The following is a 56,004-nucleotide window of genomic DNA, read 5'->3' on the forward strand; positions in this document are numbered from 1 at the left end:
GTGGCAGATTGCTCCGCCTTTCTCATCTCCCTCATGCGAGGAAAATGCCTATCTGGTATTAGCTCACGTTTCCGTGGGTTATCCCAGTCTTATGGGCAGGTTACCTACGTGTTACTCACCCGTCCGCCGCTAACCATCAGGAGTGCAAGCACTCCATCAAGTCCGCTCGACTTGCATGTATTAGGCACGCCGCCAGCGTTCGTCCTGAGCCAGGATCAAACTCTCCGTTAAAGTTAAGTTTGAACTGCTCATATCTTTTGACGAGGTATTGCTACCTCATTCACAAACGTTGCTCGTTGTTCAGTTTTCAAAGAACAATCTCAGTCAGTAACCAATCTCTTAGTTACTTTCTTTTTCTCACCGCTTTGTCAGCGGCGACTTTTATATCTTATCATTTCGTTCAGTTGTTGTCAACACTTTTTTTAAATGTTTTTTTCAACCGTTCGTTATGATTGTTGTTCCCGCTCGCTTCATGTCGAAGTCGTTCAGAAGGGAACGAAAAATAATTTATCATATATTCGAAAACACGTCAACACTTTTTTAAAACTTTTTTATTACATAGTAACATTCCGATGATTTCTAGCATACTTGGACAGTTCTTTAGGTGATGCAATTCGCGCGTACATGCGAAATACGGTACGGTATCGCTTCGATATCGCATCCCGTATTTCTGCCTCTAATCGCTTATCGCTTAAATCAAATAGCATCTCATCCAATTCCTTGCGCAGCATATAGCTCAATTCTTTACATTCTCTCTCATTGAACAAAAATCCTAGCATAACTGTCCGCATCCTCCCTTGACGACAATACCCCTGTCTTCGAACATAACGCTTACTTCCCCACTGCTTAACACTCTATAGTGTCTGCTTATAGGGAAGTAACTCGCACCAGCTTCTGTTCAATTACAGAAAGAATGGTGCCGCTTTACTGTTATGCTCATTTTTGAGCTGTTTTATCACAGGGAGGCGCGGATTCGTTTATCTAGTTAACCATTCATCAACCAGAAAGTTACGGTACTCTCAATAATAGCGGCAACTAGCAGCATTGCGGTTACCCATACCGCCCCTGCTCCAGTCTGTTTTATCCAATCCATAATCGTTGGCCCCTCAGCACGCATACGTCTGCTGAAGATTCGCTGCAAAATTAAGATACCAAATCTCATTCCATAAGCACCGGCAATTAGAATTGCAGGAATTTCAAGTATTCCATGCGGAAGTATACCCTTAATAATCGTGCTTGCTAAATCAAGACCCTGCGATTCCATAATTCGCAGCAGCAATCCGATCACCATTCCATTAATAATAAGGAACCCCGCTGGTACGATCCCTAATACGATCCCAGCAAACATGATCATGACAGCCTTAATCGCATTGTTATAGAAAATAAATACGAAGAAAGATAATTCTTGATTATCAGATTGCATCAATTGATCCCGCATACCTTGAATCCCCTTGAGCTGTTCCATGATGAAGCCCTCAAACCCGCTCCACTGATTGCCAAGCACATACCCTACAGCAAACAGCACCACAGCGGCAATGAGATACCAACGCAACTGCTTCAGCGTATTCCACCACGATGAGAATCGAAGCATATTGTACACTCCTCCTTTCAGACTGACTTGCAGACATAATTCCATACACTCAGCATACAGTGTAGTAAACAAGCATGACAAGCTACAGCTTGTCGACGGGCATTAGTATTAGGCAGCAACGTACCACCCTAATTCGCCCCATTCAAAACGTTACGAGAGGAGCAGCCATGGTATGAATAATTACTTTTATGTATTTAGCGGCAAGAAAATAAAGCGTGTATTTGTACTTGCAATTGCAATGCTATTCGCCGCTGGCGTCGTTTACGTAGAGAGTGACAATATTACCGTATTTTCAGAAGGCAGCAGCCCTTCCGCTATCTACAGCGTCCCAACTGATAAAAAGATGCTCGCCCTCACGTTCGATATTAGCTGGGGGGATACACGAGTTGAGCCAATTTTGCAGATCTTGCAGGAGAAGGGTGTAAAAAAAGCAACGTTCTTCCTCTCCTCCCCTTGGAGCAAGACGCATAGTGACCTCGTGAAGAAAATTGAGGCCGCTGGCTACGAGATTGGAAGTCACGGCCACAAGCATGACAATTACAGCAGCATGAGCGATGAAGAGATACGTAAGCAGATTCAGGCGGCCCACAATATTCTATCTGAAGTTACAGGGAAAGCACCAAATCTGATTCGTATGCCGAACGGTGACTTTGACAAGCGCGTCCTGCAAATTGCCAACAGTCTGAATTACAAGGTCATACAATGGGATACCGACTCATTGGATTGGAAAAATCCCGGGGTTGAAACGATCGTGAACCGCGTCGTTAGTAAAGCACATCCTGGAGACATTATTCTCATGCACGCTAGTGATTCATGCAAGCAAACCCATCTCGCCTTGCCGACCATTCTGGATCAATTGTCCGCAAAGGGATATGAGTTCGTTACGGTCTCTGAGCTGATTCAACAAACGGAAATGAAGAGCAAAACGATTCAGGATCAAGCAACGATGATGGAACATTTGCAAAATGCAGTAGGCATGTGATGGATGTAAAGGTATACAAAAAAGCTGACGGATTTCCGTCAGCTTTTTGCTGTGCCCACCAATCGATGCAGCATCAAGATTTGATACGCATTGCATATTGCGAGCGGTATGTATACGAACCAGGTAGCCATATTTCCAATGTTAAGTGCCGACAGTGTCTCCACTGTGGTGATTGCAATCATGAAGAATAAGGTAGGAATGAGAGCCTTCGCATTTGTCGCCTTTACTTTCCAATAAGAAACAGCTACAGCAAGCACTAGGACAACTAAACCCAGCACGATATCCTCGTAGCCCCCTCCACGCACTCCTTCTGGCCTGTTTCCCAGAAGCATGCGCAGGAACATTAGATCGAGTAGTGCAATCACGGTCAATAATACCTGAACATACGGCCATCCTTTCTTGTACAAGCCAATGGCAATATAGTTCAACGTCAAATATGCGAAGAATCCCATCTGCGAATAGACGCTGATCATACATCCGCTCAAGATTAACTGAAGCACATTAAGCAAAATATCCACTGGCCCTCTAAAATTGCCCATTTCCCCTTGAAATACCTGTAATGCGAGGCCAATGACGAGACTGATTGCCCCACCAATACACGTAGTCGTCCAAAATAAATAAGACCATTTTTTCAAATTCATGGTGCTCCACCTCCGCAATGTTCATTATTTTACCAATGTTCTCAGCAAAAAACTATCATTGTCAAACATAATTCATAATTTCCTCCACATACTACGCGTGAGGACATGGACAGAAGGGAGCGAAGCTGTTATGAAGGCACCACTGGGCAAACTTGCGATCGTCAGTTTCGTCGTAATCGTGCTGTTGACCTCTTGCGGCATGGAGCAGCCCACACAAAGCAGTAATCTCGATTATAAAGAAGTTAAAACGATGGTTGTCGATATTTTAAAGACAGAGGAAGCGCAGAAGGCGATCCAATCCGGTCCATCTGGCGGAGGCGGCATGCAAGCCCAATCATTAAATATGCAGCAGCAGGAGCAGATCCGGACAGCAGTTAAGGACACACTTGTATCACCCGATTATGAGAAAGTCCTCGATAAAGTAATGAAAGATCCGAAGTTTGCCGGGGAATTCGCTAAGGCGGTAAGCAAGGAAAATAAACAAATTCTTAAGACTTTAATGAAAGACCCAGAGTATCAGAAGGACTTTGGTGACATTGTTAAATCTCCAGACATGATGAAGTCATATTTGGATATGATGAAGACACCAGAGTATCGCAAACAGCTACAGACTGTAATGAAAGATGCTTTGAATAGCCCTATATTTAAGCTTGAAATCATGGACTTATTAGGGAAGGTCGTTAAAGAAGAATTGCAGCCGAAGGAAAAAGAAAAAGAAAAGGAAGGAAAGAAAAAAGGTGGGGAAAAGGAAAAGCAAGGCGGTGAGAGTGAAGGTGGATCGGAAGAAGAAGGTGGTAGTGGAGAAGGCTAGGAGCCCACTCTTTCCCCTCTATTTCTCACTTATGGAGAGGCACTCATGTTGAGGCCTCTCCGACATTGTTAGGCCTGCACAACTTGCATCTTCGCATCAACGGAAGCCGCCAACTCATCGAATTGCTTGCCAATTGACGAATCTGCCTTATATACAGAAGGAGCATAATCCGGTTCTGCAGGATGATTGTCTGGAGCGCCGAGCGGAAGCTGCGCAAGCAGGTCAACATGAAGCTCATCTGCCAGCTTAGCACCGCCCCCTCGTCCAAATACATATTGCTTCTCTCCACAAGAACCGCATTCCAGATAGGACATATTTTCGACGATACCGATAATCTCATGCTTCGTATGAATGGCCATTGTGCCTGCTCGAGCCGCAACGAAGGCAGCTGTCGCATGTGGTGTCGTTACGATGATCTCTTGGCTATGCGGTATCATTTGGTGAATATCCAAGGCTACATCCCCCGTACCTGGAGGCAAGTCAAGAAGCATGTAATCAAGCTCCCCCCACTGCACTTCTTGAAAGAAATTCCGCAGCATCTTGCCAAGCATTGGACCGCGCCATACGACCGGACTATTGTCCTCTACGAAGAAACCCATGGACATCACCTTCACTCCGAAGCGCTCCTGTGGAATGATATAGTTGTCTACAACGACAGGGCGGTCTTCAATCCCCATCATGTCAGGTACACTGAATCCATATATGTCTGCATCTATTAGGCCAACACGTTTGCCGAGACGAGCGAGCGCAACCGCAAGGTTCACGGTCACTGTCGATTTGCCAACTCCACCTTTGCCGCTGGCAATTGCGATAAATTTCACTCCAGATGCCGGATCCAAGATAGGATGCTGTTCTAATCCAGCACCGTGTCCACGAGGAGCACTCCCTTCTTGGGAATCACGGCCATTACCCGCATGATCGGTTGTTGATTGCCCGCTCTGTACCGCTATTCCAGCTGCACTCAGCTCAGCTTCAGATGCGATGCGAGTACGAACATATACATTGTGCAGCTCAATTGCTGCTAGACGCTCCTTAATCTGTCCGACTAGCGCCTCTCTAGCGGCTGCATCTGCTGCTTGTGGCGCTACGATTGCCGTCAGCTTCACTTCATCTTCCTTAATCATCATATCGCGAATCCAATGAAGGCTTGTCATGTCTTGTCCCGACACTGGTTCCTGCAAGCCCTGCAGTGCTTGCAGCACTTCTTCTTTCGTCGTCATGATGGCACCTCGTCTCCTATGAAGTTCAGATCGGTCACTATGTAACCGTTTCTATTATAGCATAAGGTCATCATTTTCCAGTTTTTTCTCCTGCAATATATCGCAGAATTCCCTTGTAGATCGATGCAGCTAGCTTCCGCTGATATTCTTCATTCGCCAGACTCCGTGACTCTTCTGGGTTCGATAAGAAGCCTGACTCCACCAATACAGCTGGGATCGAAATATGATCCATAAAATAGAGCTTACGATCTATAGGCTTGGCCTCCCGATCCGTATTAGCCAGATTCGTACGAATTTCCGCTTGAATCCATTTCGCAAGCTGTTCATTATCAGGATGGCGATTCGTATAGAAAGCCTGTGCTCCACTCCAGCGAGAAGAAGGTACGCTGTTCATATGCAAGCTAATGACAACATCCGCTTTCTTCTCCTCGATATAACCAACACGCTTCTTCAAGTCCTCTGCCTTCCTGCGGGAGTATCCCTTCGTATCCTTATCCGCCAAATCATAGTCCCCTTCCCGGGTCATGACCACAATAGCCCCAGCTTGCTGCAAGTAATCACGAAGAAGTAGTGCAATCGTTAGGTTAATGTCCTTCTCTAATAACCCCTCGCGACCAACAGCCCCTCCATCTACTCCACCATGCCCTGCGTCGATAGCAATCACTCTGCCCGATAGAGGAATGGACCAATATGTCCATGTCTTCGATACCGGCATCTCCATCGTCATCACAACAACGACTAGAAGCAGCAAGCATAAACTTATTAACCAGCGACGGACATTTCGCAGTGGTATCCATAAGATTGACGTATGTCTTCGCTTCTGACGGCTTTGTTCCCAATTTACCTTTTTCACAAAAAAAGCCCACCTCCGCTCCATAAAGACTTCTAATCATCTATATGGGACGAGGTGGACAAATATACGTTAACGATCCACAGGTTCCTCTATATTCAATTACTTTTGGGCAGTTGTTGAGTGTGCCATGCCTTCGATCAGAATGCGTGCCACCTCAGGTCTTGAGAATTCAGGGGGTGGACATGTACCGTCACGCAATAGCGCACGCACCTTCGTTCCGGATAGGGTCAAATGATGGGTTGCATCATGAGGACAGGTCTTGCTGGAGGCCATACCTCCACATGTCTTACAGTAGAAGCTGTGCTCGAAGAATAACGGCTGAATCCCCAATTCTTCGGGTTCGAAGGAGCTGAAGATATGCTGGGCGTCATACGTGCCATAATAATCTCCCACACCCGCATGGTCTCGGCCAACAATGAAGTGGGTGCAGCCGTAATTTTTCCTCACAATGGCATGGAATACAGCTTCTCTTGGTCCTGCATAACGCATCGCAGCTGGGAATACCCCAAGAAACACGCGATTCTCTGGATAATAATTCGCCAGTAGCGCTTCATAGCTGCGCATGCGCACATCAGCTGGGACGTCATCAGACTTCGTTTCCCCTACAAGCGGATTTAGAAATAGAGCATCTACAATCTCCATCGCACTCTTCTGGATGTACTCATGAGCACGATGCACCGGATTTCGTGTTTGGAAACCAACAACAGTTCTCCAGCCTCTGTCCGCAAACAATTGCCGCGTCTCCACGGGATCAAAATAATATTGAGAAAATTGATCTGGCTGCCTGCGCCCCAATACAGATACTTTGCCTCCCACATATGTAGAAGGACGCTTTAGCAGCTTCTCCACTCCTGGATGTGCTGTATCCATCGTTCTGTACACTTGTTCTGCTTCATGCAGTAAATCAGCGTGGTATATGCTCTCTATTTCAATAACCCCATACAGTTCCCCGTCTTCTTCCCCAACAAGCGCAGCTGGGCTTCCTATGCTGAGCTTCTTAGCTGCTTCATCCGAGACTGCCAGTGTAATAGGTAAGCTCCATACCGTTCCATTCGCCAATCTCATCTGATCTACAACACTTTTGTAGTCCTCTTCATTCATAAAGCCTTCAAGGGGAGAAAAAGCACCTACCCCTATCATTTCGATATCCGATAATGTACGTGCATCGAGCAATATGCGCGGTAGGGCTGCCGCCACATTACGCTTCAGCTCCTTCTCGTCTTCTGGAAGCAATCGATTGATCAGTGTACCTCCGTGAGGCTCAATTGTTGACATCTTCTTAGCACCTCTCCTCTGCATGTGGCAATAGTACCATTCTTTATTAGCAAATCAAATGGTACCCACGCACTTATTACTTGTGGAGTCCACATTCTATTTTCGCTGATCCTGACCAACGTCCAGCCCTTGGATCTTCACCTGCTTGAACGGCGCGCGTACAATAGGAGCATCCTATACTGGGATATCCTTGGTCATGTAGGGGGTTATAAATGATATCGTTTGAACGGATATAGTTCCATACATCTTCTGATGTCCAAGCAGCTAATGGATTGAATTTGATGAGGCCGAATTTCGAGTCGTATTCTACTTTTCGTGTATTGGCTCGTGTTGGGGCTTGATCTCTTCTAATGCCGGTAATCCATGCATCATATTTGCTTAGAATGCCAGTGAGTGGTTCGACTTTACGCAGATTGCAGCATTGGTTGGGATTACTAAGCCACAATTCATCACCGTATGTCTCGGATTGCTCTTCAGGGGTAAGTTGCGGGGTGACGCGTACAAAGTTTAAACTGTAACGCTCCGTAATGCGATCTCTCGTCTCGTATGTTTCTTGAAAGTGAAAATCCGTATCCAGGTAAAAAATATCGGTCGAAGGACTGATCCGCTGCAGCATGTCTACAAGCACAACATCCTCCGCTCCAAAGCTACAAGCAAACGTAATATTCGGGAACGCCTTAACAGCCCAAGCGATTACCTCTTCCGGATTGGACTGCTCATATTGCTCCGCCTTCTCATGAACAAGAGCCTCTTTCTCCAATAAATTCATTTTCGCATCCTCCACATACTCACCTTTTATTCCTAGTATTTTGGTATGTTTTGTATAATTAATAATTATAGATCGTTTCTTTGCTTTGTCAATTCGAAATTTACAAAGAGATAGATATATGATTACAGCCTATTCCGGCTAAATGTCCTAGGTGCGGGAATAGTGGAGTGTATGCAGATTCCAGAGAAGGTCCTAACATACAAAAAAGCCCTCCTTGGCCAAGGGCCAAGAAAGGGCTGTATGTTCGGTAATCCAATCTTAACGTTTGGAGAACTGAGGTGCGCGACGAGCTGCTTTAAGACCGTATTTCTTACGCTCTTTCATACGAGGGTCGCGAGTCAAGAATCCTGCTTTTTTCAAAGCTGGACGAAGCTCAGGGTCAGCCTTGAGCAATGCACGGGAAATGCCGTGACGGATTGCGCCTGCTTGACCGGAGATACCGCCGCCATGAGCCAATACCAACACGTCGTATTTACCGAGTGTTTCTGTAAGGTTCAATGGTTGCTTCACGATAAGCTTCAATGTTTCCAAACCAAAGTATTCATTAAGGTCACGTTTGTTGATCACGATGCGGCCTTCGCCTGGTACAAGGCGAACACGCGCTACGGAATGCTTACGACGACCTGTCCCATAGTATTGTACTTGTGCCATGAAACTGTCCTCCCTTTATTTATTATCCGCGAAGTTCGTAAACTTCAGGTTGTTGTGCTTGATGTGGATGCTCAGCGCCTGCATATGCTTTAACGCGAAGCTTCATTTTGTTACCCATGCGAGTCTTAGGCAACATCCCTTGAACAGCAAGTTCGATCATACGCTCTGGCTTGTTGTTCAACATTTCTTGTGCAGATGTCACTTTCAAACCGCCTGGATAGTGGGAGTGACGATAGTATTTCTTGTCAGTCAATTTCTTACCTGTCAACACGATTTTCTCAGCGTTGATGATAACAACGAAATCACCGCCGTCAACATGTGGCGTGAAAGTCGGTTTGTGTTTGCCGCGAATAAGTGCAGCTGCTTCGCTCGCCAAGCGGCCAAGTGTCTTGCCTTCAGCGTCGATAATGAACCATTTGCGCTCAACGTCAGCTGGCTTCGCCATGTAAGTGGTACGCATGAAATATCCTCCTTAATAACATTCGTTCCTGTCTAGCTTGTGTATATTCATTCAATCGTTGATTTTCATTCATGAACTGCAATCTGCAGTGTGATTTCTTTGGGGGGCTGTGGGAAAGCCTAAAGAAACACAAATGTTATTTTACAATAGATTAGGGCATATTGCAAGAAAATATTTCGATTCACTCGGATACGTTGTTTATGGACTCAAGTCGCTCTTCGCCACCGTATTCCACGCTCCACAGCATCAATCCATGCGGAACCGCCAATGGACCTGCCACTTGTCGATTCTTCGCTTCCAAGATGCGTGGGATGTCATGCGGTGCAAGCTTACCCTGGCCCACCCGTATCAGTGTGCCTGCAATGATGCGAACCATATTGTATAAGAAACCATTGCCTGTCACTACGATATGAATGCGACCGCGGCCTTCTTCCCCCGTTACGCTCGGTTCATATTCGATGTGGGCGTCATAGATCGTACGGACATTACTCACCTTCGTCGACTTCGGAGAAGTAAACGAAGTAAAGTCATGTTCCCCTATTATATGAGTAATGGCTTCTTGCATTGCACGGACATCCAGAGGCTTCGGGTAAAAGAACTCGGTTAACCTCCGGAATACATCCGGCTTCCGCTCTGCAATGATGGAGTAGCGGTATGTCTTCCGCTTCGACGAGTAACGAGAATGGAATGACAATGGCGCCTCCCACGTCTCACGGATGACAATGTCATCCGGCAAACGCGAATTGATCGCAATCGTCCACCGGTCAATCGGAATCGCCGATTCGGTCATGAAGTGAAATACTTGGCCGTAAGCATGCACCCCTGCATCTGTCCGACCCGAAGCATGAATGCTTATGGATTCATTCGTCAGCATCTTGATAGCTTGCTCAATACGACCCTGTACCGTGTCTTCATTCGGCTGTATCTGAAAACCGCTGTAAGCTGTTCCATCGTAACTTACCAGCATTCCTACGTTACGCATGAAGACTCCTTTCATTCACTGCTCTGTGAACAGGCAGTCGCCACTATCTCTATTCGCATAAAGACAGCCGCTGCATTGCGTATTCTCGCATTCATTCACCACATGAAATATATAGCACATAAATTCATAAGTGGAATCATTGCAAGAGTCAAGACAGGAAGCCAACAGAAGTTGGCTCCAATCCTAACACAGTTAAAAAGAAAAGCTCCTCATGGGAGCCTTCTTTTTACGACGTTGTTACACGACGTATTGAACGTATTCTGCAACCGCAATTACACGCGGTCAACCAGTTCCAAATAAACCATAGGCGCGGAGTCGCCACGGCGTGGTCCCAGTTTCATGATACGTGTGTAGCCACCTGGACGCTCTGCGTAACGTGGTGCAAGCTCCGAGAACAGCTTTTGGATTGCATCTTGTTCACCGTTCAACGTTTCGCGACGAACGAATGCTGCCACCTGACGGCGAGCATGCAAGTCACCGCGCTTCGCCAACGTGATCAACTTCTCAGCGATGGAACGAACTTCTTTCGCTTTCGCTTCAGTTGTTTGGATGCGCTCATATAAGAACAAGTCAGTAACCATGTCGCGGAACAAAGCTTTACGCGCGCTAGAGTCACGACCCAACTTTTGGTATGCCATTGCTATTTCCCCTCCTTCTATGCCAAGTCCCGTTTAGTCTTCCATGCGTAAGCCCAATCCGAGTTCTTCGAGCTTCTCTTGAACTTCTTCCAAAGATTTGCGGCCCAAGTTGCGAACCTTCATCATATCTTCTTCAGTTTTCGTAATCAGCTCTTGAACCGTATTGATGCCGGCACGTTTCAAGCAGTTATAGGAACGAACGGAGAGATCCAGCTCTTCGATAGTCATCTCAAGAACTTTCTCTTTCTTATCTTCCTCTTTTTCAACCATAATTTCCGCGTCTTTCGCTTCGTCAGTCAGTCCAACGAAGAGCATCAGATGCTCTGTAAGGATCTTCGCGCCGAGGCTAACCGCTTCTTCCGGTCGAATGCTTCCGTCACTCCATACTTCAAGCATCAGCTTGTCGTAGTTCGTTACTTGACCAACACGAGTGTTCTCTACTGTGTAGTTTACACGCGAGATTGGTGTGTAGATCGAATCAACTGGAATTACGCCGATAGGCTGATCTTCTCGTTTGTTGCGATCTGCTTGTACGTAACCACGTCCACGATTCGCATAGATGCGCATATGGAGTCTGGAACCTTGTGATAATGTCGCAATGCGGAGATCCGGGTTCAAAATTTCCACATCACTATCCGCTCGAATATCGCCAGCCGTTACTACCCCTTCGCCTTCCGCATCGATTTCGAGAATTTTCTCTTCATCAGAGTGGATTTTCAGCGACAAGGCCTTCAAGTTCAAGATAATCTCAGTTACGTCTTCATAGACTCCTGGGATTGTCGAGAACTCGTGCAAGACACCGTCGATTTGAACGGACGTCACTGCTGCACCGGGCAACGAGGAGAGGAGAATACGGCGCAGGGAGTTACCCAGCGTCGTACCGTATCCACGCTCTAACGGTTCTACGACAAATTTGCCGTATGTGCCTTCCTCATCGACTACCACGGTTTCAATCTTCGGCTTTTCGATCTCAATCACTATATAACCCTCCTTAAAACGTCGCTGGCGTTCATTAACGTCAAACACCTACGGTCGGTCGATTCATGCAGTATGCCTAAACAACCATTCTTCCCAACAGGCGCTAGCTTAATACTACACGCATCGGTGTTGCCGTCATTATACGCGACGACGTTTTGGTGGGCGGCAGCCGTTGTGCGGGATTGGCGTTACGTCTTTGATCATGCTAACTTCCAAACCTGCAGCTTGCAGAGAACGGATGGCAGCTTCACGACCTGCGCCTGGGCCTTTAACCATAACTTCTACCGTCTTCATGCCATGTTCCATAGCAGCTTTTGCTGCGGATTCAGCAGCCATTTGAGCCGCGAATGGCGTAGATTTACGGGAGCCTTTATAGCCCAAACCGCCGGAGCTAGCCCAAGAAATTGCGTTGCCGTGTGGATCCGTGATTGTCACGATCGTGTTGTTGAACGTGGAACGGATATGAGCCACACCAGTCTCAATATTTTTACGGTCACGACGTTTAGTACGTACGACTTTTTTTGGTTTTGCCATTGCTACTTATCCCCCCTTATTACTTCTTCTTGTTCGCTACAGTACGACGAGGGCCTTTACGTGTACGAGCATTTGTTTTCGTGCGTTGTCCACGAACAGGCAATCCACGGCGATGACGGATACCACGATAGCATCCGATTTCAACCAAACGCTTCAAGTTCAGAGAAATCTCACGACGAAGGTCACCTTCAACCTTAACCGTTTTGTCAATCAGCTCACGAATTTTGTTTACCTCATCTTCCGTCAAATCGCGAACGCGAGTATCAGGGTTAACGCCAGCCTCAGCAATTACCTTTTTAGAAGTTGTTTTACCAATACCAAAAATGTATGTCAAGGCGATCTCAACGCGTTTATCCCGTGGCAAGTCTACACCAGCTATACGAGCCATTTACGCTACACCCCCTTCTATTATCCTTGTTTTTGTTTGTGTTTCGGATTTTCACAGATTACCATAACGTTGCCTTTGCGACGAATGACTTTGCATTTCTCGCAAATGGGCTTAACAGAAGGTCTTACCTTCATGCTGAATACCTCCCAGTTTCTCAAGTAGCACGTCAAACCGTCTTCCTGACGCTTGAACGGCCTGCAAGTTCATGCAAGCGCGACTCGGAACGATCCGAGCACTACTTCCGATATGTGATGCGACCTTTACTCAAATCGTATGGCGACAGTTGAACGACCACTTTGTCCCCCGTCAGGATACGGATGAAATGCATCCGCAGCTTTCCGGAAACGTGGGCAAGAATTTGGTGACCATTCTCCAGCTCAACACGGAACGTTGCATTCGGCAACGGTTCAATTACAACACCTTCAACTTCAATTACATCTTCCTTGGCCAACGTCATTCTCCTTTCTCATCAGCATGTGCAGCGGCTTGTTGTTCAGCATACTTCGCTATAACATAACGAAGCTTGCTGTTCGTTACCCGTCCGCTTTCGTGTAAACTATGGACAACTTCATGGCTAATTGCAGGTTGCAATTCGAGATGAAGCAAGTTTTTACGCTTTGGTTGATCAAACTTTCGTTTGTCTCCGTCCGCTATCTTGACGTAGCGCGACTCCTCAATATCAATGATAACCGCATATTTGCTTTCATCACGACCCTGAAGAACCTTGACGAATTGGCCGAGACGCGGAGTGGAATATTCATTCATGCCTCTCACCTACTCAACCAGCTTCGTCAAAATTTCGCATCCGTCCGGCGTTACAGCCACCGTATGCTCGAAATGAGCACACCATGAACTGTCCACCGTCACGACCGTCCAGTTGTCAGTGAGCGTTTTGACGTGACGCCCACCGGCAATGACCATCGGCTCAATCGCGAGCGCCATGCCCGGTTTCAAGCGTGGTCCGCGGTCCGGAATGCCGTAGTTCGGAATTTGCGGCTCTTCATGAAGCTCCGCACCGATTCCGTGTCCGACATATTCCCGTACAACGGAAAAACCTGCATCCTCGATCACGCGTTGAATCGCGTGCGATATCGTGTACAACCGTACATCCGGTTTAACCAGCGCTAAGCCAGCATAAAGTGATTGCTCCGTTACGTCAAGCAGCTGCTGAGCTGCCTCCGTTATCTTCCCAACCCCATATGTCCAGGCAGAGTCACCGTGATATCCGCGGTATTCCGCACCGATGTCGATGCTGATGATGTCGCCTTCGTTTAACTTGCGCTTTCCGGGAATGCCGTGAACCAGTTCTTCGTTCACTGACGCGCAAATGCTGCCGGAAAAACCGTTGTAGCCCTTGAAAGAAGGTGTTGCTCCTTGGCTGCGAATAAACGATTCCGCGATCGAATCAAGCTCGAGAGTGGTAATCCCTGGCTCAATCGTTTTCGCTAAAAGACGATGCGTTTCCGCAACAATTCGCCCAGCTTCCCTCATGAAGCCTAACTCCACTTCGGACTTACAAATGATCATGGTTTAACCCCGCAGTAAAGATACGATTTCTGACGTGACCGTATCAATTTCCTTCTCCCCGTCAACCTGACGCAACAAGCCTTTGTCTTCATAGTATGCGAGCAAAGGTGCCGTTTTGTTGATGTACTCATCAAGACGTGTGCCGACTTTCTCTTCGGAATCATCCGAACGTTGGTACAGCTCGCCTTGACACTTATCACAAACGCCCTCTTGTTTAGGCGGGTTGTAGATGACATGGTACGTCGCGCCGCAAGACTTGCAAATGCGTCGTCCTGTAAGACGCGCCAGCAGTAAATCGCGGTCAACGCTCAGGTTGATGACATGATCAAGACTGCGATTCAGTTCTACCAAGATGCTATTCAACGCTTCAGCTTGCGCCAATGTGCGTGGGAAACCATCCAGAAGGAACCCTTTCTCGCAATCAGGTTGTGCAAGGCGCTCTCGCACGATGCCTACCGTCACGTCATCTGGAACGAGCAGACCCTGATCAATGTACTCTTTAGCCTTCAATCCGATAGGAGTGCCTTCTCCAATTGCTTTGCGAAATGCGTCTCCTGTCGAGATATGAGGAACGCCGAATTGCACTACGATGCGCTCGGCCTGTGTTCCTTTTCCTGCCCCAGGAGGCCCCATGAATAGAATGTTCATCGAATGTCACTCCCTTTATGGTAAGCACAGGCTTAACTTCGTCGGAAGTGGGGTGCTTCGATGCCATTCGTTAAGCCTCTGCTCTACAAGAACAGCACAATAGGTGCCAATGAGCCTAGATGGTCTCACCGGAACCTATTGCCTATTTATTAATGAAACCTTTGTAATGACGTTTGATCAACTGGCTTTCGATTTGCTTCATTGTGTCAAGCGCAACGCCGACAACGATCAGAATCGAAGTACCGCCAATTTGAACAGATTGCGGCAATCCAGCTAGTGCTCCGAAGAACACTGGCAAGATGGATACGCCAGCGAGGAAGATAGCACCTGCAAGTGTGATACGAGACATAACTCGAGTCAAGTACGTTGCTGTTGCTTTCCCCGGACGAATTCCTGGGATATATCCGCCATTCTTTTTCATTTGATCTGCCATTTGTTGTGGATTCAACTGTACGAACGTGTAGAAGAACGTAAACCCGATAATCAAAAGAACGTATAAGAACATGCCCAGCGGCTTGTTCAATCCCATATGTTCAATGATCCAACGAGCCCACGGCTTATCCGCCCAGAATTGAGCAATTGTAGCCGGGAACATCAAGAGCGAAGATGCAAAGATGACCGGAATAACGCCTGCACCATTTACTTTAAGCGGAATGTGTGTGTTCTGTCCACCATACATTTTGTTACCCACAACACGTTTAGCGTATTGTACCGGGATTTTGCGGTTCCCTTGCTGAATGTAGATAACACCGATCACAATCAGCACGATAACCAATACGATAACGATCATTTTGACGATGTTGAGGAACAATTGTCCGCTTGCATCGGCAAATTGACTACGATAAATTTCCCCAATATGAATCGGGATAGCTGCGACGATACCTGCGAAGATCAGAATCGAAATACCGTTGCCGATACCCTTTTCCGTGATTTGTTCACCGATCCACATCAAGAACGCCGTACCAGCAGTCAAGACAATCGCGATTAGGATATAATCCGCATATGTTGCACCTGGAACCAGCTGCGCACCGTACATGCGATTAAACCCAATCGCCGTACCGAAAGCTTGAATCAATCCCAATACTACTGTGCCGTAGCGCGTAATTTGGGAAAGCTTACGTTTGCCGACTTCTCCTTCTTTTGCCCATTGTGTAAATTTCGGAATAACGTCCATCGACAGAAGCTGTACGATGATCGAGGCCGTAATGTACGGCATAATTCCTAGAGCAAAAATTGAGAATTTAAACAGCGCACCACCAGAGAAAGTGTTCAGCATGCTGAACAAGTCCGTGTTTTGGTTTGCTGTAGCAAAGACCGACGTATCGACGCCGGGGACCGGTATAAAGGACCCGACGCGATAAACGATCAGAACCATGAGCGTAAACAAAATCTTACGTCTCAAGTCCTCGACTCGCCATATATTCGATACGGTCTTGAACATTAGATCACCTCGGATTTACCGCCGGCAGCCTCGATCTTCTCTACCGCAGATTGAGAGAACTTGTTAGCTTTGACCGTCAATTTGACGGACAAATCGCCATTGCCCAATACTTTGATTCCGCTCATTGGGTTGTTCACGATGCCTTGTTCCATCAACAATTCCGGAGTTACTTCCGTACCAGCCTCAAAACGGTTCAAATCCGTTACGTTAACTACCGCATACTCTTTACGAGTTGGATTTACAAAGCCGCGTTTTGGCAGACGACGGTAAAGTGGGTTTTGTCCACCTTCGAAGCCCGGACGAACACCACCGCCGGAACGGGAATTTTGACCCTTGTGACCACGGCCAGATGTTTTACCGTTTCCTGTCGCGATACCACGGCCTACACGGTTACGTGTTTGGCGGGAACCAGGTGCCGGAGAAAGTTCATTCAACTTCATCGTTCGTCGCACCTCCTTTAATATTTATGACTCTAATCTTTTGTATTGTACCATGTAATCTATAACTGATTACAGAAGTCGTATGGTTTTACCCTTACGCTTCGATCTCTTTGACTTCAACCAAGTGTTTAACTTGGTTTACCATTCCGCGGATCGCAACGTTGTCGTTATGAACAACCGTCTGATTCAACTTGCGCAAACCCAAAGTGTTCACCGTTTGGCGATGAGTTTCCGGGCGACCGATCAGACTGCGAACGAGGGTAATTTGCAATTTCGCCATCTTCGTCCCCTCCTTAACCTAACAGTTCTTCAACGGTTTTACCGCGCAATTTAGCTACTTGTTCAGCTGTCTTCAAACGAGACAAGCCTTCCAATGTAGCGTTAACCATGTTCATGGAGTTAGAGGAACCAAGCGATTTCGTCAAGATATCGCCTACACCAGCCAACTCAAGAACGGCACGAACAGGACCGCCTGCGATAACCCCAGTACCTTCGGATGCTGGCTTCAAAAGAACTTTACCAGCGCCGAACTGACCAATTACTTGGTGAGGGATTGTCGTGTTAACAAACGGAACATGAATCAGGTTTTTCTTAGCGTCTTCGATACCTTTGCGGATTGCGTCTGGTACTTCGGATGCTTTACCGATTCCAGCGCCAACCCAGCCCTTGCCATCGCCGACAACCACGAGAGCGCTAAAGCTAAAGCGACGTCCGCCTTTAACAACTTTAGCAACGCGGTTAATTTGAACAACTTTTTCAGAAAGTTCTAACGTGTTTGGATCAACTCGCAAGTCGTTTACCTCCTTCGATTAAAAATTAGAATTCAAGGCCAGCTTCACGTGCTGCGTCAGCCAAAGCTTGAATACGTCCATGGTACAAGTAACCGCCACGATCGAATACGATTGTCTCGTATCCTTGCTCTTTCGCACGTTTTGCGATCAATTCGCCAACTTTGCGAGCGGATTCTACGTTACCACCATTTTTGATATCTTCACGAAGCTCTTTGTCCATAGTCGAAGCGGAAGCGACTGTTACGCCTTTCACGTCATCGATAAGTTGAGCGTAAATATGTTTAGAAGAACGGAATACGTTCAAGCGAGGACGTTCCGTTGTACCTTCGATTTTTTTACGGACACGCAGGTGTCTTTTCAACCGAGCTTTGTTCTTATCGCCTTTGGTAATCATCGGATTGTTTCACTCCCTTCAGTTTAACCATTAAGCTGCTAAGGTAAGTGAGCTAGGCAAGATCTTACTTCTTCTTGCCTGCTTTACCTTCTTTACGAATGATGCGTTCGCCTTCGTACTTGATACCTTTACCTTTGTAAGGTTCTGGCTCACGTACTGCACGAATGTTCGCTGCATAAGCACCAACGCGCTCTTTATCAATGCCTTTAACGATGATTTTCGTTTGAGCAGGCACTTCGAATTCAATACCAGCTTCCGGTGTAATTTCAACCGGATGGGAGTAACCAACGTTCAAGACAAGCTTGTCGCCGGATTTGTTTGCACGGTAACCTACACCGACCAACTCAAGGGTTTTGGAGAAACCATCAGTTACTCCGCTAACCATGTTGTTGATTACGCTGCGTGTTGTACCGTGCAACGAACGATGAAGTTTATTTTCAGAAGGACGTTCTACGGAAATGACGTTCTCTTCTACAGACACTTTCATGTCTTTGTGAAGTTCACGAGTCAAAGTTCCTTTCGGTCCTTTTACTGTAATAACGTGGTTTTCCAAAGTGACAGTTACGCCACCTGGTACCTCAATTGGTTTGCGACCAATACGGGACATGTTGTTGCACCTCCAATCTTATGCGAATGGTTTACCAAACGTAGCAGATTACCTCGCCGCCGGATTTGGACTGGCGAGCTTCTTTGTCAGTCATGACGCCCTTGGACGTCGAGATGATTGCGATACCGAGACCGCCGAGTACGCGAGGAACCTCATTAGCCTTCGTGTACACGCGCAGTCCTGGTTTACTGATGCGCTTCAAGCCTGTGATAACACGCTCGTTGTTTGCACCGTACTTCAGGAACACGCGAATGATCCCTTGTTTGTTGTCATCGATATATTCAGCGTCACGGATAAAGCCTTCACGCTTCAAGATTTCTGCGATTTGCTTCTTCATAGTAGAAGCAGGCATTTCCACCGTTTCATGACGCACTGTATTAGCATTGCGAATGCGTGTAAGCATATCTGCAATCGGATCGGACATAACCATTAGTGTAAACCTCCTTCCCGCAACAGGGTTGATTACCAGCTTGCTTTTTTAACGCCAGGAATCTGGCCTTTATATGCCAATTCGCGGAAACAAATCCGGCAAATTTTGAACTTACGTAATACGGAATGCGGACGTCCGCAGCGCTCACAGCGCGTATATGCCCGTACTTCAAACTTCGGTTTGCGTTGTTGCTTGATTTTCATCGAAGTTTTTGCCACGTGAGTTGACACCTCCTAGAGATTTGTGTCGATGGATTAAGAACTGATTGCTCAGTCCGTATCTCAAACGTAACCGACCTTTAAAACGAATTACTTCGTGAAAGGCATGCCGAGTTGCGTCAACAATTCGCGGGATTCTTCGTCCGTCTTCGCTGTTGTAACGATGACGATATCCATACCACGAACCTTGTCAATTTTATCATACTCGATTTCAGGGAAGATAATTTGCTCCTTCAAACCGAGTGTGTAGTTGCCGCGGCCGTCAAACGCTTTATTCGAGATACCGCGGAAGTCGCGGACACGAGGAAGCGTGACATTGAACAATTTGTCCAAGAAGTGATACATGCGCTCACCACGCAATGTGACTTTCACACCAATCGGCATTCCCTCACGAAGTTTAAAGCCTGCAATAGACTTCTTCGCGCGAGTGATTACTGGCTTTTGACCAGCGATTAGTTGCAATTCAGCTACTGCAGCATCCAAAACTTTGGAGTTTTGAACAGCCTCACCCATACCAATGTTGATGACGACTTTCTCCACTTTTGGTGCTTGCATTACTGATGTATAGTTGAACTTCTGCACTAGCGCAGGAGTAATTTCGTTTAAATAACGTTCTTTCAAACGAGCTGCCATGTAGAATGGACCTCCTTTCCGAAGCGATTAGTCGATAATTTCGCCGGAGCGTTTAGCTACGCGCACTTTTTTACCGTTTTCCACTTTGTAACCGATGCGCGTTACTTTACCCGACTTTGGATCCACGTGCATAACGTTAGATGCATGAATTGCTGCTTCTTGCTCAACGATACCGCCTTGTGGGTTCTTAGCGTTAGGCTTCTGATGCTTCTTCACCATGTTTACGCCTTCCACAATAACGCGGTTTTCACGAGGGAATGCTGCAATAACACGGCCTTTTTTGCCTTTATCTTTACCCGTGATTACGATGACAGTGTCATCTTTTTTCACGTGCAATTTGTTGTTATGCGACTCGAGAATTTTTTTCAATCGTGGCATGTGTCACACCTCCTGAGTCTTGCCTGGCGGGCAAGCTGATTAGATAACTTCCGGTGCCAGGGAAACGATTTTCATGAAGTCTTTTTCGCGAAGTTCGCGAGCGACAGGTCCGAAAATACGAGTCCCACGTGGGCCCTTATCTTCTTTCACGATAACCGCTGCGTTTTCGTCAAATGCGATGTAAGAACCGTCTTTACGGCGTACAGAACGCTTCGTACGAACGATAACCGCTTTGACTACGTCACCCTTTTTGACAACGCCGCCTGGTGTTGCTTGTTTGACAGAGCATACGATCAAGTCACCGATGTGAGCTGATTTACGGCCAGTACCGCCCAACACGCGAATACACATCAGTTCTTTCGCACCAGAGTTGTCTGCTACATTTAAACGTGAAAATGCTTGAATCATTCGAATGTCCTCCTTTCGGTGAAACTATCCGTTCATTAAACGATAACTGCTTTCTCAACGATTTCAACGAGTCTCCAGCGCTTGTCTTTCGACAACGGACGCGTCTCCATGATTTTTACAGTATCGCCAATTTTGGCTTCGTTATTTTCGTCATGCGCTTTGAACTTCTTCGTGTATTTGATGCGTTTGTGATACAAATCATGCTTCTTGTATGTCTCAACCGCTACTACGATTGTTTTGTCCATTTTATCGCTGACAACTTTACCAATTTGCACTTTACGAGCGTTACGTACTTCACTCATTAGTGTTCTGCCTCCTTCCTGGATACAGGATGTCTATTTTTCCGAAACTGACATCTTGGTGTATTAGCTAGTAATACCAAGTTCTCTTTCACGCAGAATCGTATGTGCACGAGCAATCGCTTTACGCACGTCACGAATGCGAGTTGGGTTGTCAAGCTGTCCGGTAGCCAATTGGAAACGGAGGTTGAAAAGTTCTTCCTTGAATCCGGCAATCTTTTGTTCGATTTCGGCAGTGGTCAAGTTGCGGAATTCACTAGCTTTCATTTGCTTCACCACCCATTTCTTCACGTTTCACAAACTTAGTCTTAATAGGCAGTTTGTGAGCAGCAAGGCGCATAGCTTCGCGAGCTACCTCTTCAGGTACACCGGAAAGTTCGAACATTACTTTACCAGGCTTAACTACAGCAACCCACTTCTCAACGTTACCTTTACCGCTACCCATACGAACCTCAAGCGGCTTAGCCGTTACTGGTTTATCTGGGAAAATTTTAATCCATACTTTACCGCCACGTTTGATGTAACGAGTCATCGCAATACGAGCAGCCTCGATTTGACGGTTAGTAATCCATGTAGGCTCCAATGCTTGCAACCCGTATTCACCGAAGTGAACTGTCGTGCCACCTTTAGCTTGACCCTTCATGCGTCCTTTTTGCTGCTTCCGGTGTTTTACACGTTTAGGTACCAACATGATTAGTTGCCTCCTTCCTCAACAGCCTTTTTCTTAGCCGTAGGAAGTACCTCTCCACGATAGATCCATACTTTTACGCCAATACGGCCGTAAGTTGTATGAGCTTCAGCTGTGCCGTAGTCGATGTCGGCGCGAAGCGTATGAAGTGGCACTGTCCCTTCGCTGTAACCTTCTGTACGAGCGATTTCAGCACCGCCCAGACGACCGCTAACTGCAGTCTTGATTCCTTTCGCACCAGAACGCATGGAACGTTGAATTGATTGTTTCAAAGCGCGGCGGAAAGAAACACGGCGTTCCAGTTGTTGTGCAATGCTCTCTGCAACGAGAGTTGCGTCCAAATCTGGAGTTTTGATTTCCGAGATGTTGATGTGTACTTTTTTGCCGTTAGCAATTTTCGTTACTTCACGACGAAGTGCTTCAACTTCGGAACCGCCCTTACCGATTACCATACCCGGTTTCGCAGTGTGGATTGTAACGTTCACGCGGTTAGCTGCACGTTCAATCTCAATGCGGGATACGGCGGATTCTTTCAATTTATTCTTAAGGAATTCACGAATCTTAACGTCTTCGATGAGCAATGTACCGAAATCTTTTTCGGCATACCACTTGGATTCCCAATCGCGGATAACGCCCACTCGAAGTCCGACTGGATTTACCTTTTGACCCACACGTTGTCCCTCCTTATTTTTCAGATACTACAAGCGTGATGTGGCTTGTTCTTTTGTTAATGCGGCTCGCACGTCCCATAGCGCGTGGACGGAAACGTTTCATCGTTGGTCCTTGGTTTACGAAGACTTCCGAAATAACGAGACTATTAACGTCCATTTGATGGTTGTGTTCTGCATTGGCAATTGCAGAGTTCAACAATTTTTCAACCACTGGCGAAGCTGACTTCGGCGTGTGGCGCAAAATTGCGATTGCTTCGCCCACTTGTTTGCCGCGGATCAAGTCAATAACCAGCTTAACCTTGCGTGGGGCGATGCGAATGTTATTCGCATGTGCTTTTGCTTGCATGGAAGTACCTCCCCTCGAATGCTATATCAATAATTAGCGTTTGCCTGTTTTTCTGTCATCGTCATGACCTTTGTACGTACGAGTTGGTGCGAATTCGCCAAGCTTATGCCCAACCATATCTTCCGTTACGTATACTGGTACATGTTTACGTCCGTCATATACCCCGAACGTATGACCGATAAATTGAGGGAAAATCGTAGAACGACGGGACCAAGTCTTGATAACAACTTTCTTGCTTGTATCGTTCAATCCTTCAACTTTCTTCATCAGGTGACCATCAACGAATGGTCCTTTTTTCAAACTGCGACCCATATATGAATCCTCCCTTCGACAGAACTGATTCGTTTGTGATTACGCTGCTGCGCAATCAAATGGAAACATATTATTTCGTGCGACGACGAACGATATATTTATCGGAATGTTTACCTTTTTTACGCGTTTTGTAACCAAGTGTCGGTTTGCCCCATGGAGACATAGGAGACTTACGACCGATTGGAGCTTTACCTTCACCACCACCGTGAGGGTGATCAACCGGGTTCATTACCACACCACGAACGACTGGACGTTTGCCCAACCAGCGGTTACGGCCTGCTTTACCGATTTTGATAAGCTCATGGTCACCGTTACCTACGGAACCGATTGTAGCACGGCACACTTTCAACAATTTACGAACTTCGCCAGAAGACAAACGTACTGTTACGTACTTCTCTTCTTTACCAAGCAATTGAGCTTCCGTACCAGCGGCGCGAACCAACTGACCACCCTTACCTGGTTGCAATTCGATGTTGTGGATAACTGTACCTACTGGAATGTTTTCCATTGGCAATGCGTTACCGATCTTGATGTCTGCGCCGGTACCGGACTCGATAACGTCGCCTACTTTCAATCCTTTAGGAGCGATGATATAACGCTTTTCACCATCAGCATAGTTGATCAACGCAATGTTGGAAGTACGGTTTGGATCGTACTCAATTGTAGCAACGCGGCCTGGAATGCCATCCTTGTTACGTTTGAAATCGATGATACGGTATTTACGTTTGTGTCCACCACCGTGGTGACGAACCGTAATTTTACCTTGGTTGTTGCGGCCCGCAGTTTTGCTCAAAGGCGCCAGCAACGATTTCTCCGGTACATTCGTTGTAATTTCTTCGAACGTGGACACGCTCATATTACGACGAGCCGGGGATGTCGGTTTGTACTTTTTGATAGGCACTTGTTTTCCCTCCTTACTTCAGAAGTCTATATTAAACCGTCTCGAAGAACTCGAGTGGCTTGCTGTCTTTTGCCAAAGTGACAAACGCTTTTTTCCATTCGGAAGTGTAGCCGGAGTGACGGCCATAGCGTTTTGGCTTAGCAGGCATACGAAGCGTGTTCACGTTCGCTACCTTCACTTTGAAGATTTGCTCTACAGCCAATTTGATTTCAGTCTTGTTAGCACGCATATCAACTTCGAATACGTATTTCAAGTCATTCATCATGTCTGCTGTACGCTCAGTAATAACCGGACGCTTAATGATATCGCGAGGGTCTTTCATTATGCGAACACCTCCTCTACCTTCTGAACCGCATCCTTCGTGATGATGAGCTTCTCATGGCGAAGAACATCATATACGTTAACACCATCAGCTGCAACAAGCTTCACAGAAGGAATGTTGCGAGCGGAAAGTGCCACGTTGTCGTTGTACTCAGGAAGCACGACAAGCGCTTTGCGATCCACTTTTAGGTTGTTCAATACTGCCGCGAATTCCTTCGTTTTCGGTGTGTTCAAAGCAAGGCTATCGATTACGATAATTTGCTCTGCCAACACTTTCGAAGACAATGCGGATTTAATCGCCAAACGACGAACTTTCTTAGGAAGCTTGTAAGCATAGCTACGTGGTGTCGGTCCAAATACTGTACCGCCGCCAACCCATTGTGGCGAACGAATGGAACCTTGACGCGCACGACCTGTGCCTTTTTGTTTCCATGGTTTACGACCGCCGCCGCGAACTTCGGAACGGCCTTTAACTTTATGAGTACCTTGACGCATAGATGCAAGCTGCATCACAACTGCATCATGAAGTACGTTTTTGTTTGGTTCAATGCCGAATACGCTGTCGGACAATTCGATCTCGCCAACTTGCGCACCGCTCATGTTGTAAACTGCTACTTTAGGCATAATGTGCTCCTCCTTTCCTCACCAATTACTTTTTAATTGCAGATTTAACGTTAACGAAGCTGTTTTTAGGGCCTGGAATAGAACCTTTAACGAGGATAACATTGCGTTCTGCATCCACTTTAACAACTTCAAGATTTTGAATTGTTACTGTGTCAGTACCCATGTGACCTGGAAGGCGTTTGCCCTTCGGTACGCGGTTCGCTTGAATGGAACCCATGGAACCTGGTCCACGATGGTAACGGGAACCGTGAGACATAGGACCCGTGCTTTGTCCCCAACGCTTAATTACGCCGGCAAAGCCTTTACCTTTCGAGATACCTGTAACGTCAACGAATTCTCCCTCAGCGAACAAATCAGCCTTCAATTCTTGGCCAACTTCATATTGAGAAAGATCCACACCACGAAGTTCCTTAACGTAGCGCTTAGGTGTTGCGTTAGCTTTTTTCGCGTGACCGATTTCTGGTTTCGTAGCACGCTTTTCTTTCTTATCAGCGTAGCCGATTTGAATAGCTTCGTAGCCATCGTTCTCAACGTCTTTCTTTTGAAGAACGACGCAAGGGCCAGCTTCGATAACAGTTACCGGCAGTACATTACCTTCAGCGGTAAATACTTGAGTCATGCCGAGCTTTTTACCTAAGATACCTTTCATGTTGACACCTCTTTTCTTTCCTTAGTCCGTTCATAGTGAAGTAGAAACGGCTTCGCTATCCACATGTGGATAACCGTTTCAACTGTCTTACAATTTAATTTCGATATCTACACCGGACGGCAAGTCCAAGCGCATCAGCGCGTCCACCGTTTGCGGCGTTGGATTCACGATGTCGATAAGGCGCTTATGAGTGCGCATTTCGAACTGCTCGCGGGAATCCTTATACTTGTGCACCGCACGAAGAATCGTAATGATTTGCTTCTCCGTTGGCAACGGGATTGGACCGGATACTCCAGCACCGGAACGTTTAGCCGTTTCAACGATTTTCTCAGCGGATTGGTCAAGAATTCTGTGATCGTATGCTTTCAAGCGGATACGAATTTTTTGCTTTGCCATTTTAGTCCCTCCTTTTATCGCCCAATTTTGCATCGGACATACTCCGTGAAAATTTTCCTAACACATCGCCATGGCAAAGGGGCCGGGTGTGTCGGTAACCTCTCACTTCATCGCAACGTCGACGAACAACATTCACTATTATATATAAATATCCCGACTATTGCAAGTTTTTTTCGTAACTCTTTTTGACGATGCTTGCGGACAGCCAGGACACTACATAAATCGATTCTATTAGGCACTTGTTAGAGTCTATCACAGTTTATATATATAATAAAAGTTGAAGGTTCTGGATGTTGTTCCAGCCTCCGTAAGCTGCCCGAATTACTTCGCTCTCCATACTGTGCCGTCGGAGAACTTAACCGAAGTTACCTTCACACTTGCCTTTACCATAGTGTCATGCAAATGCATTTTCCAGGTGTAGACTCCTCTACTTCCCATTCCTATCACTTCAGACAGATTTTGAGCAATTCCCTTTAATGACGATTCCTTTGTAATGCTATTTCGGACGACTCGATTGTAACTGTCATATCCCGTCATTACAACTTCGAATGCGACAACTCTCTTTTCCGTTAAATTTATGATATCAACATTTACTTCAGGAGTACCTATAGAGTCATAACTCACTTCTGTACCTAGCACTTTTAATGGTTGGTTATTATTTTTCTTCAACTCCTGCTTCAAAAACTCTTTGACATCTTTCTCGAATACCAGATATTCCTTATCCAATTGGTACTTCACGTCTTCAAGTCGTGTCTTACTTTTGTAATAATCGATTTCATCCAAAGCTCTTGAGTTTGCTATTGTTTCCCCATCGGTGGTTACCACATTAAATAATACCGTTCCTAAGTATCCCATCACGATTCGTTTTGCATCGTCCTCTTGCTTATTACCTTTAACTGTAGCCACTGTTTCAACATTACGTAAGGTTTCGAATTTCTCTTTTATCTGCCCATCCTGTAAGTAGAAATGCTTAATTTGAATTTCACTCATCGTTTGACCACTGCGGTTATATACTTTATCGTCTGTGACCCAAATGTTCAATTCATTATTGTAAGTCGAAGTACTGAGGTTCAATTGTATTGTTTTACTTTTTGCATCCCATGTCATGCCACCAAACATTTTTAGGTCGCTTAAACGAATTACATTTGTGTTATCAATTTGATAGGCGGTTAGCTTAATGTTTCCCACGTAGATTTCTTTGTTTGTATATTGAACCGTAATTTCTTTTTTTGATGGAGCTGTATTCGCTTGTTTTACTCCTTTTACTTCCTTATTGAGGTTACGAGAAATGCGTATTGGATCCGATTTACCACCAACTGCTACATCAAATCCGTATTCGGTTAACTGTTTAATCGGTATCCAGAAAGAATTTCTAAACGTAAATCCTGATATCGATAAATCGTTTATTTTTCCTTTCATTTGCTCAGATGAAATCTTCCCAATAACAGCACCTTCTTGTAAATAGTTCGATTTTGCTGATGCTACGCCCGACAGCGAGGTCAGCAGTAATACACTTACAAGCGTCAATACAATCCCCTGAATCATACACTTTCTCATTTTTCTCCCCCTGCTCATCATAACGAAGTAAATACGAAAGCAATCATAACATGATAAACTGCCATAACATAGAAAAAGACTAGTTATTAAACCAGTCTCTTCCACTGTATGCTATATTTCTATCGAATAGGAAATTAATTAGGCTACAAATGCTTCGTCGTTCGATTGAGCTGCTCTGCAGATGCCGCAACTTCAGCTGTCGCCTCATGGATATGACTGATCATTTGCAGCAAATCGCTCATCTCGCCTTGGATATGCTCCATATTCGATGTACTCTGCTCAACATGATCAACAATTTGCTGGAACGCGTTTCCGGCAGCATCTGCTTGTCCCCGAACTGTTCCTACACTCGATTTCACGACTTCAATATTATATACAACTGCATTCGTTGCCAAATTCGAATTGCCGACGAGTTCTTCAATATGAGCCACGGTACCCTTTGTATGATCAGCCAGCTTGTTCACTTCTTTCGCTACTACGGCGAAGCCCGCACCATGTTCACCTGCACGCGCTGCTTCAATAGATGCATTAAGCGACAGCAGTTTCGTTTGACCTGCAATTTCCTTTACAGCACTAACAATTGTCCTGATCTGAGCAGACGTGTCCTTTAATTGATCAACATGCCCCTTCATCAAATAAGCATTGTGGTCAATGTCCTGAATGCGCTCGATATACGTACGCATCATTCGCTCCCCCTCATCTGCCTCTAGTTGAGCATGCCGTACAGTAGAAGCTGTATGTTCAATGATATTTTTTACACTCTTGCCTCGTTCGACCAGTTGTTCAATTGTATGCTTTGTTTCCGTCGTTAACAGTTCAAGTTGATTACTAAGTTGTGCGATACTCCCCTTCAGTTCATTCTTGACCTGTTGATATTGTTCTTCTCGTTCTAATCGGTTTCGTTCTTCATATGCCTCAAGGACAAGCTGTTGTTCCAAGTTCAATATTTTATTCACAGCCAAGATCGCCTTCATTCGATCTTCTACGTTGCGGATCTCCGCTGCAATCAGATCAAGAAGCCTGTTCTGCATATTCTGAAAAGCTGCCATGTACCATTTCGTTTCGAGACCGATATGGCGATGAACGTCTGCAATCCGAATTCGTTTCCCTACAAATTCATCATTTATCTTTCCATCAAACATTTCTTCGATATGACGTTCGAGCGTTAACTGCAATCGTTCGATTGTACTATGTTTTGTTATGAGTTGCTTTAAATGCTCTACACTCAAAATAACCGAATAAAATGCCTCCGTTAATGATTTCATGTGCGGCAATAAATATGGCTTGAGCTGACGCAGTAAAGTTAGGTCTTCTGTTGTCAATCCGATCACTTCGATCTGTTTATGTATAGGATGAGTTGTGGATAAAAGAATCATACCTTGCTCCATTAATTTAGCTTCTTCGGATATTGGTGTAATTCTATCCACAGTTTGTTGTTCCTTATTCCACTTTCCTGCCCATCCTAATAGCTTTTTGCTCATTTCCGTCGCTCTTCCTTCCTGCGCCTCACTTATCGGCCTAAATCCCTATATTACTAGATCTACATACCTATATGTAAGCTTATATTGTTACATATTATAGCGCTATAACAGAAATCATGTACAGTGATCTGGAAGGGACTTCTTGAAACAATATTGAACAAAAGCTGTGTTTCTTGTAAAGCAAAAAGCCCCTTATCCGTAAGGATAAGGGGCTCTTATTACCGACTATTGTCGGTAATATCATTATTTAATGATAGTTGCAACCGCACCAGCACCTACTGTACGGCCACCTTCGCGGATCGCGAAGCGTGTACCTTCTTCGATCGCGATTGGAGCGATCAATTGTACAGTAACTGTGATGTTGTCACCAGGCATAACCATTTCAGTACCTTCTGGCAAGTTGATGATACCAGTTACGTCCGTTGTACGGAAGTAGAACTGTGGACGGTAGCCTGTGAAGAATGGCTTATGACGGCCACCTTCTTCTTTAGTCAAAACGTAAACTTGAGCAGTGAACTCAGTATGTGGTTTAACCGAACCTGGCTTAACCAATACTTGACCACGCTCGATGTTGCTGCGGTCTACACCACGAAGCAACGCACCGATGTTGTCACCAGCTTGAGCGGAATCCAAAAGTTTACGGAACATTTCAACGCCTGTTACTACGGACTTACGAGTCTCTTCTTGGATACCAACGATTTCGATCTCGTCGCCGACTTTAACAGTACCACGCTCTACGCGGCCAGTAGCAACTGTACCACGACCAGTGATGGAGAATACGTCCTCGACTGGCATCAAGAATGGCTTGTCAGTGTCACGTTCTGGAGTTGGGATGTACTCGTCGATTTGTGTGAACAATTCAACGATTTTGTCAGCCCATTCTCCGTCTGGGTTTTGAAGAGCTTCACGAGCGGAACCGCGGATAACTGGAGTGTCATCGCCAGGGAATTCGTATTCGCTAAGCAAATCGCGAATTTCCATTTCAACCAATTCCAACAACTCTTCGTCTTCAACCATGTCGCATTTGTTCATGAATACGACGATGTAAGGTACGCCTACTTGGCGAGACAACAAGATGTGCTCGCGTGTTTGTGGCATTGGGCCGTCAGCTGCGGATACTACGAGAATCGCGCCATCCATTTGAGCAGCACCAGTGATCATGTTTTTAACATAGTCGGCGTGACCTGGGCAGTCAACGTGTGCATAGTGACGGTTAGCGGACTCATACTCTACGTGGGACGTGGAGATTGTGATACCGCGCTCGCGCTCTTCTGGAGCTTTATCGATTTGATCGAATGCTACAGCTGCACCGTTACCATATTTTTTAGACAGAACTGTTGTGATAGCCGCTGTCAAAGTTGTTTTACCATGGTCAACGTGACCAATTGTACCGATATTAACGTGCGGTTTCGTACGTTCAAACTTAGCCTTTGCCATTTGAACTAGTCCTCCTTCAATAAGTGGAATAGATATATGTTATAAGCAGCCGAGACACATGACAAGTCATGCGCTCAGCCGATAGCAAATGAATCAGAAGCGAAATTATTCGCCTTTGTTCTTCGCGATAATCTCTTCGGAGATATTCTTAGGAACTTCTTCATAGTGAGAGAGTTCCATAGAGAACACACCGCGTCCTTGAGTACCGGAACGCAATGTTGTGGAGTAACCGAACATCTCGGAGAGAGGCACCTTAGCACGGATAATTTGTGCACCTGCACGAGTATCCATACCTTCGATACGACCACGGCGGGAGTTCAACATACCCATAACGTCGCCCATGTACTCTTCTGGTACTGTAACTTCTACTTTCATGATTGGCTCAAGCAATACTGGCTTACACTTGTCCTTAGCAGCTTTAAGCGCCATGGAACCAGCGATTTTAAACGCCATTTCATTGGAGTCAACATCATGGTAGGAACCATCGAAGATAGTAGCCTTGAGGTCAACCAATGGGAAGCCTGCCAAGACACCGTTCTTCATGGATTCTTCAATACCAGCTTGAACCGCAGGTACGTATTCACGAGGGACTACGCCACCAACGATTTTGTTCTCGAACACGAATCCTGATCCTGCTTCGAGAGGTTCGAAGTCGATCCATACGTGACCGTATTGACCACGACCACCGGACTGACGTACGAATTTACCTTCAACTTTAGCTTGTTGACGGAATGTCTCACGATAAGCAACCTGTGGGCTACCTACGTTCGTCTCAACCTTGAACTCACGACGCATACGGTCGATGATGATATCCAGGTGAAGCTCACCCATACCGGACAAGATCGTTTGACCTGTCTCTTCATCAGTGTAAACACGGAGTGTTGGGTCTTCTTCTGTCAATTTCGACAAAGCTGTACCCATTTTATCTTGGTCTGCTTTTGTCTTCGGCTCAACTGCGATACTGATAACCGGATCTGGGAAGTTCATGGATTCCAAGATGATCGGAGACTTCTCATCGCAGAGTGTGTCGCCTGTACCGGTATCTTTCAAACCAACGGCAGCAGCGATATCGCCAGCATGTACTGTAGCGATTTCTTCACGGCTGTTCGCATGCATTTGAAGGATACGGCCAATACGTTCACGCTTGCCTTTTGTCGCGTTCAAGACGTAGGAACCGGAGTTCAATACACCAGAGTAAACGCGGAAGAACGTCAGCTTACCAACATAAGGGTCAGTCATGATCTTGAACGCAAGTGCCGAGAACGGCTCTTCGTCCGAAGAATGACGAACTTCTTCTTCACCATCTTCAAGATGACCTTTAATGTCAGGTACATCAAGCGGGGATGGCAAGTAGTCAACGACAGCGTCAATCATGAGCTGTACGCCTTTATTACGGTAAGAAGAACCACATACTACTGGGAAGATTTGAACATTACATACCCCTTTACGAAGAGCAGCTTTCAGTTCTGGAACCGAAATCTCTTCTCCTTCGAGGTATTTCATCATCAACTCTTCGTCGAGTTCTGCGATTTTCTCGATCATTTCCATACGAAGTTCAGCGACTTTGTCTTTGAACTCAGCAGGAACTTCTGTTTCATCAACTTCTTTACCCAAGTCATCTTTGAAGATGTAAGCTTTCTCTTCCATCAAATCAATGATGCCTGTGAAGTCGTTTTCTGCACCGATAGGCAGCTGAATTGCAACAGCGTTCGCTTGCAAACGATCCTTCATGGACTCAATAACGTTGAGGTAATCAGCGCCGATGATGTCCATTTTGTTAACGTAAGCGATACGAGGTACGCTGTACTTGTCAGCTTGACGCCATACCGTTTCAGATTGCGGTTCTACGCCTTCTTTAGCGGAGAACACGCCTACTGCTCCGTCCAATACGCGAAGGGAACGCTCAACCTCTACCGTAAAGTCAACGTGCCCCGGAGTGTCGATGATATTTACACGATGGCCCTTCCATTGCGCTGTAGTCGCAGCGGAAGTGATCGTAATACCACGCTCTTGCTCTTGTTCCATCCAGTCCATCGTAGCGGCGCCTTCATGCACCTCTCCGATTTTGTGAGTACGGCCTGTGTAGAACAAGATACGTTCCGTAGTTGTTGTTTTACCGGCATCGATGTGAGCCATGATTCCGATGTTACGCGTATTTGCTAAGGAGAACTCTCTTGCCATGGTATGGTCTCCCTTCAAATTGGGTTTGGTTACTCGAATATCGAGACCAAAACAGCTTTATCCTACCAACGGTAGTGAGCAAACGCTTTGTTCGCTTCAGCCATTTTGTGCGTATCTTCGCGTTTTTTAACTGCTGCACCAGTGTTGTTGGAAGCATCGATAATCTCTGCTGCCAAACGCTCTTCCATCGTTTTCTCACCGCGGTTGCGGGAGTAGTTAACCAACCAGCGCAATCCCAAGGATGTGCGGCGCTCAGGTTTAACTTCGATAGGTACTTGATAGTTAGAACCACCTACACGGCGAGCTTTAACTTCAAGGACTGGCATGATATTTTTTAGTGCTGCTTCAAATACTTCCATAGGATCGTTGCCTGTACGCTCACGAATGATTTCGAAAGAGTTGTACAAGATCGATTGAGCAACACCACGTTTACCGTCGAGCATGATGCGGTTGATCAAGCGAGTAACAAGCTTGCTGTTATACACCGGATCCGGCAACACGTCGCGCTTAGTAACAGGACCTTTGCGTGGCATGTGAATCCCCCTTTCTGAGTAGCATTAACTTCTTATTTCTTAGCTTTAGGACGTTTCGTACCGTATTTGGAACGAGCTTGCATACGATTGTTTACGCCTGCAGTATCCAATGCACCGCGAACGATGTGGTAACGAACACCCGGAAGGTCTTTTACACGACCACCGCGAACGAGAACAACACTGTGCTCTTGCAAGTTGTGGCCAATACCACCGATGTACGCTGTAACTTCTACACGGTTCGTCAAGCGAACACGAGCATATTTACGAAGCGCGGAGTTCGGTTTCTTCGGAGTCATTGTACCTACACGAGTGCAGACACCGCGTTTTTGTGGCGCGCTCAAATCCGTTTCTTCGCGTTTCAACGCGTTGAAACCTTTTTGCAAAGCTGGGGATTTGGATTTAGTTACTTTATCTTTGCGGCCCTTACGTACCAATTGGTTAATTGTTGGCATGTTGGCACCCCCTTCCCATATTATCGACACCTTCACAAATCATTCATTTAAGTCCACAGATCCAGGTGGTTCATAAATGAACAAATGAAATGTCTTTGCCCCAGAATTTCTTCTGTTACAAAAACAATCGGCTTCCCTATTCTTCTTCAACGACAGCTGCGACTGCTGCACCTACTTCAATGCCGCATGCCTTGCCAAGGTCGCGCATCGTGCTGACATATGTCAATTTGATGCCCTTCTTCTCACATAAGCTTACGACTTTCGATGTAACGTGTTCATCAGCGTCTTCGGCAATGTACACCTCGATGGCTTTATCAAGTTCAACCATCTTCAATGTTTGCTTCGTCCCAATACGAATTGTTGCATCCTGTAAACCTTTTTCATTACACATGATGCATGTTCCTCCAAAAGTACAGGTCTTTGTCTTGGGCACACTACGACATAATAGCACTTCGTTTACCCAGTGTCAAGCAATTTCATAACTTCTTTTTTAAAACGATATATTTGTCACAAAAATGGAGATTGGCGCCATCTAGACAGCGCCAACCACCTCATTTGAAACCTCTATAGTAGAGCTTACTCCGCTGCGCCAACACCTGCTGCATCAAGGGATTCTTCCGTTACTTCCTCGTCAAGCGGATTAATCACTTTAACGCTGCGATAACGGTTCATACCTGTACCTGCAGGAATCAACTTACCGATAATAACGTTCTCTTTCAAGCCGAGCAATTGGTCAACTTTACCTTTGATCGCTGCATCAGTAAGAACGCGAGTCGTCTCCTGGAAGGATGCTGCAGACAAGAAGGAGTCTGTCTCCAAGGATGCCTTCGTGATACCGAGCAAGATCGGTTTCGCAACAGCAGGTTCCTTGCCTGAGAGGATCGCTTCTTTGTTCGCTGCTTCATATTCATGCATGTCAACGAATGATCCTGGAAGCAATGTCGTTTCACCCGCATCGATGATACGGATTTTGCGAAGCATTTGCTTGATCATAACTTCAACGTGCTTATCGTTAATTTCTACCCCTTGGTTCCGGTATACGCGTTGAACTTCCTGCAAGATGTAGTTCTGAACGCCACGGATACCTTTAATGCGGAGCATTTCTTTAGGGTCGATAGAACCGTCTGTAATCTCATCGCCGGCTTCGATTGCCATGCCTTCGCTTACGCGGACACGAGAACCGTATGTGACGGAGTACACTTTGGACTCTGCCTCACCTTGGACTTCGATTTCGCGACGATCTTTCGCTTCGCGAATTTCTTTAACCACACCATCGATCTCGGAAATAATCGCTTGCCCTTTCGGATTGCGCGCCTCGAACAACTCCTGGATACGCGGCAAACCTTGTGTAATATCGTCACCCGCGACACCACCGGTATGGAACGTACGCATGGTGAGCTGTGTACCTGGTTCACCGATGGACTGAGCCGCGATGATACCAACAGATTCACCAATCTCAACGTGCTTACCAGTCGCCAGGTTGCGACCATAACAAATTTTACATACACCGTGACGAGCACGGCAGCTGAGTACGGAACGGATCATCATCTTCTTGACGCCAGCATTGACGATCAACTCTGCCTTATCCGTATCAATCAGTTCGTTGCGGTTAACAAGGATCTCCTTTGTCTCCGGATGACGAACCGTTTCACCGGAATAGCGACCTTCGATACGGTCATACAAGCCTTCGATAACTTCCTTACCGTCGGAGATGTTGGCTACTAAGAAGCCTTTATCCGTACCGCAATCCTCTTCACGAACGATAACGTCTTGTGCAACGTCAACGAGACGACGAGTCAAGTAACCCGAGTCCGCCGTACGAAGAGCCGTATCCGCGAGACCTTTACGCGCACCGTGAGTGGAAATAAAGTATTCCAAGACCGTCAGGCCCTCACGGAAGTTCGATTTAATTGGCAACTCGATGATTCGACCGGACGGGTTGGCCATGAGACCACGCATACCACCCAACTGAGTAATCTGCGATTTGTTACCCCGTGCTTTGGAGTCAACCATGAGCATGATGGAGTTGTAACGTTCCATCGATTTCATCAAAATCTCGGTAATACGATCTTTCGTGTTCGACCATACCTCGATAACACGATCGTAACGTTCCTCATTCGTAATCAGACCACGACGATACTGATTTGTAATGACACGAACCTTCTCTTCGGATTCCTTCAAGATATCCACTTTCTCTTGCGGTACGATAACGTCGGATACCGCAATCGAGATACCTGCTTTTGTGGAATACGTAAAGCCGATCTCCTTGATTCGATCCAAAATAACCGAAGTCTTCGTTGTATGGAATACATCGAAGCAGCGGGCGATAATTTGACCAAGATAGTCTTTACCTACACCACCTGTTTGCGGAATATTTTCGATTATTTCTCTAATATTCGCGCCTTTCTCATATACGAAATAATGATCCGGTGTTCCCTCGAACAAATTGCGCTTCGTCGGCTCATTGATGTACGGGAAATCTGCCGGGAATATTTCGTTGAAAATGATACGTCCAACCGTTGTAATAAGGAACGCATCTTGTTGTTTTTCAGTAAAGTCAGACTTGCCCAATTCACGTACTGGAATTGCAACACGTGCATGCAAGGATGCTGAACCACGTTGATAAGCAGATACAGCCTCATTCACGGAGCCAAAGATCATACCTGTTCCTTTAGCTTCCTTGTTGTCCATCGTCAAGTAGAAGGATCCGAGAACCATATCCTGAGATGGTGTTACAACTGGCTTACCGTCTTTCGGGTTCAAGATGTTACCGGAAGCGAGCATAAGAAGACGAGCTTCTGCTTGTGCTTCTGCAGACAACGGAACGTGAACCGCCATTTGGTCACCGTCGAAGTCAGCGTTGTAGGCTGTACATACGAGTGGGTGAAGACGGATTGCTTTCCCTTCTACCAGAATCGGTTCAAATGCTTGGATACCGAGTCGGTGAAGTGTTGGTGCACGGTTAAGCAAGACTGGGTGCTCACGAATAACCTCTTCGAGAACGTCCCATACTTCCGGGCTAATGCGCTCTACTTTACGTTTCGCGCTCTTAATGTTGTGTGCCAAACCTTTATTCACGAGTTCTTTCATGACAAAAGGTTTGAACAGCTCAAGCGCCATTTCCTTCGGCAAACCACATTGGTACATCTTCAAGTAAGGACCTACCACGATAACGGAACGACCAGAGTAGTCAACCCGTTTACCGAGCAAGTTCTGACGGAAGCGACCTTGCTTACCTTTGAGCATATGGCTGAGCGATTTCAATGGACGGTTACCAGGACCTGTTACTGGACGACCACGGCGACCGTTATCAATCAAGGCGTCTACTGCTTCTTGCAGCATGCGCTTCTCGTTCTGCACGATAATGTCCGGAGCACCCAAATCAAGCAAACGCTTCAAGCGGTTGTTCCGGTTGATAACACGGCGATACAGGTCATTCAAGTCAGACGTCGCGAAGCGACCGCCATCGAGCTGTACCATTGGACGAAGCTCTGGAGGAATAACCGGAAGAACATCGAGAATCATCCAATCTGGTTGGTTGCCAGAGTTACGGAATGCCTCGATTACTTCTAGTCGCTTGATCGCACGGTTGCGGCGTTGGCCTTGTGCCGTACGAAGCTCTTCCTTCAGCACTTCAAGTTCTTTCTCAACATCCAAGTCTTGCAACAGCTTCTTAACTGCTTCAGCACCCATACCAGCTTGGAATGCATGACCATATTTTTCACGGTAGCTGCGATATTCCTTCTCGGAAAGCAGTTGCTTTTTCTCAAGAGGTGTATCCCCAGGCTCTGTTACAACATAAGAAGCAAAGTAAATGATCTCTTCCAAGGAGCGTGGAGACATGTCCAGCGCCAAGCCCATGCGGCTTGGAATCCCCTTGAAGTACCAAATGTGCGATACAGGAGCAGCCAATTCAATATGGCCCATCCGTTCACGGCGCACCTTCTGGCGTGTTACTTCAACGCCGCATCGATCACAGACAACGCCTTTGTAACGTACACGCTTGTATTTACCGCAATGACACTCCCAGTCCTTCGTCGGCCCGAAAATCTTCTCGCAGAACAAACCTTCTTTCTCCGGTTTGAGCGTACGATAGTTAATCGTTTCCGGCTTCTTGACTTCGCCACGGGACCAAGAACGAATCTTTTCGGGAGAGGCAAGCCCGATTTTCATAAATTCAAAATTGTTGACGTCCATCAAGGAGCGACCCTCCTTAATCTGTACTTGAGTGTACCGCTCTGTCAGTACACAGGAGCGGAATTCTGTGTTCGAACCATATATGGGCTGGCGGTGGCCGTATAGCAATTCGCTAACGGCCACCGTCCGATCCAACGTTATACGACTTCGGCAGCTTACTCGGTGACGTACTCGTCATCCATGCCGAGATTCAACTTATCCTGCGGAATATCGTCATCTTCATCGATTTCACGCATCTCAATTTCTTCTTCGTTCTCTGTCAAGATCTTGACATCCATACCCAAGCTTTGAAGCTCTTTGATAAGGACCTTGAACGATTCAGGAACACCTGGCTCAGGAACATTTTCGCCCTTCACAATCGATTCATACGTCTTCACGCGGCCGACGACATCATCGGACTTGACTGTAAGAATCTCTTGCAATGTATAAGCTGCACCATAGGCTTCGAGTGCCCATACCTCCATCTCCCCGAAGCGCTGACCACCGAACTGTGCTTTACCACCGAGCGGCTGCTGCGTAACGAGAGAGTATGGTCCAGTAGAACGAGCATGGATCTTATCATCAACCATGTGTGCGAGCTTGATCATGTACATGACACCAACCGTAACTTCGCGCTCGAACGGGTCACCTGTACGACCGTCGTACAAGATTGTCTTACCGTTGCGCTGCATGCCTGCTTCTTCCATCGTATCGAACACGTCATACTCTGTAGCACCGTCGAATACCGGAGTAGCCATGTGCATACCAAGATAACGTGCCGCCATACCCAAGTGAACCTCGAGTACCTGACCGATGTTCATCCGCGATGGTACCCCTAGTGGGTTCAAGACGACTTGAACAGGCGTACCGTCCGGAAGGAACGGCATATCTTCTTCAGGCAAGATACGTGCGATGACACCCTTGTTACCGTGGCGTCCCGCCATCTTATCGCCCTCGGAAATTTTACGTTTTTGGGCAATATAAACACGAACGAGTTGATTCACACCTGGAGGGAGTTCGTCCCCGTTCTCACGTGTAAATACTTTAACATCAACGACGATACCGTCAGTACCGTGAGGCACACGCAAGGAAGTATCACGTACTTCACGCGCCTTCTCGCCGAAGATTGCATGCAAGAGGCGTTCTTCTGCTGTCAGTTCCGTAACCCCTTTAGGTGTTACTTTACCAACGAGAATGTCACCGTCTTTAATTTCCGCACCGACGCGAATGATTCCGCGCTCATCCAAGTTCTTGAGCGCTTCTTCGCCGACGTTCGGAATATCACGAGTAATCTCTTCTGGTCCAAGTTTCGTATCACGAGCTTCGGACTCGTACTCTTCGATGTGAATGGACGTGTATACATCCTCTTTCACCATCTTCTCGGAGAGCAAGATCGCATCCTCGTAGTTGTAACCTTCCCATGTCATGAACGCGACGACAACGTTGCGTCCAAGGGCCAATTCACCAACCTCAGTGGAAGGTCCGTCCGCCAAGATGTCGCCTTTTTTGACGATATCGCCTTTTTTGGCAAGTGGACGTTGGTTAATGCATGTTCCTTGGTTGGAACGCATAAACTTCTGCAATTTATATTTGACGAGGTCACCTCTGACCTCTTTACCATCAATCACTTCAACCTTGCGAACTTGAACTTCATTCGCTGTAACACGCTCGATGACACCGTCTACTTTGGAGACGATACATACACCAGAGTCTTTTGCAGACTTGTATTCCATTCCTGTACCAACAAACGGAGCTTCTGGTATGAGCAAAGGCACCGCTTGCCGCTGCATGTTCGATCCCATGAGCGCACGGTTGGAGTCATCGTTCTCCAAGAACGGAATGAGCGCTGTCGCCACCGACACAACCTGCTTCGGCGATACATCCATGTAGTCAACACGATCCGTTGGCATCGTCAAGATGTTATCTGATTGCTTGTTGTAACGAACGATAGCTGTTTCGTCACGGAATGTGCCGTCTTCATTCAGCGGTGCATTCGCCTGTGCGACTACATAGTTATCTTCTTCGTCAGCAGTCATGTAATCGATTTGTTCTGTAACCTGCCCTGTCTTCGGATCGACCCAACGATATGGTGCTTCAATGAAGCCATACTCGTTCACTCGAGCAAACGTAGACAAGGAGTTGATCAAACCGATGTTCGGACCCTCTGGAGTCTCGATCGGACACATACGGCCATAATGGGATGGATGGACGTCACGAACTTCAAAGCCCGCGCGCTCACGCGTCAAACCACCAGGTCCGAGTGCAGACAGACGACGCTTATGCGTAAGTTCCGCAAGTGGGTTCGTCTGATCCATGAACTGAGACAACTGCGAGCTACCGAAGAACTCTTTAATGGATGCAATAACCGGGCGAATGTTAATGAGCGCCTGTGGCGTAATCACGTTCGCATCCTGAATGGACATCCGCTCGCGCACAACGCGCTCCATACGGGACAAACCGATACGGAACTGGTTCTGCAGCAATTCACCAACGGAACGCAGACGACGGTTACCCAAGTGGTCGATATCATCTGTGCTACCAATTCCGTGCAGCAAGTTAATAAAGTAGTTGATCGACGAAATGATATCCGCTGGAGTAATGTTCTTCACGGACTTGTCGATATTGCGGTTTGCAATAATTTTAGTAACTTTACCGTCCTCAATTGGCGAGAACACGTCGATGACTTGAACCGGAATATCTTCCGACTCCATAACTCCGCCTGCCACATGATAGGTTTTGAAACCTACATTGCTTTCAAGACGAGGCAGAATTTCGTCCAAGAGACGACGGTCAACAACTTGACCTGCTTCAGCAATGATTTCGCCTGTTTCTGTATCAACAAGCGATTCCGCCAAGCGTTGATTGAACAAACGGTTCTTAATGTGAAGCTTCTTATTAATCTTGTAACGACCTACATTCGCTAGATCATAGCGCTTCGGATCGAAGAAACGTGCAATCAGCAAGCTTCTTGCATTCTCGAGTGTAGGAGGCTCGCCCGGACGCAGACGCTCGTAGATTTCAATCAGAGCCTTCTCTGTTGAATCCGTATTATCTTTGTCCAGCGTATTGCGGATATACTCATCATGGCCAAGCAAATCTAAGATTTGCTCGTCTGTACCGAATCCAAGTGCTCTCAGCAATACCGTAACAGGAATTTTACGAGTACGGTCGATACGAACATAGATAATGTCCTTCGCATCCATCTCAAGTTCCAGCCATGCACCACGATTCGGTATAACTGTCGCCGTGTAAGTTTTCTTCCCGTTCTTGTCAACTTTAGTACTGAAATAGACACTCGGAGAGCGAACCAACTGGCTGACAATTACACGTTCAGCACCATTAATGACGAACGTGCCCGTTTCCGTCATGAGCGGGAAATCACCCATAAACACTTCCTGCTCTTTGACCTCTCCGGTCTCTTTGTTAAGAAGGCGCACTTTCACGCGGAGCGGCGCCGCATAAGTTACATCGCGTTCTTTCGAATCATCGACTGTATATTTGGGTTCACCCAAGCTGTAATCGATAAATTCCAAAACCAAATTACCTGTGAAATCCTGAATCGGCGAAATATCTTGGAACATTTCGCGCAATCCTTCGTCCAAAAACCATTGATACGATTTCTGTTGGATTTCAATCAAGTTCGGAACTTCGAGTACCTCTTTGATGCGCGCATAACTGCGCCGAGTGCGTCGTCCATATTGAACAAGATGTCCTGCCAACTTTAACTCACCCCTCATGTCTACTCACAAAAATGGATTGCGAATCCTTTTCGGTATCCTTTATAATAAAGTCCACGAAAGAGACTCTAAAAACAAATAATATAGTACAAAATGTCAGAAAAAAGAAAAACGCACGTTCACGGCAAAACGCAAATGCGATGGACGCCGTTTTCCCCCGTGTCGCCGTTTCCTGTTGTCGATACAACTACATATCCGATAGACTTGCCCAAAATGTAAACATTATACGTCATTTCGCAAAAATGTATGCATCCTTTCAAAAAAAGGCTTGACATTTGGGCCATGTGTAGACATGGAGTCCATCCTAATACTGACATTTTATAATAATACCATATTGGGCACTCAGAGTCAACTTGGAAATGATTTCTTCGCTTGATAGATCCGATACCCTTTGTCCTTCACAACTAACTCTACGTTTTCTTCTCCAAACAACTGCTGCAGCTTCGCTTCCGCTGATGGCGCTCCCTGTTTCTTCTGAATGACAATCCATAGAGAACCTCCGTCTGCTAAATGCTCATAGGATTGTTCAAAGATGCGATGAACAACCTCTTTGCCTGCACGAATCGGCGGATTGGTGAGAATAACAGAATAATGCTCACTACCTAGCGCATTGAGGCCATCACTCTCTTGAATCGTGACGTTATGGACTCCATTTAGAAGAGCGTTCTCTCTCGCTAAATCTAAGGCTCGCTCATTCACATCTACCATCGTTACTCGTCCGCGCTTAGCCAGTTTTGCAGCTGTTAATCCAATCGGCCCATAGCCACAGCCGACATCAAGAACGGTGGCGTCTTCAGGAATGTCCATGCAATCAATCAGCACTCGACTGCCGTAATCGACACCGCCTTTGGAAAATACACCGGCATCCGACACGAATGCTAGCTGCATACCTCGCAAGGATGCCGTCCATTTCTTGCGATTATGCTCTACATCTGGACGCTTGCTGTAATAATGCCCTGCCATCTTGATCCCTTCCTGTCATGGTAAAAATAAAAAGTGCTATCGTTCATTGGCTAAGATGCGCGTCGAGTTCCCTATTTACACTTCGTATTCGATGACACCTAAGCTAAATCGGTAAGTCGTATCTTAGACAACGAACCCCTTGAAAACAAGTTCCAAGGGGTTCGCACTTTGCAAGCAGAGATTACTTCACTTCTACAGATGCGCCAGCTTCTTCGAGCTTCGCTTTTACTGCTTCTGCTTCTTCTTTGCTTACTTTTTCTTTCAATGGTTTCGGGCAGTTGTCTACCAAGTCTTTAGCTTCTTTCAAGCCAAGACCAGTGATTTCACGAACAACTTTGATAACGTTGATTTTGCCTGCGCCTGGTGCAGTCAAGATTACGTCAAACTCAGTTTGTTCAGCTGCGCCAGCATCACCAGCTGCGCCACCCATTACAGCTACAGGAGCTGCTGCAGTTACGCCGAATTCTTCTTCAATTGCTTTAACAAGGTCGTTCAATTCCAATACGGACATGCCTTTGATGGCTTCCAAGATTTGCTCTTTGCTCATTTGTTAAACCTCCATATTTAGTAAAGTGTATGTTACGCGATTAAGCTTACGCTTCCGCTTCGTTCTTCTCTGCAACGGCTTTGACAGCCAATGCGAAGTTGCGCATTGGTGCTTGGAGCACGCTGAGCAACATGGACAACAAACCTTCGCGGGAAGGCAATGCTGCCAAGGCTTTGATTTGATCTACGTCAACGACGCGACCTTCAACTACTCCACCCTTAATTTCAAGAGCTTCGTTTTTCTTCGCAAAGTCGTTCAAGATTTTCGCAGGTGCTACTGCGTCTTCACGACTGAATGCGATAGCTGTCGGACCAGACAATACTTCATCAAGTTCAGACAACTCAGCTTCTGCTGTCGCACGGCGTACCAATGTATTTTTCAACACTTGGAATTCGATGCCTGCTTCGCGCAGTTGCTTACGAAGTTCAGTAACTTGAGATACTGTCAATCCACGGTAGTCAGCAACAACCGTTGTAGCGCTGCTACGGAATTTCTCAGCGATATCTTGTACAGCTTGCTGTTTCGCTTCGATTACTTTTGCGTTTGCCACTCGTTCCACCTCCTACAAGGTTCTACTTAACACCGCATCCTGTCCGAGATCTTCTACCTACTTCAGCATAAGAAAAGCCTCTGCAGTTTACTACAGAGGCATCACGATAGCACTTGGTGCGCAGACGTGTCAACGACACGCTCCAAGCACTCAGTCTATTTCGAACACCTCGGTAGGAGATTAAGCCTTTCGGCACCTACTGTCTACGGTACGATTATTCAAAAGTTAATTGCACATCATGTGTTAGCAACTCTATTAACATAGCATGGACAGTTGAACCATGTCAACCACTCTCAAAACTTGCCAACAGATTCCCACTAAAGAATAAATCTTAGCGGAAAGATGCTGTGTTCACACGTGCTGCAGGACCCATCGTGGAAGAAACCGCGATGTTTTTCAAATACACGCCTTTAGCCGCTGCTGGCTTCGCACGGTTCAATGCATCGATCAACGCTTTGAAGTTGTCATGCAACTTGTCTGCATCGAAAGAAGCTTTACCGATCGGTGCGTGGATTTGTCCTGCTTTGTCCAGACGGTACTCGATTTTACCAGCTTTGATCTCTTGAACAGCTTTAGTAACGTCGAATGTAACCGTACCAGCTTTAGGGTTAGGCATGAGACCTTTACCACCGAGGATACGTCCCAATTTACCTACTTCGCTCATCATGTCTGGCGTAGCTACGCAGACATCGAAGTCGAACCAGCCTTGTTGAATTTTGTTGATCATATCTTGATCGCCTACAAAATCAGCACCAGCTGCTTCTGCTTCTTTTGCTTTTTCGCCTTTTGCAAAGACGAGAACGCGTTTTGTTTTACCTGTACCGTGTGGAAGTACAACTACCCCACGAACAGCTTGGTCTTGTTTACGAGGGTCTACACCCAAGCGAACAGCAACTTCAACTGTTTCGTCGAATTTTGCTGTAGCCGATTTCTTAACCAACTCAATAGCTTCCATCGACTCATAAGCAGCATCTCTATCGATAAGCTTTGCAGCTTCGACATATTTTTTGCCACGTTTTGCCATGATTTTTTCCTCCTTTGTGGTTTTAACGGATTAACCTCCCACATGCGCCAAAGAAGAACGTATTAGTCTTCTACGACAAAGCCCATGCTGCGAGCTGTACCTTCAACCATACGCATAGCCGATTCAACGGATGCTGCGTTCAGGTCAGGCATTTTTTGCTCAGCGATTTGACGTACAACGTCGCGTTTCACTGTTGCAACTTTTTTCGTGTTCGGTTCACCGGAACCTTTTTCGACCTTAGCCGCTACTTTCAACAATACTGCAGCCGGTGGAGTCTTCGTGATGAACGTAAAGGAACGATCTTCGAATACAGAGATTTCAACAGGAATAATCAAACCTGCTTGATCAGCTGTTTTCGCATTGAATTCCTTACAGAACGCCATGATGTTGACACCCGCTTGACCCAATGCTGGACCTACCGGAGGCGCTGGATTCGCCTTACCCGCTGGAATTTGCAATTTAACGACTTTAATGACCTTTTTCGCCATTTCAAACACCTCCTTGCGCTAGTTATGTGAGGTTCAGGTTGCCCTATCTCACAGTAGAAACCAATAGAAAGATGTATTAGATCTTCTCCACTTGGTGGTAATCCAACTCAAGAGGGGTTTCTCTTCCAAACATGTTGACATGAACCTTAAGCTTCTGCTTGTCTGTAATGATCTCTTCGACCGTACCGACGAAGTTTGCGAAAGGCCCTACCATAATGCGAACCGATTCCTTCAAGTCGAAATCGACTTTTGCTCTCGGATCTTCCATGCCCATTGTCTTTAAGATCTGATCGACCTCTTCAGGCAACAGTGGAATAGGCTTTGAACCAGAGCCGGTAGATCCGACGAATCCGGTAACCCCTGGCGTGTTGCGAACAACATACCAAGACTCATCCGTCTGAATCATTTCAACCAAAACATAACCCGGGTAAACTTTACGCATGACAACTTTCTTTTTGCCATCCTTGTTTACCATTTCTTCTTCCATCGGAACAAGAACGCGAAATATTTTGTCTTCCATGCCCATGGATTCAACGCGCTTTTCCAAATTGGCTTTAACTTTGTTCTCATAACCTGAGTAGGTATGAACAACGTACCATCTTTTTTCCATAACTAAGCCACCTTGGGACTTTATTAAATAATCGCTTCGACTATCGCGGAAATTCCGATATCAAGGACCCAGAAATAAAGCGTCATAAAGATAACCGTGGCTAAAACGACGATCGTATAGCTTGTCAGTTCTTTACGACTGGGCCAGCGAACCTTTTTTAATTCACCCCAGCTGTCGGCAAAGAAGGAAAACATCGAACCGAAACTTTGTTTCAGTTTCCCGAAGAAAGCCACGGACTACACCTCCATCAGACTTATCTCGTTTCGCGATGAGAAGTATGCTCGTTGCAGAACTTGCAGAATTTCTTCAACTCAATGCGGTCTGGGTGATTACGTTTGTTCTTTGTTGTCGTATAGTTGCGTTGTTTGCAGTTCGTGCAAGCCATCGTAACGATTACCCGCATGTAGTACACCTCCTGAAGACACCTTAATGATAAGAAGCGTCGAATTTCCCCAAGCAGAAACGGATTGACCATCCTTCTACAGGGGGACAAATCGTCTCTTGTTCGCTGAATAATCCACTCTCAGTCTAATAACCAATCATTTCTTATTCAGTAAATACGTACGCATATTTAGGGCTACCTAAAACACTTTATCACAAGGGGCAAATGATGTCAATGATAAGATGTTGACGCCGTGGGGGGCGATGTCATTCACTCTATCATATCCGACAGCTGCTTGACAAAGGAAAAGATCACTAATGTTCCTAGTCGCTATCAGTATGGTGGAATATTACGCAATCTAAACCTTCATTCTCGTAAACTTTCGATGTAAAATTAATTGCTTTCAATCGGGAACAGTATGTAAACAATGAAAAAGAGCCTATCTCCCATACTAGGTTGATAAGCTCCTACATCTGTATTCGACTAATTAACATCCGCTATCCCCGCCATCCCGTAACTCCAAATATCGCTCCAACTTTCGCTTGACTCGCTGCAGCGCATTGTCTATCGATTTGACGTGGCGATCCAGATCAACGGCAATTTCCTGATAGGAACGCCCATCCAAATACAGCATGAGCACTTTCCGTTCCAAATCGCTCAAAATTTCAGACATCTTGTCCTCGAGCCCAACGAATTCTTCTTGATTAATGATCAATTCTTCTGGATCAGACACCCGCGAGCCACCAATCACATCTAGCAAGGTGCGATCTGAATCTTCGTCATATATCGGCTTATCCAACGACACATAAGAATTCAATGGTATGTGCTTCTGGCGCGTCGCAGTCTTAATCGCAGTAATAATCTGTCTAGTAATGCACAGTTCGGCGAATGCCTTGAATGATGCCAGCTTGTCTCCCTTAAAATCACGAATTGCCTTGTATAATCCGATCATGCCCTCTTGAACAATATCCTCACGGTCAGCGCCGATTAGAAAATATGAGCGTGCTTTTGCTCGAACGAAATTGCGGTACTTGTTAATTAAGTATTCGAGCGCTTCGCTATCTCCCTCCCTGACCGCGTCGACTAGCTGTTCATCCGACGAACGATCGTATGAGGAGGTGCTTAATACTTTGAGGTCAACACTCACTAGCAATCCCTCCGGCCTGCAACGCAATCCACCCGTTACATCACAAATGATAGATTCAGTATATATGAATCTATCTATCATCGTCAACCAAAGGAAGCCTTATCCTGTGCGGAATTTGAGCATTATTCCAAAATAAGTCTATGCATTTGACTGCATACGCCAAAAATAACGTTGAAAATGACGCTCATGCTCCTGTCCTACGCTACTCAATCTTCTTCCCCTCGGCGCAGCCGTTCAAGCTTAAGCAGTTGATCCAGCTTAAGCTTGCCTTCAATCGGGTTACGCTTGATCGGCTGCAGTGCCTGTTCACGAATCTTCGTCTCCACCTCGCGCCGGGCCTGTACAATAATGAGCCTCAGCTCGCGTGCCGAAATACGAAGTGCACCTTGTGCAAAAGCTACGTTCTGTTCTGTCATGTCTGATGTTGCTACGTAGATTTGACGGCGGCGATGCCCAAGCCCCCTGGCAAGCCGCTCGATGCATTCGTCCGCTGTCTCTTTCTCCTTCGTGAACTGTACAGAGACTTTACCCTGCGTGTACTTGGCTCCTAAGCCAGGAACGCGATATGCGTCAAATACCACAATTACTCTTCGGCCGGAATATGCTAGATAGTCTGCAAGCATATTTAACAGTCGTTCTCTTGCTTCATCTAAGTCTTTATCTTTCAGCTCTCTTAATTCCGGCCACGCCCCGATCATGTTGTAGCCGTCAACAAGAAGCACATCGCGCCAATCCTGCCGATCCATATCGGGCAGCCTCAGCCGCGACGCCGGCGCACGACCTCATACATGAAGATGCCTGCAGCTACCGACGCATTAAGCGAGTTAATTTGCCCTGCCATTGGAAGCTTATACAACATATCGCAATTTTCCCGAACAAGTCTGCCCATTCCTTTATTCTCGTTACCGATGACAAGCGCGATTGGAAGATTGAATACATCCGCTTCATAAATGTCTTGAGTTGCTGTTACATCTGTACCTACGATCCACACTCCACGGTCTTTAAGCTGCTGCATCGTCTGAACCAAATTCGTCACCTTGGCTACCGGCACATACTCGACAGCTCCAGCAGAAGTCTTAGATACCGTAGCAGTCAGTCCAGCTGAGCGGCGTTTCGGAATAACTACGCCATGCGCACCTGTGCAGTCCGCTGTCCGAAGAATGGAACCCAAATTGTGCGGATCCTCGATCTCATCCAATAGGATCAGAAACGGAGTCTCGCCTTTAGCCTCAGCTTGAGCTAAAATATCTTCCACTTCTACATAATGATAAGCTGCAACCTGTGCGACAACTCCTTGATGCTGAACCCCCTCGACCATTTGATCGAGCTTGCGCTTATCGACCATTTGAATCACGACGCCAGCTTTCTTGGCTTCTGCAATAATCGGCCCTGTTAAATGTTTTTGTGCATTTTCCGCAATCCATACTTTATTTATCGTTCTCCCGGATTTGAGCGCCTCGGTTACCGAATGCTTCCCGGCAATATATTCTTCTTCATGCATGCGTAAGTGTGCCTCCCGTCTAGATGTTTCCCTTTTACTTTTGCTGCTGTTCTGTCCCATGTGCTTGAACAATCATAGTAACGAATTGCCGCATCCGTTCAAAATTTTCATTCAGATATAAATAGCCGAATAAAGATTCAAGCGCTGTAGCCTGTCTATATTCACTTACGTTCGCACTTTTCGGCACACTGGACTTCGTATTGCGTCCTTGACGAACGACGTCTGCTTCTTCATCTGTTAATATCGGCATCAGAAGCGATAGCGCACGCGCCTGCGCCTTGGCAGACACATACCCCGTCGCTTCACGATGCAGGTGGTTCGGCCGATGATTCGGCTGTGATATAAGATATTGTCTGATGGCAACTTCGAAGATTGCATCGCCTATATAAGCGAGTACAATCGGATTAAGCTGCTGCGGCCGCTTGGTCGGGGCGAAAGGGAACAGCCATGTTCCAGCATCCCCTGACCTTGCTTCTATTGTTGTCGATTGATGTTCCTGTTGATTATCATTCATTGCGTATGCATAAGCTCCTTCGTCGACCGTAATGCCGCTGCGACTATTTTCGGCGCCAGCGCACACCCTGAGGCGTATCTTCCAGAACGATCCCCTGCTCGGTTAACAGATCGCGAATTTCATCGGCTCTCGCCCAGTTTTTCGCTTTGCGAGCATCGTTGCGTTCTTGGATAAGTTGGTCGATTTCCTCATCCAGCAATTCCTCTTCCTTCTCCAATACCAGTCCAAGCACCTCGTTCATCGCTTCAAAGGCATCCAGCAATGCTTCCAAGTCCCCAGCTGCAAGCGAATCAGCTTGCTGCAAATACGAATTCGCCTCACTTGCCCATTCGAATACAGCAGTAATGGCATCTGCCGTATTGAAGTCATCCTGCATCTTCGCATCAAAGGTCTCTAGAATGGAAGCTATCTTCACTTGAAGTGCCTCGTTCGCATTTTCCTGCACAGATGGATCTGTATTCAGAGATGCCAATGCATGGCGGACATTCGCAACTGCATTCGCTATGCGGCTGACGCTTTTCTCTGCCTGTTCCATCGCTTCTGCATTGAAGTTCAGTGGGTTGCGATAGTGTGTCGACAACATGAAGTAGCGCAGAGCAGCCGGATCATATTGCTTAAGCAATTGATGAACCGTTACCCCATTACCAAGCGACTTCGACATTTTTTCATTATCAATATTAATATATCCGTTATGCATCCACACGTTGGCAAGTGGTTTTCCTGTCACGGATTCGGACTGTGCAGCCTCACATTCGTGGTGCGGGAACTGAAGATCCTGGCCGCCGCCATGGATATCGATCGTTTCACCCAAATATTTGCGCGACATAGCCGAGCATTCAATATGCCAGCCTGGACGGCCTTCGCCCCATGGGCTTGACCAAGAGATTTCCCCTGGCTTCGCCGCTTTCCATAAGACGAAGTCAGCTGCGTCATCCTTGCGCTCATCCACTTCGATTCGAATTCCGAGCTGCAGCTCATCAATGTTCTGACCGGAAACCTGGCCATACTTCGCAAATTCTCTCGTACGGAAATACACATCTCCGCCCGATTCATAAGCCTTACCGTTTGCCACAAGCTCTGAGATGAAGGCGATGATTTCCTCCATATTATCCGTTACACGCGGGTTATTCGATGCACGGCGAATACCTAGACCATCATTATCCTCATAGAACGCCTGAATAAAGCGCTCCGCAACTTCTTGTACCGTGGATCCCAGATCTGCTGCTTTGCGGATCAGCTTGTCATCAACATCTGTGAAATTCACGATGTAGTTTACTTCGTAATCCAGCGTCTCTAAATAACGGCGAACAACGTCAAAAAAGATCGCAGGCCGCGCATTTCCGATATGGATATAGTCATACACAGTTGGCCCGCATACATACATCGTAATGCGATCCGGATCTATCGGCTGAAACGGCTCTTTCGTACGTGTCAGCGTATTATAAATGTGCAAGGTCATGCAAGTCACTCCTCCTTGATGTTCGGGCATTTATTTGTTCACTTTCTCAAGTTCTTTCCTCGGTTGTTGGACAGACTCCTCTACTTGTATGCTTTCTTGACTTTCAGTCTCTGCAATTTCAGAGTCTCTGCCTTGGGGATGCTTAAGTTGGTGCAGTTCAGCTCTCAATGCATCCATCTCAATCTGCATGCTTCGAAGCATATCAATCACTGGGTCAGGCAGTTGGGCATGGTTCAAGCGGTCAATGCGCACTCCATCCTGCTTCACTACACGTCCCGGAATGCCCACGACTGTACAGTTCGGCGGTACTTCCCGGAGCACGACGGAATTGGCTCCAATGCTTGAATTGTCTCCAATAGTGAAAGAGCCAAGCACTTTCGATCCAGAAGCAATGACGACATTGTTCCCAATCGTCGGATGCCGCTTCCCCTTCTCTTTCCCCGTACCTCCAAGTGTTACGCCTTGGTAAATGACTACATCATCGCCAATCTCACAGGTTTCACCAATGACGACTCCCATGCCATGGTCAATAAACAGTCTTTGGCCAATCCTCGCTCCAGGATGTATTTCAATTCCCGTCATGAACCGGCTTATTTGCGAAATAATGCGCGCAGTCGTAAACCAGCGCCAACGATAGAACCGATGTGCAATGAGATGCGCCCAGATGGCATGCAGGCCTGAATAGGTAAAGATTACTTCGAATCGGTTGCGCGCCGCCGGGTCGTTATCGAACACCGCCTGCACATCGGATTTCATTCTTCGAATGACACGCCACATGCTCTGTCCCCCCCGGAACTCAGCGAATTGAGTTAGCATTCCTCTCTCATACACACAAGCGGATACATAAATTCATCACAATAAAAAACGCCCCTGCAGCATGATGCTGCAGAGACGCGATGCGCGGTTCCACTCTGCTTGGACAACATCATATCTCCGCTATTGCCATCGTATATCTATCCTCCACTTACACCGGATACAAAACCATGACATAGCCAAATACTTGTTGCCCCTCTTGAATATCCTTAACGCGGATGATTCGCCACCCCCTACCCATGTACCAGGTACATGCTCAAGGACGGAGCTTCCGGGTGCATCGCATAAGCTTAAAAATGGAACGACTCACAGCCTGTAAGGAGCGATGGACACCAGATCCATAGTCTTCCTTATCTCGATCGTTCTCTCTGTTCATTTTTATCCCGCTTATACTCTCCCGTTCAACGCTTTTATTAGTATGCTCAATCATACTGTACGAAGCATGACTTTCCTTCAGAACGAAATAATGAAAAGGATTCTATCGTTAAGTATATTCGAAGCTCCTACTGCATGACAATAACAATCGTTGAAAGTTATCCGCATGTGCATTCGAATCAAATCCTATCCAGAAACATCAAATCTGATCTATCCATTCAAGCGAGCTAGGACCTTCTCTTTACCAAGCAGAACAATCGTCTCATTCAAATCACGGCCGTGCATTTGCCCAGATACTGCAACACGAACCGGCATGAACAGACCTTTGCCCTTGGCGCCTGTTTCCTTCTGAACTTCCTTCAAGGATACCTTGATCGTATCTGCATCCCAAGTCGTTGCAGCTTCCAGCTTCGCACGAAGTGCTGCCAATACAGTAGGAACCTGCTCTTCAGCGAGCACTGCCTTAGCTTCTTCGTCGATGACAAGTTCTTCACGGAAGAACATCTCCGACAATTCCACAATGTCGGATGCACAGTTCATTTGCTCCTGATACAGCTTCACAAGTGCAGCCGCCCAAGCTTGCTGTTCTTCATTCAGCTGCTCTGGCAAGCGTCCTGCACGCTGGAGGTGAGGAATCGACAATGCCGCAATGCGATCAGGTTCTGCTTTCTTCATATACGTATTATTAATATGCGTCAGCTTATTCGTATCAAATACAGCAGGGCTCTTGGACAAGCGCGTCTCGTCAAAGATCGAGATGAGCTCCTCCATTGAGAAGATCTCTTCTTCCCCTTTTGGTGACCAGCCAAGCAATGCGATGAAGTTAACCATTGCCTCTGGCAAGTAGCCGAGCTGCTCATATTGTTCAATAAATTGAATGATCGACTCATCCCGTTTGCTGAGCTTCTTGTGATTCTCATTTACGATAAGCGTCATATGTCCGAATACAGGCGCTTCCCATCCAAACGCTTCAAAGATCATCAATTGGCGAAGCGTATTCGTCACATGATCTTCTCCACGCAGAATGTGAGACATCCGCATCAAATGGTCATCGATGACAACCGCGAAGTTATAAGTCGGTATACCGTCCTTCTTCACGATAACCCAGTCGCCTGTTGTATCGGATTCAAACGTAATTTCACCTTTAACCATATCATTAAAGGTATACGAGCGTCCTTGCGGCACGCGGAAGCGGATGCTAGGCTTGCGGCCTTCTGCCTCCAGGTGTGCATGATCCTCAGCGGACAAGCTGCAGCACTTGCCGGAATACTTCGGCGTTTCGCCGCGTTCAACTTGTGCTTCCCGCTCCGCTGCAAGCTCTTCTTCCGTACAATAGCAGCGATAGGCAAGCCCGCGCTCTAGAAGCTCGTCCACATATTTATTATAGATATCCAAGCGCTCCGTCTGACGGTACGGGCCGAAATCCCCACCTACATCAATGCTCTCATCCCAATCCATGCCGAGCCACTTCATGTACGTAAATTGGTTCTCTTCTCCGCCTTCCACATTGCGCTTAACGTCCGTATCCTCGATGCGAACGATGAACTTACCCCCATGGTGACGTGCGAACAAATAGTTAAACAATGCCGTACGCGTATTACCAATATGTAAGTGTCCTGTAGGGCTTGGTGCGTAACGAACTCGAATATCGTTATTCATGATTGCTTCACTCCCGTACTTTGTCTTTCCATTAATCATTTCATCATACCATATTGTGAAATAAGCAGACAACAGCCTGTGCGGCAATTCCCTCACCGCGTCCAGCAAATCCTAATTGTTCCGTTGTCGTAGCCTTCACATTCACCTGCGAATCCTCTGCGCCGAGAGCACGAGCGATATTCGCTACCATCGCTGGAATATGCGGCAGCATCTTCGGTTTCTGTGCAATAATCGTGCAATCGATGTTGCCAAGTCGATAACCGCGCTCAACAGCTAGCTGCCATACATGCTCTAACAGCTTCATGCTGTCCGCATCCTTGAATGCAGGATCCGTATCTGGAAAATGCTTGCCGATATCCCCTAATCCTAGTGCGCCCAGAATTGCATCACTTACCGTATGCAGAAGCACATCAGCATCTGAATGCCCAAGCAATCCCTTCTCGTAAGGAATATGAACGCCGCCAATAATGCACGGCCGTCCCTCTACTAACTGGTGCACGTCGAATCCCTGTCCCACTCTAATCATACGTAAGCCTCCCTCTCCTTCTGCCTCAACATTCAATTTCGCTCAGCTTCATGACGAGACAGCCACCATGCAGCCCAATCCAGATCATCCGGCGTCGTTAGCTTAATGTTCGTGTAGCTCCCCTCCACTACGTGAACAGCAATTCCCATCCGCTCAACAAGCATCGCATCATCCGTTCCCACGAATTGCTCCTGCTCCGCGAGCTCATGAGCAGCCATTACATCAGCAAGCCGGAAAGCCTGTGGTGTCTGAATCGCCCATAAGCTGCTGCGATCAGGTGTTGCCGTAATAATACCGGACTTGTCCACCTGCTTAATGGTATCCTTGACCGGAACGGCCAATACGGCCGCTCTGTGCTGCCGGGCCGCATCGTAACATGCGCTTACTCTGCCCGGCTCTACAAAGGGCCGTACACCATCGTGGATGCACACATATTCGAGTCCACGCGCTTTCAGAGCCTGCAAGCCAGCATATACTGAATGCTGACGTTCCTTGCCTCCTGTAACGATGTCTTGAACCTTATGCAATCCGTATTGTTTCACCCATGCTTCGCAGCGCGCATAATCCTGTTCCGTGGTTACCCATGCGATCGATTCGCACTCCTCCATGGACTGAAACCGCTCTACGGTATGGATGATTACTGGCTTATCCTGTAAATGCAAATACTGCTTACTCTCTTCCGTGCCCATGCGCGTGCCTCTGCCAGCAGCGACTATGACCACGCCAAACCCTCTGTCCATCCTTACTAACCCCCATGATGGTAGTATCCCCATCATACCTGTTTATTGGGCTTTTTCCAACAGTTTTGGCTTAGCAAATATCATTCGTCCTGCTGACGTCTGAAGTACACTGGTCACCAGAACCTCCATCGTCATGCCGATATAATCTCTGCCGCCCTCAACGACGATCATCGTACCATCATCCAAGTAGGCTACACCTTGACCATGTTCCTTACCATCCTTGATGACTTGAACAACAATCTCTTCTCCTGGGAGAACCACTGGCTTCACAGCGTTGGCTAGATCGTTAATATTGAGCACTGATACTCCCTGCAGCTCACATACCTTGTTCAAGTTGAAATCATTCGTGACGACTTTCCCCTTTAGCAGCTTCGCGAGCTTAACCAGCTTGCTGTCTACCTCCGAAATTTCGTCAAAGTCCCCTTCATAAATGAGTACTTTTACTTCCAGTTCTTTTTGAATTTTATTCAGAATGTCCAACCCTCTGCGTCCACGGTTCCGCTTGAGCAAGTCCGACGAATCCGCGATATGCTGCAACTCCTCTAAGACGAACTCAGGAATGACGATTGTCCCTTCAATGAATCCGGTCTTGCATATATCTGCGATGCGACCATCAATGATGACGCTTGTATCCAAGATCTTATGTTCTTCCATTCCTCTGCTCTTCTCTTCACCTCGTTCAGGCATGCGGAAGGCGGAGACCCACTTTACAATCTCATCCTGCTTCATAAGTGCTGCTTGCAACCCTGCTGTTGACAGCAGGACAATCATACAAACCGATACCATACGCCCTACTGTCCCAAACGGCTCAAATAGCGGTACAAGCAACCCCCCAAAGGACAGTCCCATCAATGCGCCAGAAGCTCCAATCACCAGCATCCCTGCTGACATATTCACCATGCGTTCTTCCAAGCTGCCCCATAACCGTGCCAATGGCGTAAAAAGTGCACGACCCATCACAATAAAGCAAAATGCCCCGCCAAGTGCCCATAACAGTCCGTTAGAAGTTATTCCAGGGTTGGATAATGACGAAAACTCCATTGTCTGCATATTCCAATACCGATGGAACTCTGTCCCACTCCATGCTCCGATCAATCCTGCAACCGCATAAAATAATCGTCTGAACACGAAGTCCACCTCCTTATCTAATTTGAATATCTTTACAATTATGGCCCAACCCTCTCGCTCCTAATCGTCCATTCTTACATTTTTAAATTCGAGGCGAAGTTGAAATGTAGGAAATCCTAGTCGTATAAT

Annotated in this window: 70 protein-coding genes, 1 rRNA gene and 1 other annotated feature; of the genes, 2 read left to right on the forward strand and 69 right to left on the reverse strand. The window is 46.6% G+C overall.

Going from position 1 to position 56,004, the window contains the following annotated elements:
• The 3 genes from BP95_RS0114005 to BP95_RS0114015 all read right to left on the reverse strand — a co-directional run.
• Positions 1 to 231: ribosomal RNA gene (locus BP95_RS0114005) — 16S ribosomal RNA — on the reverse strand; the annotation flags it as partial.
• Between the two features lie 323 nt (positions 232 to 554).
• Entirely contained in the window at positions 555 to 779 is a 225-nt protein-coding gene (locus BP95_RS0114010) for a hypothetical protein (RefSeq protein ID WP_021256087.1), read from the reverse strand.
• Between the two features lie 206 nt (positions 780 to 985).
• On the reverse strand, positions 986 to 1,591 hold the full coding sequence (locus BP95_RS0114015; protein WP_021256086.1) for a stage II sporulation protein M: 606 nt from the start codon (positions 1,589 to 1,591) through the stop codon (positions 986 to 988).
• 172 nt (positions 1,592 to 1,763) lie between these two features.
• Between BP95_RS0114015 and pdaB the strand changes: the two genes are divergently transcribed.
• Entirely contained in the window at positions 1,764 to 2,573 is an 810-nt protein-coding gene (gene pdaB / locus BP95_RS0114020) for a polysaccharide deacetylase family sporulation protein PdaB (RefSeq protein WP_021256085.1), read from the forward strand.
• A gap of 38 nt (positions 2,574 to 2,611) precedes the next feature.
• On the opposite strand, the gene BP95_RS0114025 is transcribed toward pdaB, so the two are convergent.
• The gene (locus tag BP95_RS0114025; protein ID WP_028532513.1) at positions 2,612 to 3,214 is read right to left on the reverse strand and encodes a KinB-signaling pathway activation protein; all 603 of its coding nucleotides are present in this window, start codon (positions 3,212 to 3,214) and stop codon (positions 2,612 to 2,614) included.
• A gap of 130 nt (positions 3,215 to 3,344) precedes the next feature.
• On the opposite strand from BP95_RS0114025, the gene gerD reads away from it, so the two are divergent.
• Positions 3,345 to 4,025 (forward strand): spore germination lipoprotein GerD, encoded by a 681-nt coding sequence (gene gerD / locus BP95_RS0114030; protein ID WP_021256083.1) that lies wholly within the window; start codon positions 3,345 to 3,347, stop codon positions 4,023 to 4,025.
• Positions 4,026 to 4,093: 68 nt separating this feature from the next.
• Here the strand turns inward: gerD and BP95_RS0114035 are convergent, their stop codons facing one another.
• From BP95_RS0114035 to BP95_RS0114355, 65 genes are all read right to left on the reverse strand, one after another.
• Complete coding sequence (locus BP95_RS0114035) at positions 4,094 to 5,245, reverse strand: Mrp/NBP35 family ATP-binding protein (protein WP_028532514.1); 1,152 nt, start codon at positions 5,243 to 5,245, stop codon at positions 4,094 to 4,096.
• Positions 5,246 to 5,315: 70 nt separating this feature from the next.
• On the reverse strand, positions 5,316 to 6,098 hold the full coding sequence (gene cwlD, locus BP95_RS0114040; RefSeq protein WP_021256081.1) for an N-acetylmuramoyl-L-alanine amidase CwlD: 783 nt from the start codon (positions 6,096 to 6,098) through the stop codon (positions 5,316 to 5,318).
• A gap of 99 nt (positions 6,099 to 6,197) precedes the next feature.
• Positions 6,198 to 7,373 carry a sulfate adenylyltransferase gene (gene sat, locus BP95_RS0114045; RefSeq protein ID WP_021256080.1) on the reverse strand — a complete coding sequence of 392 codons (1,176 nt, stop codon included), beginning with the start codon at positions 7,371 to 7,373 and terminating at the stop codon, positions 6,198 to 6,200.
• 76 nt (positions 7,374 to 7,449) lie between these two features.
• Entirely contained in the window at positions 7,450 to 8,142 is a 693-nt protein-coding gene (locus BP95_RS0114050; protein ID WP_021256079.1) for a phosphoadenylyl-sulfate reductase, read from the reverse strand.
• 258 nt (positions 8,143 to 8,400) lie between these two features.
• Positions 8,401 to 8,793: a 30S ribosomal protein S9 gene (rpsI, locus tag BP95_RS0114055; RefSeq protein WP_005544499.1), complete on the reverse strand. Its 393-nt coding sequence runs from the start codon at positions 8,791 to 8,793 to the stop codon at positions 8,401 to 8,403.
• A 22-nt stretch (positions 8,794 to 8,815) separates the two neighbouring features.
• On the reverse strand, positions 8,816 to 9,253 hold the full coding sequence (gene rplM, locus BP95_RS0114060) for a 50S ribosomal protein L13 (protein ID WP_005544500.1): 438 nt from the start codon (positions 9,251 to 9,253) through the stop codon (positions 8,816 to 8,818).
• Positions 9,254 to 9,434: 181 nt separating this feature from the next.
• On the reverse strand, positions 9,435 to 10,235 hold the full coding sequence (gene truA, locus BP95_RS0114065; RefSeq protein ID WP_028532516.1) for a tRNA pseudouridine(38-40) synthase TruA: 801 nt from the start codon (positions 10,233 to 10,235) through the stop codon (positions 9,435 to 9,437).
• A gap of 272 nt (positions 10,236 to 10,507) precedes the next feature.
• Positions 10,508 to 10,873 carry a 50S ribosomal protein L17 gene (gene rplQ, locus BP95_RS0114070; protein WP_021252438.1) on the reverse strand — a complete coding sequence of 122 codons (366 nt, stop codon included), beginning with the start codon at positions 10,871 to 10,873 and terminating at the stop codon, positions 10,508 to 10,510.
• Positions 10,874 to 10,906: 33 nt separating this feature from the next.
• Positions 10,907 to 11,851 (reverse strand): DNA-directed RNA polymerase subunit alpha, encoded by a 945-nt coding sequence (locus BP95_RS0114075; protein ID WP_028532517.1) that lies wholly within the window; start codon positions 11,849 to 11,851, stop codon positions 10,907 to 10,909.
• Between the two features lie 138 nt (positions 11,852 to 11,989).
• On the reverse strand, positions 11,990 to 12,385 hold the full coding sequence (gene rpsK, locus BP95_RS0114080) for a 30S ribosomal protein S11 (RefSeq protein WP_021252440.1): 396 nt from the start codon (positions 12,383 to 12,385) through the stop codon (positions 11,990 to 11,992).
• Positions 12,386 to 12,404: 19 nt separating this feature from the next.
• A complete protein-coding gene (rpsM, locus tag BP95_RS0114085; protein ID WP_005544507.1) occupies positions 12,405 to 12,773 on the reverse strand; it encodes a 30S ribosomal protein S13 in 369 nt (122 codons plus the stop codon).
• Between the two features lie 20 nt (positions 12,774 to 12,793).
• Entirely contained in the window at positions 12,794 to 12,907 is a 114-nt protein-coding gene (gene rpmJ, locus BP95_RS0114090; RefSeq protein ID WP_003333770.1) for a 50S ribosomal protein L36, read from the reverse strand.
• A 101-nt stretch (positions 12,908 to 13,008) separates the two neighbouring features.
• The gene (gene infA, locus BP95_RS0114095; RefSeq protein ID WP_005544522.1) at positions 13,009 to 13,224 is read right to left on the reverse strand and encodes a translation initiation factor IF-1; all 216 of its coding nucleotides are present in this window, start codon (positions 13,222 to 13,224) and stop codon (positions 13,009 to 13,011) included.
• Between the two features lie 2 nt (positions 13,225 to 13,226).
• Positions 13,227 to 13,538 carry a KOW domain-containing RNA-binding protein gene (locus BP95_RS0114100; RefSeq protein ID WP_021252441.1) on the reverse strand — a complete coding sequence of 104 codons (312 nt, stop codon included), beginning with the start codon at positions 13,536 to 13,538 and terminating at the stop codon, positions 13,227 to 13,229.
• A 9-nt stretch (positions 13,539 to 13,547) separates the two neighbouring features.
• On the reverse strand, positions 13,548 to 14,300 hold the full coding sequence (gene map, locus BP95_RS0114105) for a type I methionyl aminopeptidase (protein WP_021252442.1): 753 nt from the start codon (positions 14,298 to 14,300) through the stop codon (positions 13,548 to 13,550).
• 3 nt (positions 14,301 to 14,303) lie between these two features.
• Positions 14,304 to 14,948 (reverse strand): adenylate kinase, encoded by a 645-nt coding sequence (locus BP95_RS0114110; RefSeq protein ID WP_028532518.1) that lies wholly within the window; start codon positions 14,946 to 14,948, stop codon positions 14,304 to 14,306.
• A gap of 142 nt (positions 14,949 to 15,090) precedes the next feature.
• Positions 15,091 to 16,389, reverse strand: a complete 1,299-nt coding sequence (gene secY / locus BP95_RS0114115; protein WP_021252444.1) for a preprotein translocase subunit SecY — start codon at positions 16,387 to 16,389, stop codon at positions 15,091 to 15,093.
• Complete coding sequence (rplO, locus tag BP95_RS0114120; protein WP_021252445.1) at positions 16,389 to 16,829, reverse strand: 50S ribosomal protein L15; 441 nt, start codon at positions 16,827 to 16,829, stop codon at positions 16,389 to 16,391. The genes secY and rplO overlap by 1 nt, the downstream gene beginning before the upstream one ends.
• 94 nt (positions 16,830 to 16,923) lie before the next feature.
• Positions 16,924 to 17,109 (reverse strand): 50S ribosomal protein L30, encoded by a 186-nt coding sequence (gene rpmD, locus BP95_RS0114125; protein WP_005544529.1) that lies wholly within the window; start codon positions 17,107 to 17,109, stop codon positions 16,924 to 16,926.
• Positions 17,110 to 17,122: 13 nt separating this feature from the next.
• Positions 17,123 to 17,620: a 30S ribosomal protein S5 gene (gene rpsE, locus BP95_RS0114130; protein ID WP_021252446.1), complete on the reverse strand. Its 498-nt coding sequence runs from the start codon at positions 17,618 to 17,620 to the stop codon at positions 17,123 to 17,125.
• A 25-nt stretch (positions 17,621 to 17,645) separates the two neighbouring features.
• Positions 17,646 to 18,014, reverse strand: coding sequence for a 50S ribosomal protein L18 (gene rplR / locus BP95_RS0114135; protein WP_021252447.1), 369 nt, complete (start codon positions 18,012 to 18,014; stop codon positions 17,646 to 17,648).
• Between the two features lie 64 nt (positions 18,015 to 18,078).
• Positions 18,079 to 18,621 (reverse strand): 50S ribosomal protein L6, encoded by a 543-nt coding sequence (gene rplF / locus BP95_RS0114140; protein WP_021252448.1) that lies wholly within the window; start codon positions 18,619 to 18,621, stop codon positions 18,079 to 18,081.
• Positions 18,622 to 18,652: 31 nt separating this feature from the next.
• Positions 18,653 to 19,051: a 30S ribosomal protein S8 gene (gene rpsH, locus BP95_RS0114145; RefSeq protein ID WP_005544534.1), complete on the reverse strand. Its 399-nt coding sequence runs from the start codon at positions 19,049 to 19,051 to the stop codon at positions 18,653 to 18,655.
• A gap of 32 nt (positions 19,052 to 19,083) precedes the next feature.
• Positions 19,084 to 19,269, reverse strand: a complete 186-nt coding sequence (locus BP95_RS0114150) for a type Z 30S ribosomal protein S14 (protein ID WP_005544535.1) — start codon at positions 19,267 to 19,269, stop codon at positions 19,084 to 19,086.
• A gap of 90 nt (positions 19,270 to 19,359) precedes the next feature.
• On the reverse strand, positions 19,360 to 19,902 hold the full coding sequence (rplE, locus tag BP95_RS0114155; protein ID WP_021252449.1) for a 50S ribosomal protein L5: 543 nt from the start codon (positions 19,900 to 19,902) through the stop codon (positions 19,360 to 19,362).
• Between the two features lie 27 nt (positions 19,903 to 19,929).
• Positions 19,930 to 20,280, reverse strand: a complete 351-nt coding sequence (rplX, locus tag BP95_RS0114160; protein ID WP_005544537.1) for a 50S ribosomal protein L24 — start codon at positions 20,278 to 20,280, stop codon at positions 19,930 to 19,932.
• Positions 20,281 to 20,319: 39 nt separating this feature from the next.
• On the reverse strand, positions 20,320 to 20,688 hold the full coding sequence (gene rplN / locus BP95_RS0114165) for a 50S ribosomal protein L14 (RefSeq protein WP_021252451.1): 369 nt from the start codon (positions 20,686 to 20,688) through the stop codon (positions 20,320 to 20,322).
• Between the two features lie 35 nt (positions 20,689 to 20,723).
• Entirely contained in the window at positions 20,724 to 20,990 is a 267-nt protein-coding gene (gene rpsQ / locus BP95_RS0114170; protein ID WP_005544539.1) for a 30S ribosomal protein S17, read from the reverse strand.
• A 63-nt stretch (positions 20,991 to 21,053) separates the two neighbouring features.
• Positions 21,054 to 21,254 carry a 50S ribosomal protein L29 gene (rpmC, locus tag BP95_RS0114175; RefSeq protein ID WP_005544540.1) on the reverse strand — a complete coding sequence of 67 codons (201 nt, stop codon included), beginning with the start codon at positions 21,252 to 21,254 and terminating at the stop codon, positions 21,054 to 21,056.
• Positions 21,244 to 21,678 (reverse strand): 50S ribosomal protein L16, encoded by a 435-nt coding sequence (gene rplP / locus BP95_RS0114180; protein WP_021252452.1) that lies wholly within the window; start codon positions 21,676 to 21,678, stop codon positions 21,244 to 21,246. The genes rpmC and rplP overlap by 11 nt, the downstream gene beginning before the upstream one ends.
• A gap of 2 nt (positions 21,679 to 21,680) precedes the next feature.
• Positions 21,681 to 22,346, reverse strand: coding sequence for a 30S ribosomal protein S3 (gene rpsC, locus BP95_RS0114185; RefSeq protein WP_021252453.1), 666 nt, complete (start codon positions 22,344 to 22,346; stop codon positions 21,681 to 21,683).
• 13 nt (positions 22,347 to 22,359) lie between these two features.
• On the reverse strand, positions 22,360 to 22,692 hold the full coding sequence (gene rplV / locus BP95_RS0114190) for a 50S ribosomal protein L22 (protein WP_021252454.1): 333 nt from the start codon (positions 22,690 to 22,692) through the stop codon (positions 22,360 to 22,362).
• A gap of 33 nt (positions 22,693 to 22,725) precedes the next feature.
• Positions 22,726 to 23,004, reverse strand: a complete 279-nt coding sequence (gene rpsS, locus BP95_RS0114195) for a 30S ribosomal protein S19 (RefSeq protein ID WP_021252455.1) — start codon at positions 23,002 to 23,004, stop codon at positions 22,726 to 22,728.
• Positions 23,005 to 23,074: 70 nt separating this feature from the next.
• Positions 23,075 to 23,905, reverse strand: coding sequence for a 50S ribosomal protein L2 (gene rplB, locus BP95_RS0114200; RefSeq protein WP_021252456.1), 831 nt, complete (start codon positions 23,903 to 23,905; stop codon positions 23,075 to 23,077).
• 31 nt (positions 23,906 to 23,936) lie between these two features.
• The gene (gene rplW, locus BP95_RS0114205) at positions 23,937 to 24,227 is read right to left on the reverse strand and encodes a 50S ribosomal protein L23 (RefSeq protein ID WP_005544549.1); all 291 of its coding nucleotides are present in this window, start codon (positions 24,225 to 24,227) and stop codon (positions 23,937 to 23,939) included.
• Positions 24,227 to 24,850, reverse strand: coding sequence for a 50S ribosomal protein L4 (gene rplD / locus BP95_RS0114210; protein WP_021252457.1), 624 nt, complete (start codon positions 24,848 to 24,850; stop codon positions 24,227 to 24,229). The genes rplW and rplD overlap by 1 nt, the downstream gene beginning before the upstream one ends.
• A gap of 25 nt (positions 24,851 to 24,875) precedes the next feature.
• A complete protein-coding gene (gene rplC / locus BP95_RS0114215; RefSeq protein WP_021252458.1) occupies positions 24,876 to 25,499 on the reverse strand; it encodes a 50S ribosomal protein L3 in 624 nt (207 codons plus the stop codon).
• A gap of 87 nt (positions 25,500 to 25,586) precedes the next feature.
• Complete coding sequence (gene rpsJ, locus BP95_RS0114220) at positions 25,587 to 25,895, reverse strand: 30S ribosomal protein S10 (RefSeq protein WP_005544556.1); 309 nt, start codon at positions 25,893 to 25,895, stop codon at positions 25,587 to 25,589.
• Between the two features lie 321 nt (positions 25,896 to 26,216).
• Entirely contained in the window at positions 26,217 to 27,452 is a 1,236-nt protein-coding gene (locus BP95_RS0114225) for a hypothetical protein (protein ID WP_028532519.1), read from the reverse strand.
• A gap of 143 nt (positions 27,453 to 27,595) precedes the next feature.
• On the reverse strand, positions 27,596 to 28,933 hold the full coding sequence (locus BP95_RS0114230; RefSeq protein ID WP_021252460.1) for a globin-coupled sensor protein: 1,338 nt from the start codon (positions 28,931 to 28,933) through the stop codon (positions 27,596 to 27,598).
• Between the two features lie 243 nt (positions 28,934 to 29,176).
• Positions 29,177 to 30,370 (reverse strand): elongation factor Tu, encoded by a 1,194-nt coding sequence (gene tuf / locus BP95_RS0114235; protein WP_021252461.1) that lies wholly within the window; start codon positions 30,368 to 30,370, stop codon positions 29,177 to 29,179.
• 105 nt (positions 30,371 to 30,475) lie between these two features.
• Positions 30,476 to 32,551, reverse strand: coding sequence for an elongation factor G (gene fusA / locus BP95_RS0114240; protein ID WP_021252462.1), 2,076 nt, complete (start codon positions 32,549 to 32,551; stop codon positions 30,476 to 30,478).
• Positions 32,552 to 32,613: 62 nt separating this feature from the next.
• On the reverse strand, positions 32,614 to 33,084 hold the full coding sequence (rpsG, locus tag BP95_RS0114245) for a 30S ribosomal protein S7 (RefSeq protein WP_021252463.1): 471 nt from the start codon (positions 33,082 to 33,084) through the stop codon (positions 32,614 to 32,616).
• 32 nt (positions 33,085 to 33,116) lie between these two features.
• Positions 33,117 to 33,536, reverse strand: coding sequence for a 30S ribosomal protein S12 (gene rpsL, locus BP95_RS0114250; RefSeq protein WP_005544563.1), 420 nt, complete (start codon positions 33,534 to 33,536; stop codon positions 33,117 to 33,119).
• 136 nt (positions 33,537 to 33,672) lie between these two features.
• The gene (locus tag BP95_RS0114255; RefSeq protein WP_021252464.1) at positions 33,673 to 33,927 is read right to left on the reverse strand and encodes a ribosomal L7Ae/L30e/S12e/Gadd45 family protein; all 255 of its coding nucleotides are present in this window, start codon (positions 33,925 to 33,927) and stop codon (positions 33,673 to 33,675) included.
• A gap of 185 nt (positions 33,928 to 34,112) precedes the next feature.
• Complete coding sequence (gene rpoC / locus BP95_RS0114260; RefSeq protein ID WP_021252465.1) at positions 34,113 to 37,736, reverse strand: DNA-directed RNA polymerase subunit beta'; 3,624 nt, start codon at positions 37,734 to 37,736, stop codon at positions 34,113 to 34,115.
• A 152-nt stretch (positions 37,737 to 37,888) separates the two neighbouring features.
• A complete protein-coding gene (rpoB, locus tag BP95_RS0114265) occupies positions 37,889 to 41,431 on the reverse strand; it encodes a DNA-directed RNA polymerase subunit beta (protein WP_021252466.1) in 3,543 nt (1,180 codons plus the stop codon).
• 366 nt (positions 41,432 to 41,797) lie between these two features.
• On the reverse strand, positions 41,798 to 42,412 hold the full coding sequence (locus tag BP95_RS0114270; RefSeq protein ID WP_028532521.1) for a class I SAM-dependent methyltransferase: 615 nt from the start codon (positions 42,410 to 42,412) through the stop codon (positions 41,798 to 41,800).
• Positions 42,413 to 42,593: 181 nt separating this feature from the next.
• Positions 42,594 to 42,959 carry a 50S ribosomal protein L7/L12 gene (rplL, locus tag BP95_RS0114275; protein WP_021252468.1) on the reverse strand — a complete coding sequence of 122 codons (366 nt, stop codon included), beginning with the start codon at positions 42,957 to 42,959 and terminating at the stop codon, positions 42,594 to 42,596.
• Between the two features lie 46 nt (positions 42,960 to 43,005).
• Positions 43,006 to 43,509: a 50S ribosomal protein L10 gene (rplJ, locus tag BP95_RS0114280; RefSeq protein ID WP_021252469.1), complete on the reverse strand. Its 504-nt coding sequence runs from the start codon at positions 43,507 to 43,509 to the stop codon at positions 43,006 to 43,008.
• 61 nt (positions 43,510 to 43,570) lie between these two features.
• Positions 43,571 to 43,736, reverse strand: a sequence feature (ribosomal protein L10 leader region).
• A 104-nt stretch (positions 43,737 to 43,840) separates the two neighbouring features.
• Positions 43,841 to 44,533, reverse strand: coding sequence for a 50S ribosomal protein L1 (gene rplA, locus BP95_RS0114285; RefSeq protein WP_021252470.1), 693 nt, complete (start codon positions 44,531 to 44,533; stop codon positions 43,841 to 43,843).
• 62 nt (positions 44,534 to 44,595) lie between these two features.
• On the reverse strand, positions 44,596 to 45,021 hold the full coding sequence (gene rplK, locus BP95_RS0114290) for a 50S ribosomal protein L11 (RefSeq protein ID WP_021252471.1): 426 nt from the start codon (positions 45,019 to 45,021) through the stop codon (positions 44,596 to 44,598).
• Positions 45,022 to 45,097: 76 nt separating this feature from the next.
• Positions 45,098 to 45,631, reverse strand: a complete 534-nt coding sequence (gene nusG, locus BP95_RS0114295; protein ID WP_021252472.1) for a transcription termination/antitermination protein NusG — start codon at positions 45,629 to 45,631, stop codon at positions 45,098 to 45,100.
• Positions 45,632 to 45,654: 23 nt separating this feature from the next.
• Entirely contained in the window at positions 45,655 to 45,846 is a 192-nt protein-coding gene (gene secE, locus BP95_RS0114300; RefSeq protein ID WP_028532522.1) for a preprotein translocase subunit SecE, read from the reverse strand.
• A 38-nt stretch (positions 45,847 to 45,884) separates the two neighbouring features.
• Positions 45,885 to 46,034, reverse strand: coding sequence for a 50S ribosomal protein L33 (gene rpmG / locus BP95_RS0114305; RefSeq protein WP_019420680.1), 150 nt, complete (start codon positions 46,032 to 46,034; stop codon positions 45,885 to 45,887).
• 466 nt (positions 46,035 to 46,500) lie between these two features.
• Positions 46,501 to 47,160, reverse strand: coding sequence for an RNA polymerase sporulation sigma factor SigH (gene sigH / locus BP95_RS0114310; protein ID WP_021252474.1), 660 nt, complete (start codon positions 47,158 to 47,160; stop codon positions 46,501 to 46,503).
• 206 nt (positions 47,161 to 47,366) lie between these two features.
• The gene (locus BP95_RS0114315) at positions 47,367 to 47,906 is read right to left on the reverse strand and encodes an NYN domain-containing protein (RefSeq protein ID WP_028532523.1); all 540 of its coding nucleotides are present in this window, start codon (positions 47,904 to 47,906) and stop codon (positions 47,367 to 47,369) included.
• Between the two features lie 11 nt (positions 47,907 to 47,917).
• Positions 47,918 to 48,661: a 23S rRNA (guanosine(2251)-2'-O)-methyltransferase RlmB gene (rlmB, locus tag BP95_RS0114320; protein ID WP_028532524.1), complete on the reverse strand. Its 744-nt coding sequence runs from the start codon at positions 48,659 to 48,661 to the stop codon at positions 47,918 to 47,920.
• A 34-nt stretch (positions 48,662 to 48,695) separates the two neighbouring features.
• Positions 48,696 to 49,175, reverse strand: a complete 480-nt coding sequence (locus tag BP95_RS0114325) for a Mini-ribonuclease 3 (protein WP_028532525.1) — start codon at positions 49,173 to 49,175, stop codon at positions 48,696 to 48,698.
• 43 nt (positions 49,176 to 49,218) lie between these two features.
• Positions 49,219 to 50,634, reverse strand: a complete 1,416-nt coding sequence (gene cysS / locus BP95_RS0114330; protein ID WP_028532526.1) for a cysteine--tRNA ligase — start codon at positions 50,632 to 50,634, stop codon at positions 49,219 to 49,221.
• Positions 50,635 to 50,664: 30 nt separating this feature from the next.
• Entirely contained in the window at positions 50,665 to 51,411 is a 747-nt protein-coding gene (cysE, locus tag BP95_RS0114335; protein ID WP_021252479.1) for a serine O-acetyltransferase, read from the reverse strand.
• 621 nt (positions 51,412 to 52,032) lie between these two features.
• On the reverse strand, positions 52,033 to 53,481 hold the full coding sequence (gltX, locus tag BP95_RS0114340; protein WP_028532527.1) for a glutamate--tRNA ligase: 1,449 nt from the start codon (positions 53,479 to 53,481) through the stop codon (positions 52,033 to 52,035).
• A 43-nt stretch (positions 53,482 to 53,524) separates the two neighbouring features.
• Positions 53,525 to 54,007, reverse strand: coding sequence for a 2-C-methyl-D-erythritol 2,4-cyclodiphosphate synthase (ispF, locus tag BP95_RS0114345; protein ID WP_028532528.1), 483 nt, complete (start codon positions 54,005 to 54,007; stop codon positions 53,525 to 53,527).
• Between the two features lie 32 nt (positions 54,008 to 54,039).
• Complete coding sequence (gene ispD, locus BP95_RS0114350; RefSeq protein WP_021252482.1) at positions 54,040 to 54,747, reverse strand: 2-C-methyl-D-erythritol 4-phosphate cytidylyltransferase; 708 nt, start codon at positions 54,745 to 54,747, stop codon at positions 54,040 to 54,042.
• 42 nt (positions 54,748 to 54,789) lie between these two features.
• A complete protein-coding gene (locus BP95_RS0114355) occupies positions 54,790 to 55,875 on the reverse strand; it encodes a PIN/TRAM domain-containing protein (protein ID WP_028532529.1) in 1,086 nt (361 codons plus the stop codon).
• Between the last annotated feature and the right edge of the window lie 129 nt (positions 55,876 to 56,004).

It is taken from the genome of Paenibacillus sp. UNC217MF, assembly GCF_000686865.1.
Taxonomy (GTDB): Bacteria; Bacillota; Bacilli; order Paenibacillales; family Paenibacillaceae; genus Paenibacillus_B; species Paenibacillus_B suaedae.

Excerpts from the sequence above, each read along its gene's own strand:
- BP95_RS0114010 (WP_021256087.1), bottom strand. The coding sequence starts at position 779 with ATGCTAGGATTTTTGTTCAATGAGAGAGAATGTAAAGAATTGAGCTAT.
- BP95_RS0114015 (WP_021256086.1), bottom strand. The coding sequence starts at position 1,591 with ATGCTTCGATTCTCATCGTGGTGGAATACGCTGAAGCAGTTGCGTTGG.
- pdaB (WP_021256085.1), top strand. The coding sequence starts at position 1,764 with ATGAATAATTACTTTTATGTATTTAGCGGCAAGAAAATAAAGCGTGTA.
- BP95_RS0114025 (WP_028532513.1), bottom strand. The coding sequence starts at position 3,214 with ATGAATTTGAAAAAATGGTCTTATTTATTTTGGACGACTACGTGTATT.
- gerD (WP_021256083.1), top strand. The coding sequence starts at position 3,345 with ATGAAGGCACCACTGGGCAAACTTGCGATCGTCAGTTTCGTCGTAATC.
- BP95_RS0114035 (WP_028532514.1), bottom strand. The coding sequence starts at position 5,245 with ATGACGACGAAAGAAGAAGTGCTGCAAGCACTGCAGGGCTTGCAGGAA.
- sat (WP_021256080.1), bottom strand. The coding sequence starts at position 7,373 with ATGTCAACAATTGAGCCTCACGGAGGTACACTGATCAATCGATTGCTT.
- BP95_RS0114050 (WP_021256079.1), bottom strand. The coding sequence starts at position 8,142 with ATGAATTTATTGGAGAAAGAGGCTCTTGTTCATGAGAAGGCGGAGCAA.
- rpsI (WP_005544499.1), bottom strand. The coding sequence starts at position 8,793 with ATGGCACAAGTACAATACTATGGGACAGGTCGTCGTAAGCATTCCGTA.
- rplM (WP_005544500.1), bottom strand. The coding sequence starts at position 9,253 with ATGCGTACCACTTACATGGCGAAGCCAGCTGACGTTGAGCGCAAATGG.
- truA (WP_028532516.1), bottom strand. The coding sequence starts at position 10,235 with ATGCGTAACGTAGGAATGCTGGTAAGTTACGATGGAACAGCTTACAGC.
- rplQ (WP_021252438.1), bottom strand. The coding sequence starts at position 10,873 with ATGGCATACCAAAAGTTGGGTCGTGACTCTAGCGCGCGTAAAGCTTTG.
- rpsK (WP_021252440.1), bottom strand. The coding sequence starts at position 12,385 with ATGGCAAAACCAAAAAAAGTCGTACGTACTAAACGTCGTGACCGTAAA.
- rpsM (WP_005544507.1), bottom strand. The coding sequence starts at position 12,773 with ATGGCTCGTATAGCTGGTGTAGACTTGCCACGGGATAAACGCGTTGAG.
- rpmJ (WP_003333770.1), bottom strand. The coding sequence starts at position 12,907 with ATGAAGGTAAGACCTTCTGTTAAGCCCATTTGCGAGAAATGCAAAGTC.
- BP95_RS0114100 (WP_021252441.1), bottom strand. The coding sequence starts at position 13,538 with ATGAATGAATATTCCACTCCGCGTCTCGGCCAATTCGTCAAGGTTCTT.
- map (WP_021252442.1), bottom strand. The coding sequence starts at position 14,300 with ATGATCATTTGTAAGTCCGAAGTGGAGTTAGGCTTCATGAGGGAAGCT.
- BP95_RS0114110 (WP_028532518.1), bottom strand. The coding sequence starts at position 14,948 with ATGAACATTCTATTCATGGGGCCTCCTGGGGCAGGAAAAGGAACACAG.
- secY (WP_021252444.1), bottom strand. The coding sequence starts at position 16,389 with ATGTTCAAGACCGTATCGAATATATGGCGAGTCGAGGACTTGAGACGT.
- rplO (WP_021252445.1), bottom strand. The coding sequence starts at position 16,829 with ATGAAGTTGAATGAACTTTCTCCGGCACCTGGTTCCCGCCAAACACGT.
- rpmD (WP_005544529.1), bottom strand. The coding sequence starts at position 17,109 with ATGGCGAAATTGCAAATTACCCTCGTTCGCAGTCTGATCGGTCGCCCG.
- rplR (WP_021252447.1), bottom strand. The coding sequence starts at position 18,014 with ATGATTACCAAAGGCGATAAGAACAAAGCTCGGTTGAAAAGACACCTG.
- rplF (WP_021252448.1), bottom strand. The coding sequence starts at position 18,621 with ATGTCCCGTATTGGTCGCAAACCAATTGAGGTACCAGGTGGCGTAACT.
- rpsH (WP_005544534.1), bottom strand. The coding sequence starts at position 19,051 with ATGGTTATGTCCGATCCGATTGCAGATATGCTTACACGCATTCGCAAT.
- rplE (WP_021252449.1), bottom strand. The coding sequence starts at position 19,902 with ATGGCAGCTCGTTTGAAAGAACGTTATTTAAACGAAATTACTCCTGCG.
- rplX (WP_005544537.1), bottom strand. The coding sequence starts at position 20,280 with ATGCCACGATTGAAAAAAATTCTCGAGTCGCATAACAACAAATTGCAC.
- rplN (WP_021252451.1), bottom strand. The coding sequence starts at position 20,688 with ATGATTCAAGCATTTTCACGTTTAAATGTAGCAGACAACTCTGGTGCG.
- rpsQ (WP_005544539.1), bottom strand. The coding sequence starts at position 20,990 with ATGAGTGAAGTACGTAACGCTCGTAAAGTGCAAATTGGTAAAGTTGTC.
- rpmC (WP_005544540.1), bottom strand. The coding sequence starts at position 21,254 with ATGAAAGCTAGTGAATTCCGCAACTTGACCACTGCCGAAATCGAACAA.
- rplP (WP_021252452.1), bottom strand. The coding sequence starts at position 21,678 with ATGTTGGTACCTAAACGTGTAAAACACCGGAAGCAGCAAAAAGGACGC.
- rplV (WP_021252454.1), bottom strand. The coding sequence starts at position 22,692 with ATGCAAGCAAAAGCACATGCGAATAACATTCGCATCGCCCCACGCAAG.
- rpsS (WP_021252455.1), bottom strand. The coding sequence starts at position 23,004 with ATGGGTCGCAGTTTGAAAAAAGGACCATTCGTTGATGGTCACCTGATG.
- rplW (WP_005544549.1), bottom strand. The coding sequence starts at position 24,227 with ATGAAAGACCCTCGCGATATCATTAAGCGTCCGGTTATTACTGAGCGT.
- rplD (WP_021252457.1), bottom strand. The coding sequence starts at position 24,850 with ATGCCTAAAGTAGCAGTTTACAACATGAGCGGTGCGCAAGTTGGCGAG.
- rplC (WP_021252458.1), bottom strand. The coding sequence starts at position 25,499 with ATGAAAGGTATCTTAGGTAAAAAGCTCGGCATGACTCAAGTATTTACC.
- rpsJ (WP_005544556.1), bottom strand. The coding sequence starts at position 25,895 with ATGGCAAAGCAAAAAATTCGTATCCGCTTGAAAGCATACGATCACAGA.
- BP95_RS0114225 (WP_028532519.1), bottom strand. The coding sequence starts at position 27,452 with ATGAGAAAGTGTATGATTCAGGGGATTGTATTGACGCTTGTAAGTGTA.
- BP95_RS0114230 (WP_021252460.1), bottom strand. The coding sequence starts at position 28,933 with ATGAGCAAAAAGCTATTAGGATGGGCAGGAAAGTGGAATAAGGAACAA.
- tuf (WP_021252461.1), bottom strand. The coding sequence starts at position 30,370 with ATGGCAAAGGCTAAGTTTGAACGTACGAAACCGCACGTTAATATCGGT.
- fusA (WP_021252462.1), bottom strand. The coding sequence starts at position 32,551 with ATGGCAAGAGAGTTCTCCTTAGCAAATACGCGTAACATCGGAATCATG.
- rpsG (WP_021252463.1), bottom strand. The coding sequence starts at position 33,084 with ATGCCACGCAAAGGTCCTGTTACTAAGCGCGACGTGTTGCCGGATCCG.
- rpsL (WP_005544563.1), bottom strand. The coding sequence starts at position 33,536 with ATGCCAACAATTAACCAATTGGTACGTAAGGGCCGCAAAGATAAAGTA.
- BP95_RS0114255 (WP_021252464.1), bottom strand. The coding sequence starts at position 33,927 with ATGTGTAATGAAAAAGGTTTACAGGATGCAACAATTCGTATTGGGACG.
- BP95_RS0114270 (WP_028532521.1), bottom strand. The coding sequence starts at position 42,412 with ATGGCAGGGCATTATTACAGCAAGCGTCCAGATGTAGAGCATAATCGC.
- rplL (WP_021252468.1), bottom strand. The coding sequence starts at position 42,959 with ATGAGCAAAGAGCAAATCTTGGAAGCCATCAAAGGCATGTCCGTATTG.
- rplA (WP_021252470.1), bottom strand. The coding sequence starts at position 44,533 with ATGGCAAAACGTGGCAAAAAATATGTCGAAGCTGCAAAGCTTATCGAT.
- rplK (WP_021252471.1), bottom strand. The coding sequence starts at position 45,021 with ATGGCGAAAAAGGTCATTAAAGTCGTTAAATTGCAAATTCCAGCGGGT.
- nusG (WP_021252472.1), bottom strand. The coding sequence starts at position 45,631 with ATGGAAAAAAGATGGTACGTTGTTCATACCTACTCAGGTTATGAGAAC.
- rpmG (WP_019420680.1), bottom strand. The coding sequence starts at position 46,034 with ATGCGGGTAATCGTTACGATGGCTTGCACGAACTGCAAACAACGCAAC.
- BP95_RS0114315 (WP_028532523.1), bottom strand. The coding sequence starts at position 47,906 with ATGGATCGGCAGGATTGGCGCGATGTGCTTCTTGTTGACGGCTACAAC.
- rlmB (WP_028532524.1), bottom strand. The coding sequence starts at position 48,661 with ATGCATGAAGAAGAATATATTGCCGGGAAGCATTCGGTAACCGAGGCG.
- BP95_RS0114325 (WP_028532525.1), bottom strand. The coding sequence starts at position 49,175 with ATGAATGATAATCAACAGGAACATCAATCGACAACAATAGAAGCAAGG.
- cysS (WP_028532526.1), bottom strand. The coding sequence starts at position 50,634 with ATGACCTTGCACATTTATAATACGCTGACACGTACGAAAGAGCCGTTT.
- cysE (WP_021252479.1), bottom strand. The coding sequence starts at position 51,411 with ATGTGGCGTGTCATTCGAAGAATGAAATCCGATGTGCAGGCGGTGTTC.
- gltX (WP_028532527.1), bottom strand. The coding sequence starts at position 53,481 with ATGAATAACGATATTCGAGTTCGTTACGCACCAAGCCCTACAGGACAC.
- ispF (WP_028532528.1), bottom strand. The coding sequence starts at position 54,007 with ATGATTAGAGTGGGACAGGGATTCGACGTGCACCAGTTAGTAGAGGGA.
- ispD (WP_021252482.1), bottom strand. The coding sequence starts at position 54,747 with ATGGACAGAGGGTTTGGCGTGGTCATAGTCGCTGCTGGCAGAGGCACG.